We start from the raw sequence: 56,203 nt of genomic DNA, 5'->3' as shown, positions 1-56,203 counted from the left end.
TATTTAAACGCCCTGTTACGAGAACCGCCATACCGATCTGCATCTTGAAACGGGCTTTTGATACGCGCCGCATATCGTCTGCACTCTCATACGTATGCAGATAGTACTCTTCGGTATTCGCTATATCTCTGAAATGTGCCTTTAAAATATCGTCTACAAAACTGTCCAGATATCATTACGTATACCCTTCCGAAGATCGGGCAAGTACTCGAGATCTTTCCATGCTTTTGCTGTATCCCTGCAGAAAAGAGACCTGTTTATGTTTAAAATAGTTTATTTACGATAAAACTTTAAAGTTAAGACGCTACTCTATTATAAATTTTTCTTTTTATACTCCCATAAGGTTTTATAATGAATACAAATAATAAGGTTCTTCTGATCGTCGCCCTGATGTTTATCGGTCTGGCTACCGCCACCATTATCAATGTCGCCATCAATTTCAGGGAATATGCCTACAGCAATGCCATCGAGAAGTCCAAAATGACTGCCGAGATCGTGCGCGATGGTCTCACCGCGCATATGGTCAACGGCATCATGGACAAAAGGGAGTTCTTCTTGCGCAACATCGCCAACTCGAAAGATGTCGAGGATCTCTGGATCGTACGTTCCGACAGCGTCATTGACCAATACGGAAACGGATTTAAAAATGAGATCATTCGCGATGAGATCGACAAAAGTGTCCTGAAAGAGGGAAAATCGGTCCGAAAGATCACAGAAGATGCCGAACGTGCCATTCTGCGCGTCAGCATTCCCTACGTCGCCACCGCGTACGGAACGCCCAACTGTCTTCAATGTCATGCCGTACAGGAGGGGGATGTACTGGGTGCCATCAGCATGGAGTTCAACATCAGTGGCATCCGCCATGCGGGGACCATGACGATCGCGAAGATATTCGGGATCAACCTTCTTTTCCTGCTCATCGCGATCTTTATCACCAACCACTATATCAAACCCTATATGCATCTGTTCCACAACCTTCAGCAGGGGATCAAAAAAGCCCACCTTGGCGACTTTACCTACCGTTTCACCACACAGCTCAAGGGGGAGGGAAAAGAGGTGGCAGAGGAGATGAACGGTCTTTTTGAAAAGATGCAGGATGCCTTCGGAAGCATCAAAGACCAGCTGCGTACCTTCGTCGCACGTACCAATATCTCCTGTTCAGACCCGCTTCATGAGGCACGCAGTATCATCAACGAACTCTCCGACATCTACAAGTTCAAAAAGACAATCGAACTGGAGCACGACAAATATGCCATCTATGAGCGCATTACCTATCTTTTGAAAAATAAGTTCGAACTGACTCATTTTGCCCTCTATGAAGTAAACCATGCGCTCAAAGAGAGGAAGCTGATCTATATCACGCAGAAGAAGAGCTTTTGTGCAAACAAAGCGGACAATGCCGCACTTGAATGCCGTGCTTACAGAACAGCGACCGATATCATATCGACCGATTTCCCCCAGCTCTGCTCATCATGCACGCAGAACGGGAAGCTCGAATACGCCTGTCTCCCCTTTACCATCAACAATGATTTTTCTCTTATTCTTTCCATCTCTTCGACATCAAAAGAGAAACTGGGTGATATCAGCAACAAGATCATCAGTATCAAAAACTTCCTCGAAGCAGCCAAACCCGTCATTGAAAGTAAAATTCTTATGGACATCCTGCGCGAATCATCTCTTCGCGACGGCCTGACCGGGATCTTTAACCGGCGTTTCCTTGAAGAGTATATTGAACAGGAGCAGGCGGAGATCCAGAGAGAGGGAATCGCCTACGACATCATGATGATCGATATCGATCTCTTTAAGCAGACGAATGACAACTACGGGCACGATGCCGGCGATATCGTCATCAAAACCCTCTCCGAAATCCTCAAGTCGTCGATCCGTGACTCAGATATGGCGGTACGTTACGGCGGTGAAGAGTTCCTAATCATGCTGCGCCATGCCCAACACGAAGCGACGATGCGAATCGCGTCAAAGATTCAGGCAGACTTTAGAGAGAAAAAATTCTATTTTAACAATGAGACATTCACGAAAACGCTGAGCATCGGCATCGCAAGATTGCCGCATGACAATGATTCCATATGGAAAGTCATCAAATTTGCTGACGTAGCACTCTATGAAGCAAAAAACACCGGACGGGACAAAATCGTAGAGTTTACACCGGAGCTTTGCGAGGGATAGGAAGAGAGGTCACCCTGCTTTCTTACAGAAAATGAAGCGCTATCCCCGTTATAGAGCCGTGCCGGCAGGAACAGTACGCTCCAGGCCGGTGCACACTGCCGCGTTTTTGAAAACGTCGTGACTATCTTTCAATGATATATCCCACCCCGCGGCGGTTTTTGATGATATCGACCGGCAGTTTCTTCCTGAGGTTGTTGATCTGGACGCGGATGTTCGCCGGGTCAACATATTCGCCCCAGATCTCATCCTGGAATGTTGTGATGGAAACAGCCTGCTCTTTATGGCGCAGCAGTACCTCAAGGATCTGATGTTCTGTCTTACTTAAAACGATCTCATCACCCTGAAAGCTCAATTTATGTTTTTCCGTATCGTAGCGCAGCCCCTCCCCAAGGTCCAACTTATTCCTGTTTTTATAGTAAAAGCTTTTGCACACCTGTGTAATACGCAGCTGCAGTTCGACCAGGTCGAAAGGCTTGCGGATGTAATCGCAGCAGCCCGCTTTATACCCCTCTTCAAAATCACTCATTTGCGTCAGTGATGTCATAAAGATCGCCGGAATCTTGAACCCGTCCTTGCGGACAGTTTTGAGCAGGTCGAAACCGTTAATTCCCGGAACATTAACATCCAGCAGCAGCACGTCGTAGCGGGTATCATAGATCGCATCGAGCGCATCATCGCCGTTACTGAAGCAGTCTACATCAAAATCGAGCTCCTCAAGAAACTCTTTAATACTGATACGCAAAGAATATTCATCTTCCAATAAAAGCACTTTCATCGGATTTCCCCCTGTATACGTCTTGACAACTTGTAACGCAGCATCATCGCAATAAGCTCCTCTTTGGTATAGGAGGAGAGTACGTCCCTTGCCTCCTCCATAAACAGTTCCCTGTCCTCTTCGGGGACCGTATCCTTGAGCGAGAGCAGCGCCTTGTCGTAACCGCTGTGGTAGACCTTGCTCTCATACTGCTCTTTTTTAACGATCTCGTAGAGATTGGCGCGCGAAAAGGTGAGTAAAAACGATATCTCCTCTTCCGTACTGGCAAAATGTTCCAGACTCTTTTTCGACATCACAAAGACAAAGGCGCCGATCGTTTCCGCCTGACCGTTATGCATCGGTTCATAAAAAATATACTTGTTGTCCTCCAGCAGTACGCGCTGTTTACGGAGTTTTTTAAAGTCGGTACGCTGCAATGTCTTAAGGTTGACCATGTTGTAACCGCGGTTGCCGACGATGTACCAGGCAACAGTGGGGTTATTCTGCATTAACACGGCGGTGTTGTAATAACTGTCATCGAGCAGCACATAGAGGTCGATACCGAACTTGTGAAAGAAATCGGTGCTGGCGTCAAAGAACTGCAGCACCTCGACAAAGCCCAACAGATCATTCTTTTCATAAATAGGCACGGTCGCTTTGATCCCGAGACGGCGGCCCACTTCAATGGAGACCCGGGGGTCTCTGTGCGTTTTAAAATAGTCAAGGTCGGCGCGGTAAACATCCAGCGGCATGCCGGAGTACAGGTTGTCCTTGTCCCAGCTGCGGGCGAAGAGACAATAATCTGCGGTAATAATCTGTGCGCGTACCACCGTATGAATATGCTTTTCTACATTGTTCATGATCAGCTTGAGTGTCTCAAACCCTTCGTCCTCGTCATCCTCTGCCAAGGCACTTTTTATCGCACCATTTTGCGCAAGTACGATGGCAAAACGCAGGGCATTCTCTTTTTCATCATCGAGCTCTTTACGCAGGGAGAGGCTGATCTGGTCGCTCACGTTTTCAACGACCTGCCATGAGACCTCCCTTTTCAGCTGGGAGATGATAAAAAGTAAGATAGAGATAAGAATGACAAAAGTCAAAAGAAAGAGGAGGTGATTTTTGCTTAATTTCATATCTGGTTTTTCTGTTATTAGGAATCTGGTTGAACTATAGCGAAAGTTTACAAAAACATTATCTCTCTGACTATAAAAATAGGAATATTATCGTTCTTTTTATCACTATCACAGCACTATATTATATTTTGCACCGTTTTGCGTTATGTGCCCACCACCGTAATTACGATCTCCCGTCCAGACGTATGATCGCGGTGTTCTCCGAGATATACCCCCTGCCAAATACCCAGATTGAGCCTGCCTTCTGTCAGCGGAATGATCACAGACGAACCTAAAAGAGAGCCCTTCAGATGCGCCGGCATATCGTCATCACCTTCATAGGTGTGGATGAAATACTCCTTGTCATCACAGGTGTCATTGAAAAAAGCTTCCATATCGGTCCGTACGGAGGGGTCGGCATTTTCATTGATCGTCAGCGAGGCGCTGGTATGCTTGATAAAAATATGCACGATGCCGTTTTTGAGCGTACATGCTTTCAATGCATTTTCGATTGCTTCGGTAATAAGGTAGAATCCGCGTGAATAAGGTCGCAATCGCAGCGTTGTTTGGAACATCTTTTACTCCTGATATGGCAGCCGATACTTTAGCATAATAAAGAGTTAGCTGTTATGCTGTTTCACCGTATAAAGTATTGAAAATTATGCCTAAAGCGAAATCGGTTTATCGTAATCTTGCCGTTAGTGTGTAGGTATTTTCCCGTTTTTTTGCTTGCAGCAGAGATTTTTTTTCGCCGTGTATCCATTTACTTTTGTGTTATATACTATTCGACATCGTGTTTGGCTGACACAGTGCAAATAACGGTTATTGTACTGCATGAAAGTGAGCTATGCCTTTAGCGAGTAAATCTATACTTATCTTCTTATTTACATCTTCAGGACTGTCTGCTGCAGAGATTTTTTTGCCTCTGAGCAACTCTTTGAAATTTGGCTTCTTTACCGCTGCCTTTGCGTTATTCTCCATAATCTTTATCATCATCGTACGCAACAGACATCAATACCGATCGTATAAGGAAGCTATTTTAAAAGTGCAGGAAGAGGCTATTGAAGCAGAGCGTACAAAAGATACGTTTTTAGCCAATGTAAGCCACGAGACAAGGACACCGATGAATGCTATCATCGGGTTAAGCCATATTCTTCTTCAGAGTGACCTCAGCCCTGCACAAAGAACGAATGTCGCCAAAATCAAACGGTCCGCCGAGCATCTTTTGTCAATCACTAATGACATTCTCGATTTTTCAAAGATTGAAGCCGGCAAACTTGAGATCGATACGATAGACTTTAAGAGCAGTGATTTTTTTTCCAATCTTGCAGACATGTTGAGTGTCAATGCCGTTGAAAAGAAACTCGATCTTATTTTTGATATTTCGAAAGATATCCCCGATACACTGATCGGTGATCCACTTCGCATCAGTCAAGTCCTGATCAACCTGCTCAACAATGCTATTAAATTTACCGATAAAGGTGAAATCATTTTACATGTTACCGCCGAGAGAGGTGAAAACGACATCCTTCATACAAAGTTTGAAGTCAAAGACACGGGTATCGGACTTAGTGAAGAACAGATCTCCAGGCTTTTTCATGCCTTCGATCAAGCCGATAACAGGATAAGTCGCAAATATGGCGGGACCGGTCTCGGGCTGGTAATCTCCAAAGAGCTTGTCAAAAAAATGGGTGGAGAGCTCAAAGTCAAAAGTACCTTCAGAAAGGGAAGTACTTTCTATTTTACACTGCCGCTAAAAACGTCCGAAAGCGCATCAAAAGCGGAAAATAAACATATCAAGCGCATCCTGCTGAACAAGTCGATACTCATCTTAGAAAAGAATCCGCATGCAGCTAAAATACTTGCCGACATTCTTTCGGATAATTTGGCATTGCCAACAATAATCAACTCCATCGAAGAATTACATTCCAAACTCAGTTCGATGCACTATGATGCCGTATTCATCGATTCACGCTATCTGCCGACTATTAAAGACACGCAACTGCTTTATAACAGATGTGATGCGATCGTACTGTTAAAGTATGAGGTACTATCCGACGCTGCCGATACAAAATTCCGCATTGATTCTACGATCACAGAACCCTTCTCATACCATTCTGTCTTATGCTCCGTAAGTGAAGTCTTCGGCAAAAACATTACCGTTCATGATGTCCAGAAGCCGCAGACGATCTTTGATGATATTTTAGTACTCAAAGGCAGCAAAATTTTGCTTGCAGAAGACAACGAAGGCAATGTCATGGTCGTCGAAGGCCTTTTGGAGGGGAGCGGTATCGAGATCAAAACAGTACCTAACGGACAAAAAGCAGTTGAAGCCATCTTTAACAACCCCGATGAGTATGAACTTGTCTTAATGGATATCAATATGCCCGTCATGGATGGCTACGTTGCAACATCGATCATCCGTGAGTACCAAAAATATGACAATATCCCTATTGTTTCGATGACAGCGAACATCACAGAGAGCGATATTGAAAAATCAAAAAGCTATGGAATGCAGGCACATCTTAACAAACCCATCGATGTCGAAGCATTTTATAAAACACTCCTGCAGTTTATTTCACCAAAAGTTGACATAGCGAGTATCAGAAAGAGTATAAATGTGATGCCGGCGCAAAAAGTAGAAAGCGCGACCTTGGCAGCTCTGGATATAGACACAGAAGATGGTCTTGCACGTCTCAATGGCAATCTCAAAGCCTATCAGAACATTCTTTACAAATTTGCTGATCTTTTTGAAAATGTCACGCCTGAATTTACCGTATTGGTCAATACACACGCCTTTGATGAAGGACGCGCTCTTGCCCACAATATTAAAGGTCTCGCCGGCAATATTGGTGCAAAAGAGATCTATGAACTGGCCAAAGAGCTGGAAGAGGCTTTTACGGAACGCACAGGTGAGTTCTCAGCACTAATCGGCGCTATTGAAACTAGGTTGACACCATTGGTTCAGGCTATCCGATCGCTTAAAACAGCTGAAGCAGCCATACCGGAAATCGAAAAAATAGCTATAACACCGGAAACCATGGGCACACTGCTGAACGAACTGTATCTGAATGCCAAAAAGAAAAAGGCACTGAATGTCAAAAAGGGGTGCAAAGAGATCGAGAGCTATCAATGGCCTTCAGAGCATCAACAGTCCATTCACGCTATTCTTACTGCGGCACAAGGTTATCAGTTTAACAAAATATGCGAAGTGATTGAATCCATGGTTCCGGACATCAAAAACAACCGAGATGAGATATCATAATGAAAATCGACTTTTCCAAATCAAAAATTTTAATCGTTGATGATAACCCGGCAAATATCGATATTTTACTTGAACTTCTCAGTACATTTGACGTGCGGGCTGTTCTTGACGGCACAAGCGCGCTGGAAGCTGTTCAGCAAGAGCTTCCCGACCTTGTTCTTCTTGACATAACGATGCCCGGTATGGATGGTTTTGAGGTCTGCAGACGCTTGAAAGAGGATCCAAAGACGAAAGATATTCCTGTCATCTTTTTAAGTGCCAGTTCAGACTCTAACAGCATTATCAAAGGTTTTGATCTAGGCGGTGTCGATTATGTTACCAAACCATACCTCGCAAAAGAGATCGTCGCGCGGGTTCAGACGCATCTCAAACTTCGGATGACCATGCGTGTTTTAGACAGGCTTGCCAACGTCGATGAACTCTCCGGAATTTCAAATCGACGGCGTTTTTTCGCAGATACATCCAAACTATTTGAAGAGATGAAACGCAGTAATACTTCCCTTATACTGTTCATTATCGATATTGACAACTTTAAAACTGTCAATGATACCTATGGGCATAGTATTGGGGACAGTGTCGTTAAAGCGTTTGTCAGCACGGTCAAGAAAAACATCCCCTCCTATAACTGCTTTGCTAGACTGGGAGGCGATGAGTTTGTGCTGACAATGACATCGATCAGCCAAGATCAGGCCCGAGATCAAATGGAAAGGCTTCGCAGTAATATCGAGCAGATAAGAATAGTCCAAAATCAGGACATACGTTTTACCATAAGTATCGGCATGTCGAGACTCGAACCGTCGGACAGGGATCTCGACGAGCTGCTTGCACGGGCAGATATCAATCTCTATCAAGCCAAAAAAATGAGAAACGCTCTTGTAGGTTAGTGCAGTAGCGTTATGCAATCTAAAAACATACTATAAGGACACACAGAATGGTACTCGACAAACAAACTTCCAAAATCCTGATCGTTGATGACAATCCCGTCAACATAGATTTTCTTGTTGAACTTCTTAAGGAGTATGACGCCAGGACTGTTCTGGATGGCCCAAGTGCTTTGGAAGCCGTCCATGAGGAAAGACCTGATGTTATTCTGCTCGATATCGGTATGCCGGGAATGGACGGGTTTGAAGTGTGCCAAAAGCTCAAAGCATCTGCAGCGACCAGGGATATTCCTGTTATTTTCCTCACTGCGCATCATGACAGTGAAAGTGTACTGCGTGCCTTTGAAGTCGGCGGGGTTGATTACATATCCAAACCCTACAACACGCAAGAGGTACTGATCCGGCTGCAAACGCAGCTCAAGCTGAAAAAAGCGATTGAACTGCTCAGACACCGTATGCTGTATGATGAGTTGACCGGCGTGCCTAACCGAAAGAAATTTTTCCAGGATTCTGAACAGTGGATGACAATGTCAAAGGTCGGCATTCCTTTCTATCTTTTCATTCTTACCATTGACCACTTCAACGATATCAATGACGAATACGGCTATGAAATCGGTGATGAAATCATCAAAGCGGTTTCCGTCATTGTTAAAAAAATGGTCAAGATCAACTACTCCCTCTCCCGCTTTGGCGGTGCTGAGTTTTTCCTTGTCTTTACCCGTATCTCTGAAAAAGAGGCCATAGAGTGGGTTGAAGCTGTCAAAACAGCCAGCAAAAAAGCACGTTTAAAACACTTCCCCGATCTTCAGTTCACTATCAACTCCTCTTTTTCAGTATCTGAGCCTGAAGATACCGCAATCAATCAGGTGATCAAACGGGCACGTGCCAAACACAAAATATCTTCCTGAGTACCGGCCAATTTCCTCTGATCAAGAGGGATCCGAGCACATTTGAGTGTTTTTAAAGAGAAGAAATCTGAAATAAAATTGATGATTTGAAAAAGTGTAGTAAGAAGGAAAAAAGGAAGGGGTGAGTCTGCCTAGTGGCAGCCACATCCTGTTCCGCAGCTCTCGCCGCTTGAAGCTTCCTGTTTTGGTGCAGCAGCTGTTGAACATGCCGATACACCAGGAGGTGTTGTCGGTTGAACTGCGGCATTATCCACGCCGCCCTCTTCGTTGATCTTCTCGATCGTTGCCCATACATCTTCCGCCGCTTTCATGAAGCGCTTGGCCGTCTCGGACTCCGGTGCGAAATAGGTAACCGGTTTACCGGCATCACCGCCGCTTCGGACCGCAGGCTCGATAGGAATCTCGGCAATGATCTTCGTATTGAACTCTTCAGCCATCGGCTGTGTCGTCCCTTTGCCGAAGATATCATACTCGACACCGGTATCCGGTGCGATGAACCCGCTCATGTTTTCAATGATACCTGCGATCGGAATGTTCAGTTTTTTGAACATATCGAGTGAACGGCGGGAGTCATCAAGGGAGACCATCTGCGGTGTAGTAACCGTAATACCCGCTGTCACCGGAACGGATTGCGCCAGTGTAAGCTGGGCATCACCTGTTCCCGGAGGCATGTCAATAACCAGACAGTCCAGCTCAGACCAGAGAATATCGCGCAGGAACTGCTCGATCGCTTTCATGATCATAGCACCGCGCCAGATCAGTGACTGCCCCTCTTCCATCAAAGAACCCATCGACATCATCTCGATGCCGTAGGCTTTAATAGGAAGGACTTTGTTGCCGTTGACTTCCGGTTTGACACCTTCGACACCCAACATACGCGGCACGTTCGGACCGTAGATATCGGCGTCAAGAAGACCGACTTTCTTGCCCTGCATCGCAAGTGCGATCGCCAGGTTGACCGATGACGTCGATTTACCGACCCCGCCCTTGCCTGAACTGACCATGATAAAGTTTTTGACCTGCGGTGCGATATTCTTGCCCTTAGACGAGCTTTCACGTGGCATCTTAGGCGCCTGAATGTTTACCGTAACGTCGGCGGCACCTTCACGCTTGAGTGCTTCGGTAGCCTCAACCGTGATCTGGTGTGCCACTTCCGGTGCACTTGACGTAATATCAACAGTGACAGCAACATCGGCACCGTTCACCTGGATATCTTTGACAAAACCGAATGTCACGATATCTTTACTGAAACCGGGATAGATAACAGTCGATAAGGCTGATTTTACTTTTTCTTCAGTCATTATATATTTCCTTCTTATAGAATATTTACTGTTGGAACTTTAGCATAATAAAATAAGACAAATATTGTCCTCTTTTATTTCTATCAGCTGTTAAGTTCAATTTTACCTAGCAGAACGCTTATGCGCTAAAGGTCATCTCTTTAGCTTCATCCGCAATTTTCTGGATCGCTTCGGGATCATCCATAATGTCTTGAGATATCTTGTACGAACAGAACTTCGGTCCGCACATTGAACAGAACTCCGCCTCTTTGAAGACATCCTGAGGAAGCGTTTCGTCATGATATTCACGCGCGCGTTCGGAATCGAGTGCAAGTTCAAACTGTTTTTCCCAGTCGAACGTGTAACGTGCATCACTCATCGCATCATCAACATCACGTGCTCCTTTTCGCCCGCGTGCAATGTCGGCAGCATGTGCCGCAATTTTGTACGCAATAATACCTTCACGCACATCTTCTGCGTTTGGAAGCCCAAGGTGCTCTTTAGGTGTGACATAACAGAGCATAGACGCCCCGTGCCATCCGCCTACCGCTGCACCTATCGCAGATGAGATATGGTCATAGCCCGCCGCGATGTCAGTGACCAGTGGCCCGAGGATATAGAACGGCGCCTCGTGACAAAGCTCACGCTGGATCTTCATATTACGCTCGATCTGGTTCAATGGCACATGGCCCGGACCTTCGATCATAACCTGAACATTTTTCTCCCAGGCGCGGAGTGTCAGCTCGCCCAGCACTTTAAGTTCGCCGAGCTGCGCATCGTCGGAGGCATCGGCCAGACAACCCGGACGCAGTGAATCACCTAGAGAAAGAGAGACATCGTATTTTGCACAGATATCAAGAATATCGTCAAAAGCGGTATAAAACGGATTCTCTTTGTGGTAGTGCATCATCCATGCCGCCATCAGTGAACCGCCGCGGCTTACAATACCCATCTTGCGTTTTGCCACTTTCGGCATGGTCTCAAGCAAGAAACCGGCGTGGATCGTAAAGTAGGAGACACCCTGCTGTGCCTGACGTTCAAGGACGTCAAGCATCGCTTCGATCGTCAGGTCTTCGATGCGGTCATTACAATCAGCAATAATCTGATAGATCGGCACCGTACCGATAGGAATATGTGAATTGTCGATGACATTGCGGCGGATCTCATCAAGGTCACCGCCCGTTGAAAGGTCCATCGCCGTATCCGCTTTATAATGTTGAGAGACCTGGATCTTCTCGATCTCTCCCTCTACGTCTGAAGCGATCGCAGATGAACCGATATTGGCATTGATCTTACAGCTGGCTGCAATTCCGATCGCCATCGGCTCTAGGTTTTTATGGTTGATATTGGCAGGGATGATCAAACGCCCGCGTGCCACTTCGCTGCGTACCAGTTCCGGACTCAGTTTCTCTAGCTTTGCAACATATTCCATCTCTTCCGTGATGATGCCCTGTTTGGCATAAAACATCTGTGTTGGGGTCTTGTCATTCTTGCGTTTTTCAAGCCACTCTGTTCTCATAAATAATCTCCATTGTCGAATATGACTTTCTTCGTCAAATAATAATCGTAATATAGTCTGCAAGACTAAAAAGCGTTATGCCTCTTAGAGTAAGTAAAAAAGTTTCAACTACAATTAATTTTTTGTATCGTCATGACATTATAATAGAGAAATTACTAAATAAACATGAAGTTACATTTTGTTACTTGTTTCTAAAGTCAAAGAGAAAAAAAAGTTTTTAGTATGTATAATTTCGTAACAGTTTCAAAGGAACAGGAGTCTTTTTGTCTGATTTAACGCTAATTTTACTAGCAGCCGGTAATTCCAGCCGTTTTGGACTGCCTGTTAAAAAACAATGGTTGCGTATCGGTCATGATCCGCTATGGCAATTTGTGGCAGACCAATTTAATTCTACTGCGTTATTTAGTAACATCATAATCACCGCCCACAAAGAAGAGGTCCCTTTTATGCAGGGCTTTTGTGACTACACAATCGTCGAAGGCGGCGAGAGCAGACAGCAATCCCTTAAAAACGCGCTTGCTTATGTTGACACCCCTTATGTCCTTGTCAGTGACATTGCCCGGGCCTGCATCGACACCGATCTGATCCACAAACTCGTTGACGCCAAAGATTCGGCTGACGTAATCGTTCCGACGCTCTCTCTCAGCGATACCGTTGTCTATGAAGAAAACACCATTGACCGCGATAAGGTCAAACGTATTCAGACCCCGCAACTCTCCAGGACAGAAGCTGTTAAAAAAGCGGTCGAGAGTACCATCGAATATACCGATGAGAGTTCTGCTATCGTCGCAAACGGCGGCAGCCGTCATTTCATCGACGGTTCGGAAGATGCCCACAAGATCACCTATATCCATGACCTGAACAAACTCCCCTGTATCAAAGCGCCCTCAACCGCAACGCTGGTCGGCAACGGCTTCGATGTCCATGCTTTTGAAGAGGGACGTAAAATGCTACTTGGCGGAATCAAGATCGATGTCGATTACGGCTTTAAAGCCCACAGTGACGGCGACGTTGCCATTCACGCCCTCATTGATGCGCTGCTTGGCGCTGCCGGTCTTGGTGACATCGGTATGCTCTTTCCCGACAGTGACAACGCCTACAAGGACATCGATTCCAAAGAACTTTTAAAGACCACTGTTCTGCGGCTCCATCAATTCGGTCTCTTTATAGTTAATGCCGATATCACCATTGCCGCCGAGGCGCCGCGTCTGAGCAGTTACAAGGCAGCGATGCGCAGCACGCTTGCCAAACTTCTGCACATTCCGTCATCACGAATGAATATCAAAGCGACAACAACAGAAAAACTGGGCTTTATAGGCCGAAAAGAAGGCGTTGGCGTCATGGCCACTGCAACATTAAACTACTATGATTGGACACAAAAATAATGCGTATACTAATTATTGAAAATGAGATCTATCTGGCACAGAGTATTGCTGCAAAGCTCGGCGAACTTGGTCATTCATGTGATATGAGCAGTTCAACACAGGATGCACTGAAACGCATTCCTTATGATGTCATTCTTCTTTCGACCAACATCAACGATCAAGACATCTACCCTGTTATTCAAGCCTACAAGGATGCTGTTGTCATCTTGATGGTCTCCTATATCTCCAACGATACGGTCTCGAAACCTCTCAGTGCCGGTGCAAAAGATTACATCCTCAAACCGTTCATGATAGAAGAGCTGATCCGTAAAATCGAGCATTTTCAGGACTATGAGCGTCTGAAACGTCAGAATTCAACTTATCAGCGCTACCTCAAACATGTCTTTAACGGTATTAACATTAAAGAAGACCTTGAGGATATCGAAGTACCGATCTTCATCTCCAGCAACTTTCAAAAGTATACCGACACGTTTGCGTTCACCTATGCCGAAATGCATAATAAAACCCTCCATTTTGTCTCCCTTGCCAATCCGAATGCTTTTAGCGAGATCGAAAAACTCTCGGCAAGCACGCTGATTTATGCTAATGACTTTCAGGCCGTTAAAAAGAGTGACAGGAAAGCCTTTTTGGAGCTTATCGAAGGACGTGAAGCCATCGTATCGAGTACTGATACTATCGATAGTGATATCAACTATAGAGTTATTGAGATAAAAAGTGACAACAATGTTTTCGAACAGGGTGATATCCTCCCTATCGAAGACTATGTAAAATATATTGTGTTAAATTATCAGCACAAATTCCCGGATACCGAACTCTCTAAAAAGTTAGGTATCTCGAGAAAAAGTCTCTGGGAGAAGAGAAAAAAATATGGCATCATCAAGAAAAAATAGCGCCCTTTACATCGATCAGGAAGCGCTCTCTGCTCTAGCCTTGGTCAAATCAGGACTGCTCTATCCAGTTGTATCGCTGATGAACCGAAAGCAGGCGATCGAGGTCTTAGAGACAGGAATGTTCAACAAAAAGGTCTTTCCCTTTCCACTGATACTCGCACCTAACGGAAAAGTCAATGAGCAGGTTTTACTCGAAGCCAAAGAAGGGGACACACTGATCCTCGTATCAGACAACGAAGAGGTCGGTACACTCGTTGTCGAGGAGATCTTTGAGATCAATCCGAAAGAACGTGTGCGCCAGATATATGGTACCGACAATCTCGACCATCCCGGTGTCAAAGCGACCTATGGACGCCTTGGAAAGATGGCAGTATGCGGTGAATTTGAGATTAACCTTGATGCTATTTTAGAGCGAAAAAAGCAGATCACAGAGGCGAAACAGCGTATCGGAGCACAGCATGTTACGGCAATGATGATGGGGGCCAATCCTCTGCACAGGGCGCATGAACGTCTCATCCGTCAGGCATTGGACAAAACCGATCTGGTTGTTATCTTCCTGCTTAAGCCTTTCAACAATAACGACCTGCACTTTGACCTTCGTTATAAGACGCTGCAGTATTTTGTGCAAAACTTCTTGCCGACCAACAGAGTGATCATTCTTCCTCTCGAAAACAGCTATGTCTTTGCCGGCTACAATGAAATCATTATCGATGCGATCGTCGCTAAGAATTTCGGCTGTAACCGCTTGACTATCGGGCAGAACCACGCCGGTGTAGGCATGTACTATGATCAGAACACGAACAAGTCCATTATCGACCGTCTTACGGGCCTAAACATTGAAGTCGACATTGCATCACAATATGTCTATTGCAATGTGTGCAAGACACTGGTCAGTACCAAAACCTGTCCGCACGGTCAGCACCATCACATCTCATACCACTCAGATTCTATTTTAGAATTGATAAAACTTGGCCTTCTACCCCCGGCTGTACTGATGCGAAAAGAGATCGCAGCGATCATTCTCTCTCAACTCTTTCCAGAGAGGTTCAAAAACCTTGAGAAGCTCTACTATGACATCATGCCGGTCACGGGGCTCCTGGAAGAGCACACGGAAAAAGATTTTTACATCGAGTTGATGAAACTCTATCAGACGACATCGTTAACCTGATGAAGCGTTACAAGTGAAGATAGCAGAGAGCGGATCGCTTCGCTCTATTCTGCTTTATCCTCTTGCCTTCACTCTTGACTAAAAAGGATTTTATATGAACTGGTTTTTTTTAACGGTCGGCTACAGCGGCTTAGCACCAAAAGCACCCGGTACAGTCGGCAGTCTTGTCGCCCTTCCTTTGGGTGTTCTTATCCTTGCCTACTTTGGTCCGCAGACACTTTTCCTGGCAGCTTTACTTCTTACCCTTGCCGGTATAAAAGCGGTCAATACCTATCAAAAAACATCGGGCACCCATGATGACAGCCGTATTGTCATTGATGAGCTTGTCGGGATGTGGTTGGCCCTCTCCATCGCACCGGGTCTCTTTATCCCACTGGATCAACTCTTAATTCTTGACAACGGCATACTGCTGCAAATCGTTCTAAGTTTTGTTTTTTTTCGCTATTTTGACATTAAAAAGCCGTCTATCATCGGGCGAATCGATCGGGAAGCACCGGGCGGTTATGGTGTAATGTTTGATGATGTTGTTGCCGGCATAAGTGCAGGGATTTTAACAGCTGTCGTCTGGCAGGGTATTACGGCATCTGGACTGTTATCATAAATGACAGCAAAAGGGACCATGGTTTGAACCATGTCTGTCGAAAGGTTTCTGTTCTAGCTTTTTGACGCTTAAAGTGTCATTTTCCAGAAGTCGTTGAGTTCGGCACGCAGACGCTCAAGCACCTGTTCGCGTGTTTCCGTATTGTCAAAAGCCAGCATCTTCGCCAGCTCTGACGCGCTTAAGCGTTCTGTGTAGTGCTTTTCAACATACTTTACTGCTTTTGCGTTAAACCTTCTCGCTATCTCTAATGACAACTCTTTGTCAAAAGCGATAGTGTCAGGGTGCTCGTTGTTAATTAATACTAAATATCCAATTGGTCTCATGGGTGTAATTTTATCGAAAAAAAAAGGTTTTGGCTAGGGCTAAAGGGGAATTTGTGCTAAATTTTGTTAGGAGTCCGGAGAAAACGATCAAAAAGACAGCCATATCCAAGGAAGGCTGCCATATAAGTTTTACCTATATTGAAGGATTCTAGATCATCATAGGGTCAAATGTCGGCTCGATCTCTTCATAATCATCTACGATCTGATCAAACATCTTTTGCGTCTTTTTCACTTTGGCGATATAGCTCTCAAATATCTCTTTTGAGGACGGAAAAGCTTCGCTCAGCTCCTCATAGATCAGCACACGTCCGTTCATGTGCTTGTTGAACTCATCAAAGGTTTTACGCAGGTACTCGCGTTTTGTTGTGTGGCGGAAAAGCGCTTTGATCATCTTATCGCGTTCTTTGATCGGTAGAGACTCGTCTATACCTTCAGCCACGCGCTTGATATCGATACGTGAAAGATAGACACCGCTTAACACCGGTGCCAGCAGCTTACTTTGAAGTTCATCCACAAAAGCCGGATACGGCTCTTCGTCAACGGCATCACCGCGGTCCTGATCATCGGTATCACAACTGCCGCTCTCGTCGCTCATACATTTCTCATGCACGAACTTATCAAACTCTGCTCGCAGTTCATCCAGTTCTTTATTATTGTTGATCATCTTTTTCCCTTTATAGATTCTTGATATAGTTGTACGCATTTTGCGTCAGATGCTCCAGCATCAACGCATAACCGATATAGTTGCTTCCAAGTTCGCCTGCCATCTGACGCAGCGGTGAGTACTCTCTGTCACTCTTCAGATCGACAGAGAGTGCCGGAAGTTTGGCGATCATAGAGAGTGATTCCGCCGTTGATGCATCAATAACAACGTCATATTCGCTTAAATCGACACCTTTGGTCAGACGGTTTATATCGATCTCTTTGGAGAGCGATTCACTCATCGTCATCAGTGATTCGATATACTCGTGATAAAATGCGACAGTGTACTTTTCATTTTTGACAGCGATCGCTTTGGCCAGTGCACCGGCACCTATCACAGCGATCTTTTTCACACCCTTGTCATTAAACAGTTCAAAAAGAGATTGTACCGCAATAAAATCGCCGCTGAGTTTTTTATCTTTGACCAGCACGACATCACACGCACCGCACAGCTCTGATAGCGAACTCTTGGCATCAACGATCTCAACGGCATCTTTTTGATACTCTACACCGATAAAAGCGCCTCTCAGCTGAGCATCTCGCATATTCGAGAGCGTAAAATAGAAATCATCTTCACGGATATTCATCGGGATCATCATCGCATCATCACCTGCCGCTTTGAAAAGACGGTTCAGACTTACCGAAAATCGGTTTTGCTGCGCCTCTTCCGCTATATATCCAAAAAGTTTGGTCTGTGCGCCTATCTGATTGGCTTCGTTCATATTTCGTCGTCCTTACATATCATCGGTAATGCCCCATAGTTCTCGTGCCTCTTCCTCTTCACACTGACACTGATAACACATCTTGGCTCCTTCAAGCGAAGTAAAAAGGCGGCCGCATTCATCACAGTTACGTACATCAAACGTCACCAGGTTCTGAACCCGGGGTTCAAAAAACTCTTTGATATTGTACGAATCAGAAAGTGTCAGGGCATCAGGTTCACACACATCATGGCAGATATGGCACTTAATGCACAGAAACGGATCGAAATCGATCTTCGAATTGCGCACGTTGGAGCTCAGGGAACCTGTCGGGCAGACCCGGTAGCACATCTGGCATGCGGTACATTTTTCTTCGTCAAAAAGTTTCTGTGACGTAAAGCTCACTTCATTGGCGTCAACGACATGATAGCTCGACGGCTTATCTGCCCGCTTAAGTGCCGTAAATAGCAGCTTACGTTTGTCGGGTATGCCCTTCTGTTTTAACTGCGAAATTTTATCGGTTGAGATCGTGTGTTCTACCAGGGCATCTGTAGCGATCTCCACCTCTCTGTCAAACTTCTGTTTTGACTTGACAGCATTTTTAAGTGTCAAGGCACGAAAAAAGTCGCGACGGTCACCTTCTTGAATCTCGATCTTCTCTTCGGGCATATAGGCGACGTTTTCCGATATGACACTGCCCCTGTTTTCCATCGCTTCAAGTATGTAATTTGCCTCTTCGGCATTCTGTTCGATCTGCGACTTACAGGTATGTGCGATATCACACTCTTCGCAATGCCCCATATCAATAGTTATGCCCTCTTTCAATGAAGCAAGTCCGATCAGATGTTCAACATTCAATACCGACAGACAAGGGACATTTTTTCGGCACGAGATAAGCGCGTCCTCATTTGAAGCGAACTGGAAAAAGAACTCGGTTGCACTGAAGTCATCAAGTGTCAGTGCCTCGGACGGGCAGACACCGGCACATCCGCCGCAGGCGACACACTGAGAAAAGTTGATTGAGGGAAGTGCCCCATCGACAACAATAGCATTGGTAGGACAGATAACCTCACACTTGTTACATTCACTGAATTTGGCGAGCGAACGTACACAGGCAGCGGTGTTTAGAGCGATTGCAGCCATTATTCCGCCGAGAGGCTCTCATTTACGGTTTCATTATCGGAAAGAATAAATTCCAAAGCCATTTCACACGCATCGTAATAGAGCGGTGTACGTGATTCATACTTAGCATTTATCAGATAGAGAGGCGCCCATTGAAGCAAATGTTTGTTTAAAAACTCTTTCTGTGCTTCGAGCAGATGGCGAACGGATTCAGCATCGTTCTCTTCCATTGCTTTGATCTGCGCTTCGCAGAGATGATGCATAAACTCAAATTCGACACCGATATGGTCCGATGAGACAACACGGGCGATCTCATAATCGACAATAAAATCGTAGGCACTGTACATGTCCGTCACCGGATTGGCCCCGCCTGTTTCTACCTTCTGGTCTTCACGGGTATAAAAGGTCTCATAGGGTATCAGGTGCAGAAGTGAGATATTGGTGAAATCCGGGTTAAGGTACTGTTCTAAAACTTCACTATTTTTAAGAGTACTTAGAGGTTCCCATGTTTTGAGGTTTGGAAAAAACTCCAAGATCTGGTCATCGTTTTTAATAGTATTGAGCATCTCTACATCGAGCTCTTGCATAAGTATTCTTGAAAGTAGTGCGTAGATATTACTACGGGCTTGTGTCTGTTCCATATTTTGTGTTTATCCTAGGAAAAATAATGAGGATTGTAACCAAGTAGGCTGAAAGCCCACTTGAGAAAAAGAGTTACTATTAAACGTCTTTGATATTAACCGCATAGGCTTTTTCTGAAAGAGCAACCCATGGACGTTTAATATGTTGTGGACGACGCCATTTGTTTGTGGAGTTAAGCGGACGAGTCAGCTCGTCTCTCCACGCTTGGTATGTTTTAAAGTTATTTTCATAGTTGACATGAATGTCACCGATGCTGTCACCCGCTTGTGCAGGTTCCAAGATAACTTTTTGGTGCCAACAGTGCATACCCGAGATCGGATCCGGGTGTGTTGCGGCCACGGCATTTTGCCATGAACCTGAAAGACCGTCCCACCAGATATTGTCGCTGTCTTTATTGTATGCCGCGAAACGGTTGGTATGGAACGGTTTGATGCCTTCAACATATTTCAGTGAACCGACTTTGCCGTCCGTAACCATCTCGGCAACCGGAACACCGAAACTGTTCATTCCTGCAGTACCGTCATAATCTTCGATCTTGATCTGGGCACCATCGCGACCTGCATTTTCAGGTGAAGCTGCCATGAACTTAGGATCATTCATGTTACGGGCAACCGGTTGAGAGTCTACCTTACCGTCAGTTACACCGTTCGGGATTGTCACAGCATTTTTAAGCTTCCAACGACCACCGTGGTGTGAACAAGCGAGTGTCCCCGGAAGTACACCCTCAGTCGGTACTGCCATTGCGACAAAGTAACCGCTCTCAAGACCCGAAACCGAGTCAACAATACGTACACGAATTGCGTCACCGCGTTTGAAACCTTGACGCTTGGCATCTTCGGTTGAGATCCAGATTGGATCGTGGTTTTGCGAGATCTCCATAAGGTGCTTTGAGTTCGCAGAACGCGTGTGAATGTTGTACGGAAGACGGAAGACCGTATTCAGTGCATACGAATTCTCTTCTGTCATATACATGTGGTTGACGTGAGAGACGATGTGAACCATCTCTTTTTTCTCCTCTTCATTACGAGGGTAGAAAGGAATCGCATATTCCGGCCATTTCCACTCATCCGAAGCGAACCATTCAGAGAAGAAATCAAGTTTTTTGTCAAGAGTCGCAAAACCTTCCATCTTCTTGCCGTCAATCTCAATACCGATCGGCTTTTTACCGTCAGGGTATTTCCATGCATCGCCGTGCGCTTCAGCTTTCATAACACCCGTACGTTTGTCAATTTCAACATGGTGTTTGTTGTACTTGTGACCGTGCGCGATGTAGTTCTCACCATCATCTTTAATCTCACGTTCTTGTGCAGAATAGATGTTGTTCTCTTCCATCCATGCACCGTGATCTCTCATATACTCATACACTGGGAATTCAGCGTCTTTGTAGCGAGGATCTGATGTAGCCGTAGACTTAAGGTTTGGCAAGTTGTCGCCAAATGCTGCGTCATACCACTCAGCGATGGTAACAGGTTTACCAGGGTTCTGTTTAGATTCCCACATTTTCTTAATGCCAAGAGAACCGTCCGGATCGATGTAGTTAACACCCATATCAAACCAGAATTCATTCTCTTCCCAAACCTCACCGAGACCGGCTTTGATGTGCGCTTCAAGTGTAGCACGATTAGGATTTTTAGGCTTCCAACCCGCTTTTTCAAGCGCAACACGCATAACCGGCTGACGGAACGATGTCCAACGTGCAGGCATCGTCGCTTCGGAGTGTTGATCGTGACGCTCACCGGCAAGACCTACCGGAAGAACGTAGTCAACATGCCAGTTTGTCTCAGACCATGTCGGTGAAAGGTTAAAGGTAAGTTCCATTTTAGACTCGTCTTTAAGCACTTCCAACCAGCGGAAACCGTCCGGATTGATCCAGACAGGATTGTACATACGTGGAATCCAAACAGAAAGTTTAGTCGGAACGTTCAGACCTTTTTTGATCCATTTTTGCTGCCATTCCGTATCGGTTAGAAGGTGCGGCAACAGGTATGACATTTCATACGTTGAAAGCGGCCATTCCGGCGGCCATGTAAGTTCGTTCCAGACATCGACTTTTGGTACGTTGGCTCCACGAGCGCCCTGACCGACAGTTGCTGAACCGCCTTTACCGGCAACAGAAATAACGTGCCAGTGGTGGAAGAAAGTACCACCCTTAGGACCGATCGCACCGCGCAGACCCAGCGCAAGATAACCTGTACGTCCAGAGACCCAGCCACCGCGGTTACCCGCAGCCGTCGCACGCCAGAAATATGAAGCGATCGACGTATCAGCCCAGATAAACATCTCATACAGTTTCTCAAGTTTGTACGCAGGCACATGAGACTCTTTAACCGCATAATCAAGTGTATAAGGTGCATACATCTCTTTAAGCATATCCATATAAGAGTCGAAACTGTTATCTTTCGGAAGTGCAGAGATATACCCTTTTTTAACCATGAAGTTCAGATAATCTTTGTTATCCATCATCACTTCCCAGTTGAACCATTTACGTACGAACTCTTTATTGACCTTGTCTTCTTGCAACATTCGTTGTACAAGGTAAAGATAGATCGTCGGTTCAGTACCAGGCCATGCTGCGATCCAAAGGTCTGCCATACCGGCAGAGTTTGACATACGCGGGTCCATTACGACAAGCTTTGCACCTTTTTTACGTGCATCGGCAATGTGACCTGCTGCTTGTTGGAAGTAGTGTCCTGCATCCGCTGCGTGCGATGAGTTTAGGAAAACAAGCTTCGCATTAGCCCAGTCCGGAGACGTACGGTCATCATTTGCCCACTGAATCGTCGGTGTACGACCACCCGAAGAACAGATGTTCGTATGTGAATTGAACGCGTCCGTGTTCAGTGTTTCCCAGAATTTACCGGTAAAACCGTTCTCATTCGGACGTCCAACGTGGAACATGACCGTTTTCTTGGAGAGTTCGTCACCTACGCGCAATGTATCACCCATCTTCTTACCGATAGTTGTCATCGCTTCGTCCCAAGTGGTACGAATCCATTTACCTTCACCGCGCTTAGAACCCGGTGCGCGTTTAATAGGGAACGCTAGACGATCCGGATCGTACATCTGTGACTGTGTCGCATAACCTTTTGCACAGTTACGTCCGCGAGAACCCGGGTGAAGCGGGTTACCCATATACTTTTTAACGGTAAACGTCTTTTTGTCGATCCATGCTGTCAGACCACAAGACGCCTCACAGTTCGAACATGCTGTCGGAACGATCGCAAAATCATTGACGTAGATACCATCCGGGTTCTCTTCACTTTGAACACCCTTGCGAGCGATACCACCGCGTTTCCAGTCTTGACCGTCAAGTTCTTTAAAGTCATCCCACTGATCAAGCGGCGGATAGAAAGATAGTGAATCAGGCGTATTGGTGAACTTGCTGTCACTGACTGATTCCGCAATAGCGTCTGTTGTAAAGACGCCCTTTGCAATTGCAGCGCCGGCGACTGAAAATGCCGCGCCTTTTAAAAATGTTCTTCTGCTTTCTAAATACATTAAAATCCTCTCTTAACTCATACTTAATAGTTGTGGAATGACAAGCCATACATGCTTGACAACCCATAGACCGGCAACAGCAAAAAGAGCTGCCAGCTTGAGAATGTTTTGGTTACGGTTGACAATGCTCAGCGTTACAAGTACGAACGGTACGATAAACGCTGTAACTTGACCGACCCAGAACATTGTCTGGTACTCGCCGCCATTTTTAACATATTCCAGAACGGCCGCAACTTCTTCCGCTTTCATAGGGCCGAAGACAAGTTCTGCCATATAGAGAATGAAAGCTGCCAATGCACTGAATGCCAGGATAATACCCATGTCACGTTTTGCTTCATATGAAAGCTTGTTCATGAAAGTATCCATCAGAAGGATCGTTGCTGAACCAGACAGTGTCGCAGCAAGGATCATCTGCGCTGATTCCGTCGGCATCTGCCAAAGTTCACGCGCTGTTGATTGTGCCATCAGACCTGCAGTATACAGCGTTACCGGAATCGCAAGAACCGTCGTCCAAAGCAGTACTTTGTCAAACAGTGCATCATCTTTTTTGATGAAACTTGCAAAAAGCAATAGGAACAGTAGACCGACGAACAGTGTTGCCATCCACGCACCTACAGTAATTGCTGATGTGAAGTGTGGGTGGAAAAAGATGTGCCAGAATCTGAACATCTGGTGCAGGTCGATTACAGTAAACAACAAGAAGATATGAATAAAGACCACTGAGATCAAGGCGACCGGAAAACGGAACGACGCTGACTCTGTCGGATACTTTTTCAACAGGTAGAAGAGCATAAAGATCACACCTGTACCGATAGATTTAGCCCACATGTTCATTGTGATGATCCAACCCCAAACGATACCCGGAAGTGCGACGTCAAGAGTAACGACGGCGTGTGTAGCTGCAATAGATTCATGTACCATTAGTGGTGCCCTCCTATTGGGAGATGTGTCAATTTGTTGAACAGTGAGTGCCCCTCTGCTCTAAATGATGCAAGTGGATTCAGTGTCACGTTACCTCCGCCTACGTAGTAGTGGTGAGGATTTGTCCCTTTTTCAGGTTTACGGACTTGTACATCGCCGTTGTGTTGCATGATATATTTGGAGATATTCGACGTCGGATCTTCAATATCACCGAAAATGTTTGCTTCAACCGGACATGCGACAACACATGCCGGCATCATTGAACTGGCAATACGGTGTGCACAGTAAGTACATTTGTCTGCCGTCTGTGTTTCAGGGTCGATGTAGATCGCACCGTATGGACATGCCATAACACAGCCCGCACAACCGATACAACGCTCTTTATCAATATTTACGATACCGTTTTCGATATAGTGAAGAGCGCTTACCGGACAGATACGTTCACACGGCGCATTCTCACAGTGGTTACAGCGAAGCGGTGTAAAAGTACGCTTTGTTTCAGGAAACGTACCTACATCAACATATTTAACGCGAAGACGCCATGTAGAGAGAGGAACTTCGTTCTCTACCTTACAAGCGATCTCACATCCCTTACAACCCATGCATAGGTGTAAGTCAACGAGGAAACCTAATTTCATCCATTCTCCTTGTGCCAGATATAAAGTAATAGCGGTCATTATGCCAACTAATGCAAATCAAAAAACCTGCTTATAATTCGCACAATACGGCATTTACACTATGGTGATGCTACCCGATTATGCATTAACTGAAACTAAAATCATCATAAAGTTTTGATAAAAATTTGATAGGGTGAGAAAAAAAGGAATAATTAATTTTTACTATATTTTGGAAGGATTAAAATGCGTCTATTCCGGGTTATTAACTTGCTCTGGATATACCCCAGAGCAAGCCCGTATAAAGGAAGGAATCTTCTATTCTTCCTCATCTTCAGCTTCATCATCTTCTTCGATGTAATCGTCCGGGTTTTCCAGACAATCAAGACCATCGGCATGTTTTTCAACACCGGCGCCATATTCGTAGGTCAGTTCTCCACCGTCTTTGCCTTGGATAAAGACAGCTCCAGTCGCCGCAAGCAGAAGGATGAGAGCAAGTGCCTCAAGCTGGAACTTCTTCATCTGACAACCCGCGAACTGGATAAGCGTGATCACACCAAAGGCGATGGCAAGGTAAAGACCTAAGGTCTTATGTTCGATGAGTTCATGTTGCCCTTCATCACTCAGAAGCGGGTAAGCGTCAGGACCGGCCTGGGATCCAGTGTACCATGCTGCAATCACACCGAGTGCTGCGAAAACCAAGAGACGGGAATAGATCTTCGACATCCCCTCGCTGCGTGTGGCCATATAGATCAGACCGAAAACTGAAGCCACTACGGGCAATACAACCGCGAAATGCGCTGTTGCTGGATGTAACATCATTACATACTCCTATGTTAAATTGGTCATATCATACACAAAAGTTATATTAATGTAAATAGATGCAGTTTCTGATTTTCATACTTAGAGCAATGAGGGATGGTTTTTAGGAAAGCGTCACCGTCTTGACCTTCAGTGTGTCTCGACGGTTTTTATATTATTTATTTAAACGGACACGGACAGACTGTTCGTGGGCAGTCAAGCCTTCGGTATTGGCGATCAAGGCACACGCCTCACCGATCTCATTGATAGCCGTATTTGAAAAGGCGATGATGGATGACTTTTTCATAAAGTTCTCTACACCAAGCGGTGAATAGAACTTCGCTGTACCGCCGGTCGGCAATGTGTGGTTAGGTCCGGCGACATAGTCACCGATCGCCTCAGGCGTATTGTGGCCCAAAAAGATCGCACCGGCATGTTTGATGCTTGGCAGCAGCTCAAACGGGTTGTTCGTTGCCACCTCCAGGTGTTCCGGTGCAATATCGTTCATCAGAGCAATGGCTTCATCCATTGTCTCGGTCACGATGATCGCACCGCGCTCTTCAATCGATTTGCGTGCGATCTCCTGACGCGGAAGTTTTTGCAACCAGTTTTCGATCTCAACTTTTACCGCATCTGCAATCGCTTGTGACGGGGTCATCAGGATCGAACTTGCCATCTCGTCATGTTCAGCTTGCGAAAGCATATCGATCGCAAGATGGTTGGGGTTGGCACTCTCATCGGCCAGAATACCGATCTCGCTCGGTCCGGCGATCATATCGATATGGACTTCACCAAAGACCATCTTCTTCGCAGTCGCAACAAAGATGTTACCTGGTCCCGTAATTACATCAACTTTTGGAATTGTCTCGGTTCCATAGGCCATCGCTGCGATCGCTGAAGCACCCCCGACTTTATAAACTTCACTGACGCCGCATAGATGGCACGCTGCCAGCAACAGAGCATTGGGTTCATTGTCCGGTGTCGGTGTACAGACAATGATCTCTTCGACACCGGCAACCTGCGCAGGGATCACGTTCATCAACAGTGACGATGGATAGGCTGCTTTACCTCCCGGAATATAGAGACCGGCGCGATCGACTGCAGTCACTTTTTGCCCAAGGATCGTCCCGTTGGCTTCCGTGTCAAACCACGATTTAGGAAGCTGCTTCTCATGATAGGCTTTGATACGGTCATACGCCAGGTGCAAAGCTGATTTTAGTTCAGTATCCAACTCCTCATACGCTTTTTGCATACTTGCTGTATCGATTTTCAGTTCATCGTCACTTTTCGGCGTCCAGTTGTCAAACTTGCCAATATGTGTTTTCAACGCACTGTTCTTGTCCGCCTTGATCTCTTTGATGATCCCGCCGACGATGCCTGAAACATGTTCTATATCCATCTTCCCGCGTTCAAGGAGCTCGTTAAAAAGAGTATTGAAATCAGTATCACTTGTCTGTGTAAAAATCATGCTGCTTCTCGAATTAGGCAAATATGCCCTTATTTGTGTGCAATTATAGCGAAAATTATTTTTGTGAAGATGGAGACATCTCTTGTAGCGTGTTTTAAATGTAGTGCCTGGACGGGAACACCCTTTTCACTCCTAATCAACAACCAGCTATGCAGAACGGAATTTTGAATCCGGACAGCCTCAATAGAGCTGATCGGGCAATCACTTCTTCTCGCCTTGATGAAAGCGATACCTATCGAGACACGCTTAGAACATCATCCCTTATGCATAGCCTTGTAAGCCTTTAATGCACGCCGATCCAAAAGATATTTATAACGCCATATAATCGCTTTTTTAAGCAGGTATCCCAAAAATCCCGAAAATTTAAAGGTGTTAAAAAGGATTACTGCAGCATGATGACCGCCCAAAGCGACTATCATCCCCTGTATCCCGATGAAGGCATGCTGAGGGCGTTCTCCTTTCAGCTGCGCTTTGATGTTCTTGGCAACCACCTCGGCCGATTGCTCGGCTGCATTGGCGGTTGCGGGGATGATCTTGCCTGCAGCATCTTCCAGGGCGGCGATATCACCAACGGCATAGACATTCTTATGACCGCTGACCTGCAGGGTGGGACCGACGATGATCTGATCTTTCTTATTGAGTGAGCAACTCACAGTCCTGGCCAACGGGGAGCCCTTTGTACCGCCTGCGAAGATCATAAAATCGAATTTGATACTGCTGCCGTTATTGAGCAGCACCTCATCTGCTCTGACCTCAGAGATGCGGGTATTGTAAAGTACCTTCACACCCAGATCTTCCAGACGTTTTCGCGACTTTTCCTGAATATAGGGGTTCGTCCCCTCCAGCACTTTGTCGCGCGATGCGATCAGATAGATCTGTATCCCTTCGCACATCATTCTGTTGTCTTGGACAAACTTCTTGGCATAGTGGCCCATTTCAGCCGCAATCTCAACACCGCTGAGTCCTGCCCCGCCTATGACGACATTGAATGCCTTGCAAAGCAGGTCTTCTTCACTCTGCATACTATCATACAGTTGACATTCAAACTGCTGCTTAAACTCAAATGCGCGATGAAGGGTTTTCACCCCATGCGAATACACTTCGAGTCCGGGGATCGATGACGGAAAGTTGGTGCAACTGCCTGCGGCGATAACAAGATAATCATAGTATAACGACTCCTCCGCACTTTTTACACACTTGGCCGAAAGGTCGATCGCTGTGATCTTTGCTTTTTTAAAGACAGTGTTCTTATAGCGCTTGCACAACGCGACCAGATCGACGGTCACGTCAGTGATCGTCACGGCATTGGCGATAAGAGCATAGGCTTCGGTCTGCAGATAATGGTAAGGGTTCTGATCGATCAGGACGATCTCGAGCTCTTCAATACTGCTCAACCGTTGCATCACACGAACACCGCCATATCCGCCGCCGACAATGATGACTCTCTTTTTCATGCTGCCTCATCATATACTGTTATTAAAAATCATAATAGCGTAAAAAACTGTTAAGAGCAAAATATTTTTCCAGCCGGCAGCCGGAAAGAGAGGAAGTTTTGGAGAGGATGCCTACGGCAAGCATCAGAGCTGCAAGCCTACTTGTTTGAACGCGCTTTTAATTTTTCTCGTTTAATAAACTCTTGCTTGACAATATCAATGGCTTTCAAAAAGTTTGATGCGTCAACAGCGCCCATGATCGGTTGAAACATCGGCTCGCCCTTTTCATCTAAAAACCAGATCGCCGGTGTTCCCGGACGCCATAGTTCACGCGGCAGATAATCACCATCGTCACTATAAGAGACAACCGGAACAAAATTCTGATTGAGTTCATTCACAACCGTAGAATCACGCAATGTCGTTTTTTCCAGAATAACACAATACTTGCAGCTGTGTCGCGAAGAGATAAAAATCATTGGTTTGTTCTGCTTTGTCGCTTCCGCGACACCTGTCTTGTAATCTTTGGCCCAATTGATCGATGATGCGGCAAAAAGTGTTGAGGCCAGCATCAAAAATGTAAATACTATTTTCTTCATCTATTTTTTCCTTGTGATTGTTGCATTTGATTGTAGCATTAAAAAGTAACCCTATTCAGAATGTTTGGCTGTTTTTTTCAGGATCTCTTTGGCAATAGTTGCATAATCCTTGCCACTGACATCAATAACGATATCGGCAACCGCCCTGTAGTGCGGCTCGCGCTCATTATAGAGGGCTTCGGCTTTATTAACATCTTGAAAGAGCGGCCGCTTCTTGAGTTTCTTTTGGGCATTTGGATGATCGATAATGCGTTGATAGATGGTCTCAAACGGTGCATCCAAAAGCACGATCTTGCCGATTTTCTGAAGTTTAGGCACTTTATAAAAACCGCCGCCCGTAGAGATGAGCGTGTCGTTGACGCTCTCGCGTAGCCATTTAGCAACACGCGCTTCAATCTTTCGGAAATAGGGTTCGCCCTCTTCCTCAAAGATCTTTTTGATCTTGCGGTTTTCCATACTCTCGATAATGTCATCCGTATCGATCGCGACCATGCCGCTTTGGCGAACGATCTCACGTGCGACTGAGCCTTTGCCAACGCCCATAAAACCGATTAAAACGATATTGTTCATCTTCTCTCTTACTGTATAGTTTGCGAAATCATAACATATCGTTTGTAAAAGGGGTAAACGTGTCATCGCAGCATGCACTCAGGCATAGAAAAAAAATAATAGAGAGTAGCGAACAGCCATCGTTGTATGGCATCACTTTTTCATGCCGTTAGGCAATGTTCTTCTCTCAAAGACGCTTTGATACTGCTTGCCATGCTCCCGCATCATTGTCATTGCCAGGCCTATTGTAGTAAAATCACGACTGACACAATCTTGACAAAGGTCACTAATGGTGAATATATTTGATCACGCTATGCCGGAAAGAGGCAAAGAAAACATTGAAGAACTCCTCAATAAAAAGAATGTCGTCATCAACCGTATCGTCTCCAATGACGTTCAAAATGGAGAGTGGTACGATCAGTCTGAGGATGAGTGGTTTGTTTTGCTCGCAGGTGAAGCGGTTGTTGAATTTGAGGATAAAGAAAAAGCTTTGAGCAAGGGTGATACCTTCTTTATTCCGGCACACTTGAAACACCGCGTTAAAAGCACCTCACAAAAGGCACTCTGGCTAACCGTTCATATCCTCTGATCCCTGCTTTTTCAGAGGTGAAGTGCTTTTATAAGGCACCTTCGCTGAAGGTACTTTTTTGGAAGCGCTCTGCAGATGAAGGTCTTGATCATCGAAAAAGATATGCGCGTTAAAAGCACTCAACACCTCATCTTTACTGAGTCCGCCGAGAAAAAAGGCCTCATCCACGCTCACACCCCAGGTACGAAGTGTCTGTACGACCCGTTCATGCGCCGGCGAATTGCGCGCCGTAACAATGGCAATACGTACAGGAGACTTCTCTTTCGGAAAATGGTGCTGAAGATAAGAAAGAGTCATCAGTAGTTTGGCAAAAGGACCCTCTTTCATCGGTGTATTGACATTCTTTTTCTCATGCTCCAGAAAGGCTTCAAGCCCCTGTGTTTTATAAATATGTTCGCTCTCTTCCGAAAATAGGACCGCATCAGCATCAAAAGCGATGCGGATCTGCTCTTGATCGAGGCTCTGATCTGCCGGAGGGGCATAAAGAGAGGCCGCTGCGACGCCTGAGTCGACTGCGGCCTGCACATCTTCGTCTGTCTTAGAGAGGAAAAGGTCCACATCAAAAGCTTTGAGATAGGGCGAAAGTGGCGTCCCCCCGCTAAAAGCGGCCCGCGATATCTCCAGCCCGTAATGGCTGATCGAGTTAAATACACGCAGACCGGTATCAGGAGAGTTGCGTGACATAACGATCACCTCCACCAGTTTTTTGCCGCTGATTTTGTTAAGACGCAGAAGTGCTTCTACCAAAGCGAATGCGGTCCCTTTTGCCAGTATCTTTTTTTCGTTTTTCAGCTGGTGGGCACGATAGGCATCCAGCCCCTTCTCTATAAAAACGGCATTTGAATTTTCCAGATCAAAAAGTGCACGTGAAGAGATACCTATCACCAAAACGTCTGTAAGGTCCAATGCCATCAAAGCTCCTTGATTACTAAAATTTATCTTATCTAAAAGAGTCTAATAAAAGTATCTCTCTGTTATAATTACTCTATTAAATTAGTGAGGTTATATCTATGGCACAAGGTATTTTAGATTTGGTTAAACCAGGCGTATTGAGCGGGAATGATGTACAAATAGTTTTTGCAGCAGCCAAGGAACAGGGCTTTGCTCTTCCAGCTGTCAATGTAGTGGGAACGGACTCTATCAACGGTGTCCTGGAAGCCGCAAAAAATGTAAACAGCCCTGTCATTATCCAGTTTTCAAACGGAGGCGGTCTCTACTATGCCGGCAAGGGTCTGAGCAACGAAGATGAAAAAGCCGCCATTGCAGGAACCGTCTCCGGTGCAATGCATGTGCATATGATGGCAGAGCTCTACGGTGTTCCTGTAATCTTGCATACAGACCATGCTGCTCGCAAACTTCTCCCTTGGATCGATGGCCTTCTCGATGCCGGTGAAGATTTCTACGCCACCCACGGGAAACCGCTCTTCAGCTCTCACATGCTTGACCTCTCCGAGGAGCCGATTGAAGAGAATATCGCGACCTGTGTGGAATACTTTAAACGCATGAACAAAATCGGTATGACGATCGAAATCGAGCTGGGTGTCACCGGCGGCGAAGAGGACGGTGTTGACAACTCCCATATCGATAACGCCCTGCTCTACACACAACCCGAAGAAGTTTGCTACGCATACGAAGAGCTGAGCAAGATCAGCAAACACTTTACGATCGCGGCATCGTTCGGTAACGTGCACGGCGTCTACAAGCCGGGGAACGTTGTCTTGACACCGACGATCCTGGACAACTCTCAAAAATATATCGCCAAAAAACATCATACGGAAGAGAAGCCTGTCGACTTTGTTTTTCACGGAGGATCAGGTTCAACGCTCGAAGAGATCCGTGAAGCGATCAGCTACGGTGTCATCAAAATGAACATCGACACCGACACCCAATGGGCGACCTGGGATGGTGTACGTCAATACGAGGAAAAATACCACAACTACCTGCAAGGACAGATCGGCAATCCTGAGGGTGATGATAAGCCAAATAAAAAATACTACGATCCGCGTAAATGGTTGCGTGCCGGACAGGAAGCACTCGTCAAACGTGTCGAACTTGCCTTCAGCGACCTCAATGCACTCAATAGAAACTAAAAACTTTAAAATCGCTCCTATGGAGTGATTTATCTCTCTTTCACACTATTTTCACATTTTACTTATCTATACTTTTACTGTATCTGATCCAAAAGGGGCATAAACAATTCGTTTGGATCAGGTGAAACCTTTTTGATGATTTGATCCAAAACGGGGCATAAACAATTCGTTTGGATCAGATAAAACCTTTATGGCGATATCGTTCTATCATCGAAAGGTTTCCTTTAAGACCACCGCTGTGAACATAAAGTATATCACCCTCTATCCAGTTTAACTCCTTATATAAAGCAATCAACGTTTTTGGCGCATAAAGCAGATCTATCTCAACACCTTGACGTAATAACTTTTGATAAAGCTCTAAATATTCCGGATACATTTTAGCAAAGCGGTACCGTTTTTCCGTTTCAAGAATTTGCAGGTTTTTCGGCAATGGCCCCAAATAGTGCATCTGTTCGATCAAATAGGTTTTCGTACCGATCAATGGTGTGGTCAAAACAGTGATATCAGGCATAGCTGCTGCAAGGAAATAGGCTGTAGTCCCTGTTCCGGAAGGCGTCACGACTGTGAGTTTCTCTATATTGTGCTCTATTTGCCACACTTTTATCTCTTCGGCTAACAGTTCCACCCCCTCTTTTGCACCTAGGTCGGCACCTCCCTGCGCTAAAACAAGATCATCTTCGTTGACCTGTATCCTCGAATCTGGAGTGGGACTGTAGAGCGACTGCACCACCTCCCGATACGCATCGTGCGTAACCTCGATAAGCTTCATGCCGTCGGAAAGTGCCGCTTCAAGGTTGCCGGTGGGGTTCTGTTTGAGTGTCGCTGAAAGTTCTTTAGTGATGTAGATGAACTCCCACCCTTTGCGTTTGCATAAAGCGGCAATGGATGCCATCGCGTTCGACTGGTTCCCGCCGTAAGAGAGGATACGTTTATACTGTATTTTTGGGGTATTTAGTAAAGAGTAAAGTTTTCGAAATTTATTACCGCTAAGATCTTCATCAAGAAGATCGTCGCGTTTTATATAGAGTTTTCTGCCCTGAAATTCAAATAATTCAACAGCTGAAGGGAGTATGTTACTTTCCGTACGTGATCTTTGCCGCATCCGTAAGCGCTTTCATCTTCTGTTCCATCGCTTCTTTGAATTTTTCCATCTTCAATTTTTGTTCAATAAAGCTTTTAACTTCATCAAAACTGAGTTTTTTGCCTTTTATCTTGTCTTCGAGGTAGATGATGTGATAACCGAACTGAGTTTTTACCGGTTCAGCAGTAATTGTACCCACCGTCATAGAGAAAACTTTATCGTTGAACTCCGGAACCATCTGGCCACGTGGGAATGAACCGAGATCACCGCCTTTTGGACCGCTAGGACCTGTTGAGAACTTTTTCGCTGCTTCGGCAAAAGCAGTTTTTAGTGCATCGCCTTGTTTCGCTTTAAGATCATCGATAATATTCTTTGCTTCTTCTTCTGTTTTTACAAGAATATGACGTGCGTGGACCTTCTCTTTTTCAACAAACTCATTGGCATGGGAATCAAAATACTTTTTGATCTCTGTATCAGAGACCTTGATCTTGTCAAACTGCTGTTTTTCCCATACTTTAGATGCCAGCTGTTTTTCGACGCGTTTCATTACCTCGGCAAGCTCATCTTTGTATTCTTTTGATGTGAGTACTCCGCTTTTTTTGGCATCTGCATAGACTAGTTCCTGCGCGATCATACCTTCTACGATACGTTTGCGAAGTTCATCCTGTTTTGCTTTTGGCAATGTGTTGAAACGCCCTTGGGTTCCTTCCATCAGGACTTGATTAACTTCATCTGAAGTAATCTGCGTACCGTCAACAGTCGCTACAATTGATGCAGCTGCCATCGAACTTAATAATGCGGTTGTTATTAATACTTTAAATGGTAATTTCAAACGTATTCCTTGGATTAATATCTAATGCTGAAGTATAGTCTTGCTTATTAAATGAAAGATTAATCAATGGCATTTCCAAAAGCGGAAATGGCCAAGGTAGCGATGCTGTCTTATTGGACAATTGCCACTTGAAGATGTTTTTCTAAAATATACTCCAACTTTGCCCGGGTCAACGGTTTGGCCAAATAGTCGTCAAGCCCTTCTTGGAGGATATTTTCCCTGTCACCTTCCATCGCCAAAGCTGTCAAAGCGATGATCGGCATCGGATGATTTTTCATAAGTAGGCGTTCTTTAATCTCTTTCGTGGCGATGATACCGTTTTTAACCGGCATGTCAATATCCATAAAAACAATATCGAACTCCTGATTCTCACACTTGCGGACACCCTCTTCTCCGTCAGAAGCCGTCGAGACCTTCAGGTCATACTCTTGTAAAAGAATAGAGATAAGCCGCTGATTGATCAGGTTGTCTTCAACAACAAGAGCGCGAAGCCCCTGTTGATTGAGCTTTTCTTTTGCACTTTCAGGTTCCTGAAGCTTGAAGGCCATACTGATATGTTCCGCGATACGCGTCGGAAGCAACGGCTTGTTGATCACATAATCAACAATATGGGTTGTACGGGTCTGAAGTTTCTCGCCGGCGTCAAGGACCAGAACGACATGACATTTTTTACGATAAGTACCCAGCTTCATCAGCCATGCAGATTGTTCTTGTGAGGCAACCAGATAGATCATATCCGTATCATTGTAGATCGTCTCGTCAAGCATATGCACTTTGTCGACATGCAGTCCAAAACCGCGCAGATAATTGGTCAGCAAATTCGCATCATCAATCTTCTTGTCGTCAAGCAGTGCCACTTTTACACGTTTGTTCTCAACACTCTGGAACGACTGCTCTTTTGCTGCCGGGAAGGAAAGCGCAAAACTAAATTGCGAACCGCGGCCCTCTTCCGAAACGATTTTAAGATTACCGCCCAATAATTCAACAAGACCGTGCGAGAGGCTCAGCCCGATGCCAAGACGCTGATCTGCCTGTTCTCCCGCTTCAAACGGTTGGGTCACTTTGGCAATCTGATCATTAGGAATCCCTTTCCCTGTATCACGAACCGTGAAACCGATCGTACACCGGCTTGCTTCAGCCCACTTCAGCAGCTTGACTTCCACGACCACCTTCCCGCCTCGCGGGGTGAATTTCAAAGCATTGTTTATAAGGTTGTTCATGATCTGTTTAAGTTTGCGTAGATCACCTTGAATGTAGGTCGGCAGTTTCGGTCCGACAAAGAACGAAACACTGACCCCTTTATCCCTTCCTTCTGAAGTATAGAGTTGTGCCATCTCTTCCATTTCGGCGAAGAGGTTAAATTCACTTGTGTTAACGGTGAATCGGCCGCCTTGCATCTGAGAAAGGTCCAGCAGACTCTCTATATTAGTCATCAGGTTGCGCGCCGAAGAGTGGATCATATGGATATATTCATTTTGGCTTTCTGTGGGGTGCGTATGTTCAAGCAGTTCCACAAAACCCAGAATCCCGTTCATCGGTGTTCTAAATTCATGACCGATATTAGCCAGAAACTTCGTTTTAAGCTGCTCGATCTCCTGCGTCTTGCAGAGTGCATTTTCAAGTTCAGAGACATCATCCATCTGCACTAGGTAGAGATCGACCCCATTTTGTTTCAAGGCACGCACTTTCACCCGGATATGTCGGTTGGTACCGTTTTTGTCTACAACAGTGACACGGTACCCTTCTTCGCTCTTCTGGTCTTTGATATAATCGAGCCATTTATACTCATCATCAGTAAAGACCTCTTCCGCTTCGCTCTCAAAGAGTTCTCTGATACTGGCATGTCTTTTTCTGAAATCTTCAATATTTTCGTAATCGAAAAGCGAGAAAAAAAGCTTATTGGCCCCCAGCCAGCCGCTCTCTTTTGTGTAAAAGAGAATAACGGAACAGTCAAGATCGAGGATCTGATAAAAAAGATCTTTACTGACGAATCCTTCTTCATCCATCGTTCCCGTTAACGATGTTTTTGGCTGCCGTGAAGAGAAGAAAGTATTAAACCATGTGAAAAGACCCATGCAGTCCCCTTATATAGATAATAAATTATTATAGTCAGATATTGTAGCAGATAGAATTGAATCACTGCTAAAAATGGGATGATTTCATGCTAAAATGCGGCTAATTTTTACAAAGTGAATATCAATATGACCGCCAGGGGCCATAATCCTGTGCAAAAACCACAAAAAAGGAGAACCGCTCACATAGCGATCACTCTCCGAAAATTGTCAGTCATAGTGTTAAATAATAGTAGGAGATGCTTCATGCCGAGTTGTACCAGCGCTAAAGTACCATGTAGGAAGGCACTGTATGCCGCGTCCTAAAAAAGCCACCAGAAAAGAGATCGCCTCGATCAAAGAGGCTTTTTTAGAACGTTACGATGCAGCCGTCACCGAACTGAACTATGCCAATGCCTTTGAGCTTGTCATTGCTGTAGCCCTTTCGGCGCAGTGTACCGATAAACGTGTCAACATGATTACTCCGGAACTTTTTAAAAAATATCCGGATCCGATCTCACTGGCCAGTGCCGATCTCGAAGATGTCAAATCCATCATCAACACTTGCTCATTTTTTAACAACAAGGCCAAGAATCTTATCAAGATGGCACAGCGTCTGGTGGAGGTCTACGATGGCAAGGTCCCGCTGGATGAAAAAGAGCTTGTCACGCTGGCAGGGGTCGGACAAAAAACGGCACACGTCGTGATGATCGAATACACCGGTGCCAATCTGATGGCGGTAGATACCCATGTCTTCCGTGTCGCACATCGACTGGGGCTCAGTGATGACGAAACCGCCCTGAAAACTGAAGAGACCCTGGTCAAAAAGTTCAAGACCGACCTGCATGCACTGCATCAGGGGATGGTCCTTTTCGGCCGCTACATCTGCACTGCCCAAAATCCAAAATGTAATTCTGAATGTTTTTTACAAGAGTTCTGCAAAAGTAAAAAGAGTTTTAAAGCGCGGTAACGTTAGACAATTATAAAGAGCGGCATACCTGAGAAGGCAGCCCAAATTTGCCTGTCAATAAACGAACAAAATTTTAAAAATTCAGATCAGAACTTGTATTCGACCCCTAAGTAAAGTGCCCCCAGAAAGTTGTCGTAACTGCCCCCGACACCCAGTTCACTCTTCACTTTATAACGGCTCCAATCTGTTTCATAGGCGAACCTGAACCCCAACCCTTCCAAGACACGCGGCGAATAAAGCATACCCAGACCGTAATGGATACTGAAGAATACCTCTTCATCGTAGAGTATGCCGTGTTTCGGCTCCAGCCATAAAAGGCCTGCTCCGATGACCACAAAAGGTCTGATCTGATTATGCCAAAAATCATACCCGTAGTTGAGATAGACAGCTGCCGACACAGGGGACAACTCTTCAGTTGTATTGCCGTCATTTTTAATATTATAGACACCGTAACTGGTAATGGCGCCTTCGAGCGTAACTTCATGGTTGAACTTATACCCCGTATAGAGTTTATACGCGCCGCTGACACTGCGCATATCATAATCACCACCACTCTCTTTTAGATCGGAGACAAGCCCGCCGTCATTATAGTACGTACCGCCCGAACCGATACCGATAAAAAAACCTTCACCGTTTCGTCTGGCATCAAGCGTCAATGGCAACAATATAAGCATGAAAAGTGTCAACAGTATATTCTTCATATTTTCCTCTGAATTGTAAAAGCGTAGTGTAACACGTCTAGTTGATATTTGCCTCGTAGCGGCTTATTTGACGGTGGCAAAGAAGAGACGCGGATCAACCATCGCCCCGTTCAACGAGACACCCCAGTGAAGATGCGGTCCGGTTACACGACCTGTAGCGCCGACTTCACCGACCTTTTCACCCTGCTTGAGCATCTGACCTTTTTTGACATCAAATTTATGCATATGGCAGTACATGCTCACAAGCCCGAGCCCGTGATCGATGAAGATGACGTTTCCGTTGAAAAAGAACTCGCCTATCTCGACGACCCGACCCGCCAATGGTGCGACAATCGGGGTACCGACCGGTGCGGCCATATCAACCCCGCTATGCGGACGGCGCGGCTTATTATTAAAAAAACGCCGCTTGCCGAAATCATCGCTGATATTGACATCGACTGGTCTGATCATCGAAAGGGATCGGAACTTCTGCGGCGAAAACCGTGCCAATGCCTCGCGTGAACGGCGCGATTCGTCGTTGATACGCTGCATATCCATCTTTTTAGGCGACACTTTGCGTTTATCTTTAAGCGTGATGAACTGTTTCTTATAGGCTTTCTCTTGTAACCGAATAGAGTAGGTACGTTTTTTTTCACCCTCTTTCAAGGTGATAGTATAGGGACTATCCATCTTTTGATTTAGCCCTATTCCGGCAATGACAAGGTACCTCTCTTTTTTACCAGAAGGCAGGACCATCAACTGCCGTTTTCCCAAATATGCTCTGGGCGGGACGCTGCTCTCAACCTCTTTAACGACAACACCTCCCGGAAACGGTGCATTTTTTGGAAACGTACTGCTAAACAGATTGACAAATAAAAAAAACAGGACGACACTAATCTTCATTGATTCTCCTCACGATATTCTGCAACGAAGTAAAGACCCTCTCAACCGAAGCGAGTTCGACTTTTTCGCGGTTAGAGTGCGGATAGAGTATGTTTGGACCGATCGAAGCCATCCCGATATCCGGAAACTTCTCCTTAATGATACCGCATTCCAAACCGGCATGGATCGCCCCGTATTTGGCCTCCGAAAAGACTTTTTTCGTCTCATCGAGTACCACATTCGAAAATGTATTCGTTTCCGGTTTCCAAGGCGAGTAGAACCCCTCTGAAACGACATCGAATCCTTCATTTTCAAAATAGGCGCCGGTCTCGTTTTCCAGGTTTTTCAGCTCATCATGGTCCATCGATCGTCCGCTGAGCTGCACCCGAAGCGCATTCTCTGAACTCTCGATCAAAGCCAGGTTAATGCTGGTCTGCACAATATTGAGCTCTTTGTTGAGTCCTCGGACACCGCTGTCGAAACGGCTAAGCATCTCGATAATGGTACAACTCTCTCCCATCACCGCAACTTCTTTCTCGCCTAAGTAGAGCGCATCTTCGATCACCTCATAGCTCTCGAGCCCAAAGACGACATCGGCTTTTTTGGGAATAGAGTTACGGCGTTCACCGCCGTTGACCTCAACAATATAGCTTTCACTCGCACAGAGCTTTTTGAAAAGCAAGGAGATAGCATTCGGGATGTTTTTATCGATATCAACACCCGAATGTCCCCCGGCCAGCCCCGCGATATGATACTCGTAGAGATGCAGCTTTTTTTTATATCGGCGAAGCTGCTTTGTTGCGATAATATCCACCCCTCCGGCACAGCCGATAGTGACGGTCCCCTCCTCTTCGGAGTCGAGATTGAGCAGGTACGGCGTTGCCAGCTCCAGGGCCAGTCCGCGGGCACCGAGCAGCCCCACCTCCTCTTCGGCAGTAAAAAGGCAATCCACTTGTTCGCCTGCTTCCATCATCGAAAGCATCATCGCCATCCCCATGCCGTTATCAGCGCCCAGCGTCGAATCGTCTGCCGAGAGCCACCCCTCTTTCTCGCGTAACACAAGAGGATACTCGACCCCGATGCAGACCATGTCGTAATGGGCTTGCAGGGTCACTTTCGAGCCCTCTTTTTTTGCCAGGATATTATTGGCATCGTCAACAGTGACTACATAGCCGTAGTCCGTACACAGGTCGCTAAGATAGACTTTCATGGCCTCGGTCTCATATGAACAGTGCGGAATCTGACATATCTTTTTAAAATGTTTTAACACGGCAGGATCAGACATTCACGCTCCTATTTGATCGCAATAAAGGTGGCGAAGTTGGCCCATCTGAAGATGCATTCGCAATGTGTGAAACCGCAGCGTCTTGCCATCTCGATATTTTCCTCTTCAGTATAGGGGATCAGCACATTTTCCAGGGCCTCACGCTTTTGCGCAATCTCGTATTGGCTGTAACCCTGACTCTGCTTAAAGTCGTAATAACAGTCGATCAGCTCTTTGTTGAGTTTGGAGTTCGGGCTCACGACCTTCTCACTGAAGATGAAGGCACCGCCTTTTTTCATAACGGTGCTGATCTTTTTGATCAACTCTTCACGTACAAACGGTCGGATGAACTGCAGGGTATAATTGCTGATCACCACATCGCAGGCTTGGTAGTCATAGGTCAGGATGTCCGCCTCTTCAACCTCTACATTTGAGTTGAAAGCGACGATCTTCTTTCTGGCCTGTTCAAGCATAGAGGGGGCATTGTCCAAACCGACCAGTCTGGCATCAACCTCTAGAGAGCGTTCTACATCCAAGAGCGTAGAAGCTGTAGAGCACCCCAGGTCGTAGACCAGACCACCTTCGGGAAGATAGTTCTTTGCAAATCGCCGCGTCAGTTTCATCGCCTCTACGTAAAAAGGAACCGAACGCTGCAGCATGTCATCAAAAACAGCGGCGATCTCCGCGTCAAACTCAAACTGTTTCTCTATCGGCTTGTTAAATACTTCATCTTTTTTCATAAAGACATTTTACCAGAATAGACCAAATTCAAGTTGCATTGCTTTCAAGAAAAGTACCGGCTCGGGCTCTCTTTTACCGCTATCCGGAAGGACTATTCATTTTTTTATTACTGCGGTCTGTTTTGTTAAACATACCAATGCGCTTCTGTTCCATTCCATGCTGACCTATGTACTTGTATGGAAAACGGTAGCCTTTACTTCTATATCATTAAAATTTAAAAGCAGCATTTTTTTTGTCATAGTAACTGTATTGCAAGCAAAAAAGGTAAAAGTCAGTAGCGGGATAAAGATATTGGCGGATGGGGAAAAGCATTTTCCCCTTAATGTGTCGAACAGGTCCCTTGGCCGTCAAGTGTATGCAGCTGATTTTGTGAAAATCGAACGATGGACTGTTCAATCGTCGGCGAGTGTTGATCGACAAAGAGTCTCAAACCTGCTTGCGCGAACCCTTTGGCCGGCGAAGCACCGATCCCGGAAACGACCAGGGCATCGGGATTGAGCGCCATAATATTGGCAACGGCATTGGAACAACCGCCACGACCATGCCCCGGGTTCTCGATCCCTTCGACATTGACAATCTGGTTGTTTTCCATAGTAATAATAGTGTAATATTTTGCTTTACCGAAGTGGGCACCGCGACGGGAGAGGTAGCCCATGTTTTCGTCAGTTGGGAAAATGATACGCATTGTATATCCTTTATTTGTATATTTACTTATGTAATTAATTCAATCTAATTATATAACCTGATGATTAAATTAATATAAAATTGTAGTATTATCGTCAGAATTACCCTGAAACTATCTTCAATCTCCCTTTTGAGCGTTCTCCTCTGGACGAAACAGCCCAAAGCAGCTCGTACCTCTACCGCCTTTATCATGGCCATCTTAATCCTCCTTTTGTCCGAAGATCTCCTGCCATTCATCAACATCGGCGGTATTCTCAAGCAGCATACAGATTTGTCGCAATACAATGCTAAAATATGGCTATGAATTCAACTCTCGCCTATTATGCAGACCATGCACAGGATTTTTTTGACAATACTCATGGCAAAGAGATGACCGAAATCTACGAAAGGTTTCTTCCCTTGCTGCCAGTCGGTGCTGCTATTTTAGATGCCGGCTGCGGCAGTGGGCGGGACACACGCTACTTTCTATCGCAAGGGTTCATGGTCGATGCTTTTGATGCTTCCGACGAGATGGCGACGCTTGCCTCCGAGTTTATCGGCCAGCCCGTCGCAGTCCACGCCTTCTGTGATGTTGACAAATACGAAAACTATCACGCCGTCTGGGCTGCTGCATCACTGCTGCACCTTCCTTTTTCCGAACTGCCCGACACCTTTCAACACCTCGCCGGAACATTAAAGAAAGGAGGTTATTTCTATGCTTCTTTCAAATACGGCAGAGAAGAGTATCTCAAAGAGGGGCGCCACTTCACACAAATGGATCACCGTAAAGTCGATAAACTCTTTGCGCAGCTTCCATCTCTAAGTATACAAAGCGTGTGGCTCAGTGATGATGTGCGTCAAGAACGCAAAGGCGAAAAGTGGTTAAACCTGCTGGCTAAGAAGGAGAGTCGTGACAACGATTGAGACCCTTATGATGGCTGCCTTTATCCTGGCCTTGGTGTTCAGCGGATGGAAGCTGTATGCGTTTATGCCCCATGAGCCGCTTGAAGATGACGATACAACCGGGCATTCCGTCCAGAAGCTCAAAAGCATAATGTATGAAGTAATCCGTACAGGAGAACTGGAAGAGGAGTGCATCGTCGCCAGGATGAAAGATCATCCGAAATTTGACCGGGAGCATTTCTGGCGCTTTAACCACAACAGGTTAAGACAGCTCCTGGAAAGGCACTATTTGGAAAACCCCCATCACAAGAGTATCGAGCACATTCACCGTTCGCTGCAAAGAGATGCCGCTACAGATCGTTAAAGTAGTCCATCTCCGGTGAACGCAGTATCCGTATGTTGTTTGTCGTCCCCGGTACACCGACCGGATCGCCGGCGGTAAGGATATAACACCCCTCCCTTTCAAGCACCCCGTTTTCAAGCCCGCTTTTGACCACATCGCTGAGCATCCTCTCCAGCTTATCTCTTTTAACGAGGAAAGCCGGGGCAACGCCCCAGACGATGGTCAGAGAACGCGCAACGCGTTCGTCATGCATGATGGCCAGGATCGTTTTTTCCGGACGGTAACGTGCAAGTTTCTTGGCCGATTGTCCCGACGTAGTAAACGCCAGCAGGGCGTTGGCTTTGAGTTTGCTTGCCAGGAGCACCGCCGACTCATCGATCATGTCCATCTCGTCCTGCATCGCGAACCGGTTGAATTTGTCATAGGGATAGATCTTCTCTGTTTCACGAATGGTGTTGACCATCGTCTCCACCACAAGGACAGGGTTGTGCCCGACCGCACTCTCTTCGGAGAGCATCACCACATCGGTACCGTCGAGAACGGCATTGGCGACATCCGAGATCTCCGCACGCGTCGCCGTCTCGTGTTCGGTCATCGAGAGAAGCATCTGTGTCGCGGTGATGACCGGCTTGCTTGCTTCGTTGGCCTTTTGGATGACCCGTTTCTGAATCGCCGGAACCTCATAATAGGGCACTTCGATACCCAGGTCACCGCGCGCCACCATGATCCCGTCGCTCACCTTCAGTATTGCGTCGATATTCTCAACGGCATCAAACTTCTCTATCTTGGCAAAGAGCTGCTGGGTACCGCCATTCTCCAGGACGATCCTGCGGGCATTTGCCATATCGCCGGCATTCTGGACAAAGGAGATCGCCATAAAGTCGACCCCGTTCTCTATCCCCCAGAGCATGTCTTTGCGATCTTTTAGCGTCAGTATGTCGATGCCGATACGGGTGTTCGGAAAGTTGACCCCTTTGTTCGAGGAGAGTTTTCCGGTGTTCTGCACGAGAGCAACCACCTTTTCGCCGACGCTCTCAACTTGCGCGCGGATCGTGCCGTCGTACAGGTAGATGAACTCGCCCGTTTTCAACTTTGCCAGAATCCCGCTCTGGTTGATGCAGAGCCGATAACGGCCCTCGCCTAGCTTCCTGCCGACGACCTCCTCTTTCACAAACTCCAGTCTGTCACCCTTTTCAAGTAAAAAGTCCTCTTCGAGTTTTCCTACGCGCACTTTCGGTCCGCTAATATCCTGCAGCACACCCACGATAAGCCCAGTATTTTCCATAGCCTGACGGATACGTTTCAACACGTCAGCATGATAAGCATGCGTTCCATGCGAGAAATTCATTCTAAAGACATTGACGCCGGCTCTGATCAGCGCTTCCAACTGTTCCAAAGAGTCCGAAGCCGGTCCGACGGTTGCCAAGATCTTTGTTCTTTTTTTCATACTGAGGCCTTTTTAATAAATCGTACCAATCTGCTTAATCACCTCTATTTTAACAACTAAAACAACCATTTGATGACACAAAGTGGTGAAAAATAGTCCATTATATAAAATATGATAAAATGCTTGGTCTTATAAACAAAGCAATTTTGTACTGAAAAAGGAAGCCCATGCGTCTGACCATAGACGACTATGCAAAACGTTTTGAACTCCCTATTGAGACAATTCATTCTCAATTGCGTGCCAAAGAACTGGACTATACTATAGAGAACGGTATGGTCTATATCTTGCATACGCAACCTATTCCGCAGAAACAGAAGACCTCTGTCGGTACGATCATTGCCCTCTATCAGAAAGAGAATCATCAGTTAAAAAAACGCATAGAAGAGCTCGAAAGCAAGATAGACAGACTTATAGACGACAAAGAGCAGATGTTGCGTGAAGAGCGAGACCGGATTGAACATCTTTATCAAAGCAAAGATGAACAGCTTAAGACAGTCCTGGAGCTCATCAACACCAAACTCCAGCTCTCGCAACCGACACCGGTCAGTATTATAAACGAAAAAGCTGACACAAGCGTGGACGCTGATCTTGAAGAAAACGAACCCCAGGAAAACCAAAAGAAGAAAGAGACCGAAAATAATTTTCAGCTTCAGAAACTCCCCCTGCGCAAGTACCTTAAAAGTATCGGATTCGGAGCAGATGAAAAACGCATCATCAAACGCCGTTTTGCAGCAGCCTATGGAAGCGATATCAGGATCCTGCAGTATCAGGGTGAGTTCTACCTCGATCTTTCCAAGTTTGACTACAGTGATCTTTTAAAGGTGTAACAGACCCTTTTATTCCGCATCTTATCGGCAGTAATATAGAATACAGATGTTTGTTCCGCTAAATATCGTTAAGAAAGCGTCCTTGTCTTTCTTTTTGCACCACAACCGAAAACAGTCAATATCCGATAATATCATCTTATGATTATTTTTATATTTGCTCCTTTTTTTAATGTGACAGTGCCCTATATACGCCGTCAGACTGGGCTTTTATGGAAGTTTTCCAGCAATTTCACCTAAAAAATAAAAAAAGAAGAAAACTTTAAGCTTATAGAGTATAAAGTAAACCTAGTTGAATCATTGAACCCCCTGTTACAGGGAAGAAAATGATGTCAAACATCTTTAATCAAAGGGCATTTCGTATGAATAAAGCACAATTCGTTGAACTCGTTCAAAAAAATGGTGACTATAAAACTAAAGTTGAAGCAGAGAATGCAATCAAAGCATTTACTGAAGCGGTAACTGAAGCACTCGTAGCTAAAAAAGACATCTCTCTTGTTGGTTTCGGTAGTTTCGCTGCATCACTTCAAAAAGGTAAAAGTGGTAAAGTACCTGGTACTGATAAAACTTATACTACTCAAGATAAAATGGTTCCAAAGTTTAAAGCGGGTAAAAGTCTTAAAGACCGCGTTGCTGCTGGAAAATAGTTATCCCTTGTCACGCAGGCTGCGTGACACCTTCTCTTAACTCTTCATAATCTCTTTTTTCGTTTTACAAAAACTAATATTTCTGTATTGATGATGTGATAGAATGCATCAAATATTACGCTCATTCAGGAAAGCACTATGGCTAAAATCATCAAAACTGATCTACAGTGGCGCGAGCAGCTCTCACCGGAGGCCTATTATGTCTGCCGTGAGCATGGCACCGAAGCACCCTTTAGCGGTATGTACTACGACTGTCATGATGAAGGGCTCTATCGATGTGTCTGCTGTCAGGCAGCTCTATTTGAGTCTGAAACAAAATTTGATTCAGGAACCGGTTGGCCAAGTTTTTATGAAGCGATCGATGACGCGATCATAGAGAAAAGAGATGAAAGTTTAGGGATGGTCCGTATTGAAGTTTCATGCGCCAACTGCGGTGCCCACTTGGGCCACCTTTTTAACGACGGCCCTGAGCCGACGGGTCTGCGTTACTGTATCAACTCGGTCTGTCTGGAACTGGATGAAGATACAGATTAAGAGTAAAGAGTAAAGAGTAAAGAGTAAAGAGTAAAGAGTAAAGAGTAAAGAAAGATGGCGCAGCTCATAAAAATCAAACCTGAACTTGAAAAGTTTTAGATTTCAGAGAAACATCGCTACGCGAACGGTACCCTTGTTTTCACAGAAATGTCAGCAAGCTAAGCGTTTTAGTCATTTTGGTGTAGATTGTGTTGAAGTGAACCCGAAGGCGCAGTAGAACCAACAGCGCACTACAGCGAACGACTAAATCGTGAGTCGTGCTGCTGTGCGCTGAGAGTCTGAGTTGGACGCAAGATGCACCGATACCCGAAGGGACAGACCCCGCTGGTATTTTTAGAAGTGGTACTCTACTCCGGCACCGTAGTTTGTGACAAATTCGCCAAGCACCGTATAGTCAACATAGACATCCAGATGCGGCATCACCGTATAACCGCCACCGATACCTGACGAAAAAGTGACGTCGCGCGAGTTGATATCATCTCCAAGATTTGGAATAATGATACCGAAACGCGGTTTTACATAAAACTTATCCGCCACAGGAATACGATAAACAGCATAGGCCGCAAGCGTGTTCACATTAAATTTTACATCTTTCCCAGGAAGATCATATTTTGGATCGACGATAGACTTCGTCACCTCCCCTTCGATTGCAAAGTGTTCCAGAACCGAATCCAGCGTCATCCCGCCGCGGACAACGACACCAAGCCCCATTTTCAGATCTTTATAATCCGGTACTGCTTCAAATGCCAGACCGCCGCCGGCGTAAAATCCGACTTCCGCTGCCACTGCAGCGCTGCTCAATAGACCTGCTGTCAAAAGTGCTGTTGTTAATTTTTTCATGATTTCCCTTATCCATTTAATTATTAGTGTATAAATAATAGCATAGCTTAGCTATAATAATCAGAAATCGCCTCGGGAGAATTATGATGAAATTTTTATTGTCGCTGTTATTTTTACTCAGTACACTCGCTTTTGCAGATCTGCACGATACCCTTGCCAAGACAGACAAAACAGCAACAAAACATCCCATCGCTGTTTTAGAGACTACCCAGGGCACTATTGAGATCGAACTGCGTCCCGATATCGCACCCTTGGCTGTAGAAAACTTCATGACACATATCAAAAACGGTTATTACAACGGCCTCATCTTTCATCGTATCATCAAAGACTTCATGATCCAAGGCGGTGATCCCACCGGAACAGGGCGTGGCGGTCAATCGATCTGGAAAAAACCTTTTAAAGATGAGTTTAAACCCAATGTCACCTTTAACAAAGCGGGTATCCTTGCGATGGCAAACGCGGGTCCGGGAACCAACGGAAGCCAGTTTTTTGTGACAACAGCGCCAACACCGTGGCTCAACGGCCGACACACCATTTTTGGTTATGTTATCAAGGGTATGGATAGTATTGATAAGTTAAACAATGTCCCCACAACCGGCCGAAGCGGTGGTGACCGCCCACTCAAGAAACAGGTCATCATCAAAGCCTATATGAAATAGAGTTGCCTCTCAAGCCAGGGAGTACGCATTTGACGTTTCCCTGGTTCTTTTTTCTCTTGACTGCAAAACTAATACTTTTACTTTACAACTTCCTAACAAAACTTTCTCTATACTTCCACAATATAAAATTTAGGAATTTCTATGTCAGTCAATTATTATAATGCAGGAATGAATGCCTTTGAGTCAGGTAACTACAAAGAGGCCTTTGACTTTTTGATCCAGGATGACCAGGATCCACGCTGCGCATTTGCATTGGGTGTTCTCTACTACAACGGGCAAGGGGTCGAACGCAACTTTAAACTGTCAACCAAGTACTACACTATCGCTGCCGATGCCGGTATTGTCCCGGCCCAGGTGAGTGCCGGTTTTGCCTATGCCAATGCGATGGGTGTTCCTGAGGATTTTGACAAGGCTGTTCACTATCTGAAAAAGGCTGCTGCAGTCGGCGAAGCGGCTGCGCAAGTAACCTTGGCAGAGATCTATGCAAAAGGCTATGAAGGCGGGTCCATCAAAGAAGCGGCTGAACTGATTCGCAATGTCCTGGCACAGGCACCCAACTCGGAAGAAGCGCAGGACGTCTATTCACGTTATCAACTGCACCTCTACTAGACGATAAGGGCCTTCTGCACTTTGAGCGCTTGTGCATGTTCTTGCACATCATGCACTCTTACGATCGCTGCCCCGTTTTTTGCAGCAGCCAGATGAAGTGCCAAAGTACCCCCAAGACGTTCGCTAACGGCGGATGGATCGATCTTGTCGATCATACCTTTGCGGCTGGCGCCAACCAAAAGCGGTCTATTTAATCGCAGGAAATGTTCCAAATTCGTGATCAGCTTAAGATTGTCCTGCAGGCTTTTTCCGAATCCAATCCCGACATCAAGCACGATATCGTCGATACCGAAACGTTCAGCCTTGGCGATGCGCGCTTCGAAAAACCGGTAGATCTCATCCAGAAGATCGTCATACTGCGGGTTCTTCTGCATTGTCTTCGGCGTACCCTGCATATGCATAATAACCGCCTGCGCGCCGAATTCCGCTATCACTTCACAAAGTGCGTCGTTCTCTAGCCCGGTTATGTCATTGATAATATGAAATCCGCGTTCCAGTGCATAACGCGCTACAATGGGCTCGTAGGTGTCGATACTGAACCTTGCTTTCTCAAGCAAAGCAGAACCATCCAAAAGGTCAATAACGGGTTTGACGCGTGCCAGCTCCTCTTCGGCACTGACCGCTTCGGAACCAGGACGGGAAGAGACCCCGCCGATGTCGATAATCTCGGCTCCGTCATCGATCATCCTTTCAATCCGCTGCAAGGCTTCCGCTGCATTAAAACGGCTTTGCGCATAAAAGCTGTCATCATTGGCATTGAGAACGCCCATCACGGCACAGTGATCGGGTTTTTTAGCTTTCAGAATCATTTGAAGCTGGCGGGCCAGATCTTTGAGTCCAAAAGGCTGGGCCAGCTCTTTACGACTTAAGAGCTGCAGCTGTTTTTTTGTCGCGATCAGCAGGGTATCGACATGCTTTTCCGACGCGGTGACGGTTCCTTTAGGCACGGCCAGATCTGCACCGATAGAGAGCGCATCCTGTTTTAAAATATTGGCTGCACCGACGTGTAGTGCTTTGATACTGATAAGATAAATCTGTGCCTTTGAGGCCATGATACTCACCCCGCCGCCGTCAACGCCAAGCTTTTTTAAACAGTCTATAATGTTGATGTCGGTAGAAAGTTGCTCAATAACCACGTTTAGCCTTTGGAAGAAATGTCATCAGCAGTGCGACCAGAATAGTCTGCAATCGGCCGTTAAGTTCGATCAGTCGATAGCTCCGCTCAAATATCTCGATCTGCTTTTCACTCAGAGTCAGACGCTCTATAACCGTTGCTTTTCGGTAGAGTGATTCGATCAGGAGTTTTGCGTCATATTTGGAAAGCCGGTCATGCGCTTTTACAAAACTGAAGAGCGTCGAAAGGTTAAGGTTGGCGAGCTTGATATCAACCTCTTCGCGTATGACAGCGGAGTGTTCTTTAGTGATCTTCAATCGCGATCTCACCGTAGGAAGAAGCGTTGATTTGCTTTCGGTGATGATGATCAGTTCTATGTTTCGAGGGGGTTCCTCCAGGAGCTTGAGCAGCGCATTTTGGGAGATGACATTAAACGTCTTTGCAGCCAGTACAAGGTACTTGATCGCCTCTTCGGCGATGTACGCCTCAGCCGTTACCGATTTGGCATCTTCAATCTTGAAATCATCGCGTAAAAAAGTGACGACACGGTGGGGTGCGAGTTCCTGTTGAAGCAAAGCGCTTCTCTCTTCGATATTGTCGCAGATGATAATATGGCTGCCAAGGGCATCAATCATCGATAGTGACCTCTCCGAATAGCACCGCGTTAAGCGCTTTGTCAAACTGCCGATAGAGCTGAAGAAGTTTGATGTCAAGCAGCGGGTCATAGGATCGCATAGTAAAAGCGTTTTGATAATCCTCATCCATCAACCACAAAAAGCTTCGATCATGGCTTTTCGGCAGATCAGAAGCCTTATCGTTGCCTCGTCCGATATACCAGAAAAAGTATTCATCTTTATAGGAGAGACTTAACATATCGTCAAGCATATCAAGCATTTCACCGTTGACCGTACTGTAGTTGGGGAGAAGACTTTCAATGCGTACCAATGAGATCATCGGTCTGTCGGTGGAGGCCTTGTTGATCGCATGGATGATGTAATTGCCAAACCATTGACGGTTTTCATCCGTCACTAACACAATACTTTTACCCGCAATGATCTGTTTGAGGGCCTGTGCGGTAGTAGCCGTCCATTCAAAACGGGACTCTTCCAGCCACGAGAGCATTGCGCCCTCGTCTCGTATGCTGTCAAGTGTCCATTTGATGAAGGCCTGCACGAGAGACTTACTTATCTAACTCGTAAGCATTGTGCAGCGAACGTACCGCCAACTCTGCATATTTATCATCAATGACCATAGAGACCTTGATCTCGGATGTCGAGATCATCTGGATGTTGATGTTCTCTGCTGCCATTGTCGCGAAGGCTTTTGCAGCTACGCCAGTATGTGATTTCATGCCGACACCGACAATTGAGACCTTACAGATACCCTCATCATACGTAGCGTCGGTAACCTCTTTATTGGCAAGGAACTCTTCAACCACTTTTTTTGCATCATTGATCTCGTTCTGCGGCACGGTAAAGTCCATACTGGTTGAACCGTCATGTCCCGATGTCTGAATGATCATATCGATATTGACATTATTTTTTGCCAAAGCACCAAAGATATCAGAAGCGATACCGGGGCGGTTTACGACACCGTCAAGAGCGACACGGGCTTGATTACGGTCGAGTGCGATACCGCTTACTAGTGGTTTTTCCATAATATTTTCTTCCTTTGTAATAAGTGTCCCCTCTGCATCCGAGAAGCTTGAACGGGTAACAAGATTGACATTAAGTTTTTTTGCCAGTTCGACTGAACGGTTCTGCAAGACCTTTGCACCGAGTGAAGCGAGTTCCAACATCTCGTCGTATGAGATCTTATCCAGCTTCTTGGCTGATGGCTCAATACGCGGGTCGGTTGTATATATCCCATCGACATCCGTATAAATCTCACAAAGGTCAGCGCCGATCGCACCGGCAATCGCCACGGCCGAGAGGTCGGAACCGCCACGGCCCAGTGTTGTTACCTGCCCCGCTTCATTAACACCTTGGAAACCGGCCACGACAATGATCCTGCCTTCAGCCAGAGCCTCTGTCATCGGCATCGGGTCAATACGTTCGATACGCGCTTTGGTATGAACAGCGTCCGTGACAATACCGGCACGGCGCCCTGTCATAGAGGTCGCATCAAACCCCATCTCATTGAGCGCGATGGAGAGGAGTGCCGCTGTCACGCGTTCTCCTGAACTGAGCAGCATATCCACTTCCTCGCGCTGAGGGTTGGCACTGAAATGTTCAGCATAACCCACCAGTTTATTGGTCTCCCCGCTCATTGCCGAGACAACGACAACGACCTGATGCCCTTCTTTAACCGTTTTCGCTACACGATTAGCCACATTCTGAATACGGTCAAGATCGCCGACACTGGTTCCACCAAACTTTTGTACTATGACCATTACAATAACCCTTCTTTTTTGAAATGCTCGATCACCTGTTCATAGACAGGTTTTTTAAATTTTGCCACCATCTCCAAAACCGACTCCACTTCGATATATTTGTGATCTTTAAATTCCGGATGTTCCGTTTCGAGATTGATCAGTGTCTCGTCTTTAATACGTACTAAAAAGTAACGCTGTGTCTGTCCGCAGAACGGATACATCTTTTTAGCTACATGCTTGGGAAAGTCATAGGAGACCCACTCCGGATACTCCCCGATCACTTCGATCTCAGCCGTACCGATCTCTTCTTCAAGTTCACGGAAAAGGGCTTCTTCCGGTGTTTCCCCGATATCGATTCCGCCTTGAGGGAACTGCCACATCCCCGAAATATCACTTCGTTCGGCTACAAAGACTCTCTTCTCATCAGGGTAGTTCGATGAGACAATGACGGCTGCTACATTTGGACGATAATTCTTTGTATTGCTCATACTGTTTCTTTTCGGATCTGACGCAGGCAGCGCCTTATTTATAACGCGTATTATAGTAGGAAAGATTTAAAAATGGATAAATACCGATAGCAAGAAAGGGCAATGATCAGAAGTTGCCATGCCATTGAAACAGTTATGGATTATAACCGGAAATCTAAGATTCTAAGTCGATTGTGTTGCTTACAATGTAGATTGAAAATGACTTTTTAGTTACAATTGCATCATGCTTATATACATTCACATTCCCTTCTGCGATTCCAAATGCCACTACTGCAGCTTTAACTCCTATGTCGATCTTTTCCATTTGAGAGAGCGCTATATGCAGGCACTTATGGTGCAGCTGAAATTCGAACTAAAACGTTTTAAAGCTGAAAAAGGGAGTATTGAAACCGTTTTTATCGGCGGGGGCACCCCTTCAACCGTCAAACCGGAACTCTATGGACCGCTGTTTGAACTTTTGGCTCCTTATATCAAAGAGGGGGCGGAAATAACCTCAGAAGCCAACCCCAACAGTGCCACTGCAGTTTGGCTTGAGGGGATGCATGCGCTGGGAGTCAATCGCATCAGTTTCGGCGTACAGAGTTTCAATGACGAAAAACTCAAGAAACTGGGTCGGGCACATAAAGCCGAAGAGGCTTCCAAAGCACTTTTTCGCGCACAAAAAGCGGGTTTTGAACATCTTTCGCTTGACCTTATCTACGGGGTTGAAAATGACACCCAAGCCCTGTTGGAACATGATCTGAACGAGGCGTTCAGACTCCCCATCGATCATCTCAGTGCCTATGCCCTCACTATTGAAGAGGGAACCCCTTTTGCCTCCACACCTGATGTTGCCAACGAAAAACTGGCCCTGACAGAGTGGTTTTTACAGCGCATCAAGGAGCGGTTTGCCACCTATGAGATATCCAACTTCGGAAACTATCATTCAAAACACAACCTGGGGTATTGGGAGTATAAGGACTATATAGGTCTTGGATCGGGTGCTGTCGGTTTTTTGAAAAACGAACGTTTCTATCCAAGCGGCAATGTCCAGGCCTACATTGACAATCCTCTTGATATCCAAAGCGAACTGCTGGGTAAAGAAGCTGTCAAAACCGAAAAAATATTTTTGGGCCTGCGTTCCATTGTCGGCGTTGACGAGGCCATACTTTCTGAAAAAGAGCAGGAAAAAGCCCGGCTGCTCGTCAAAGAGAAGAAGCTGAGCTACAGAGACGGGCATTTTTATAACGATGACTACCTCTTGAGCGATGAATTGGCCCTTTTTATTCAGCAGTAGACCTGTGCCCGGATCTCAAACGGTCCGGTTTCACCCTCTTTTAAATATAGGAGCGATATAATCGCACAAAACTATAGCTGAGGCGGTAAACAGATGTTTGGTATGGGCTTTGCCGAAATTTTGATCATTGGGGTGATCGCCATCCTCTTTCTTGGTCCCGATAAACTTCCTGAGACGATGATTCAGATCGCCAAGTTTTTCAGATCTGTCAAGACGACCGTTGCTTCTGCCAAAAGCTCTATTGAAGAAGAGCTGCACCTCGCAGATATAAAAGAAGAGGCTAACAGCTACAAAAGACAGCTCACCGAAGCCAGTGCCGAACTCGAACGCATGACCGATGTGGAGGGAATCAAAGGCGAGATGCGCGAACTCAAAAAAGAGACCCGGGTCGATCTGGACGAGACGGAGAAAAAAGCACCTGCGGCACCGGCTCAGCCGGAGGTGGTCACCTTTGCAAAGAAACCTAAAAAAGAGACACCGCCGCAAAGCAGCGACAGTGAAACAAAACCGAGTGAGAATGCCTGATGTTTGACGATCTGAAACCCCACCTTTTTGAACTGCGCAAACGTCTTGCGATCTCCGCCATCAGCGTCGTCATCGCCTTTTTCGTGATGTTCTATTTTCATGAGTTCCTTTTGGAATGGATGATCCAGCCGCTCAACGACGCCTTGGCCGAAGTCGGGAAGAAATCGCTCCATGCGGCCGAAGGGATGGTCACGACCAACCAGGTCGGCGGAGCCTTCTTTGTCGCACTCAAAGTCGCTTTCTTCTCCGGCCTCCTGGCTGCGCTGCCGATCATCCTCTCGCAGATATGGCTTTTTGTCGCACCGGGACTCTACGCCAACGAGAAGAAGATGCTGCTGCCGTTTATCTTCGGCGGAACGATCATGTTCGGCGTCGGCGTCGCCTTCGCCTATTATGTAGTGACCCCTTTTGGTTTCGACTTCCTGATCACCTTCGGTAGTTTCAAATTCACCCCGTTGATCAATATTGAAGATTACGTCGGTTTCTTTACCAAGATCATGTTCGGTTTCGGAATCGCCTTCGAGCTTCCTGTCTTCGCTTATTTTCTGGGGCTGCTAGGGTTGGTAGACGACCGACAGATGATCGGCTTTTTCAAATATGCCGTCGTTATCATCTTTATCGTTGCGGCGCTTCTGACCCCGCCGGATGTCCTTACACAGCTGCTGATGGCGGTACCCCTTATTCTGCTTTACGGCGTGTCGATCCTGCTGGTCAAGCTGGTCAATCCTGCCGAACCTGAAGAAGAGAATGAAGAGAGCGATGAAGACGGTGTCGCCATATTAAAAGATGCTCTGGGCATTGAAGACGACAATGCAGCTCGATCCGCTAAAGACAAGTAGCTACAACTTTACGCTCCCCGAGGAGCTGATCGCCACCCACCCGGTCGAACCGCGCGACCATGCACGGCTTTTGGTCTACGACCGTGCTAGCGGCACCATCACCCATTCACGTTTTGACAAGCTTGAAAGTTTTTTACCCGAGAACTGCGGCATCATCTTTAACGACACCAAGGTGATCAAAGCCCGTCTGTACGGTACAAAGAGCAGCGGCGGAAAGGTCGAACTGCTGATCAACCGTCCCAAAGAGGCCTACCGCGTCAATGCCTACATCCGCGGCAAGGTCAAGCCAGACACCATCATCAAGTTTGAAGAGGGTTTCAGTGCCAGAGTGCTTGAACTTTTTGACGACGGCAGCCGCGACATCACGTTCTACCTCGATGACAGAACCCTGCGCTTTGAAGAGGTACTGCCTATTATTGATAAACAGGGTCACATTCCTCTGCCGCCCTACATGCACCGCGACGATGCCAAGCAGGATGAAGAGGATTACCAGAGCGTCTTTGCCAAACATGAAGGCGCCGTCGCTGCCCCTACCGCCTCTCTTCACTTTACCGACGAGCAGTTCAAACGGATCTGCAAAAACCATCCGCACGCCTCCGTGACCCTGCATGTCGGTGCCGGTACGTTCAAACCGGTCGACAGCGAGATCATCACCGACCACCCGATGCACTCGGAATACTACCATATCTCTGACGAAGCGGAAAGCCTCTTCAAAAGCAATACGCCGCTGCTTTGCGTCGGTACGACCGCGACACGTACCATCGAGTACCACGCCCGCCATCCCGAAAAGCTTGACGGCGAAGCCAACCTCTTTTTACACCCCGGCAACCCGCCGATGCGTACCGACTACCTGCTGACAAACTTCCACCTTCCGCAATCCACGCTGATCATGCTGGTCGCATCGTTTGTCGGCGTGGAGAAGACGCTGGAACTCTACCAAGAGGCCATCAAAAAGCGCTACCGTTTCTACTCCTACGGGGATGCGATGCTGATTCTCTAAACCACACTTTTTGCCTCCTTTAAGTTTTAACTTTCTATAATCGTTCATCACATCAAAGAATTGAAATGAACAACCTGCGTATATTGATCGTTGACGATGACAAGATAACCACGGATATACTGTCAAGTATGCTCAATGACGAAAGCCGCGAAATTGTCATCTGCCATGGCGCCAAAGAGGCGTTGGCGGCCTTTCAAACGAGCTCTTTCGATATCATCCTCTCCGACATCAATATGCCGGAGATGAACGGCCTGGAGATGATCAGGGAGATCCGTAAGAGCAATAAGAGTGTAAAGATCGCCATTTTTACCAATTTTGACAACAAGCAGTATATGCTTGATGCGATCACCTTCGGTGTCAACCAGTTCTTTTCAAAGCCCTTTCAAAAAGAGCACTTACTCAATGTCATCGACAACCTTACCCGCGAGATCGTCGACAAACGCAAGACAGAGGCCGCGCTCAATCGGCAGCAGAACATTCTTCATGCTATCAAGGAGATGTCGGAAAAATTCCTGCAGCATGATGACTGGAACGAAACGCTCTATGAACAGATGAAACTGCTCAAGGATGCCGCTGAAGCCTCCTCCATCTTCATCTACAGAAACCAGAACATCAAAAATC

The 56,203-nt window shown here is 46.1% G+C and carries 58 protein-coding genes (1 of these 58 running past the window's edge); 23 read left to right on the top strand and 35 right to left on the bottom strand.

Features of this window, described 5'->3' with window-relative positions:
* Positions 1-351: 351 nt before the first annotated feature.
* Positions 352-2,184, top strand: a complete 1,833-nt coding sequence (locus WCY20_RS04390; RefSeq protein ID WP_345977303.1) for a GGDEF domain-containing protein — start codon at positions 352-354, stop codon at positions 2,182-2,184.
* 121 nt (positions 2,185-2,305) lie between these two features.
* Here WCY20_RS04390 and WCY20_RS04385 read toward each other — a convergent pair whose 3' ends face one another.
* The 4 genes from WCY20_RS04385 to WCY20_RS04370 all read right to left on the bottom strand — a co-directional run bounded on the left by WCY20_RS04385 (position 2,306) and on the right by WCY20_RS04370 (position 5,031).
* Positions 2,306-2,959 carry a response regulator transcription factor gene (locus WCY20_RS04385; RefSeq protein WP_345977301.1) on the bottom strand — a complete coding sequence of 218 codons (654 nt, stop codon included), beginning with the start codon at positions 2,957-2,959 and terminating at the stop codon, positions 2,306-2,308.
* The gene (locus WCY20_RS04380; RefSeq protein ID WP_345977299.1) at positions 2,956-4,071 is read right to left on the bottom strand and encodes a cache domain-containing protein; all 1,116 of its coding nucleotides are present in this window, start codon (positions 4,069-4,071) and stop codon (positions 2,956-2,958) included. The genes WCY20_RS04385 and WCY20_RS04380 overlap by 4 nt, the downstream gene beginning before the upstream one ends.
* A gap of 143 nt (positions 4,072-4,214) precedes the next feature.
* The gene (locus tag WCY20_RS04375; RefSeq protein WP_345977298.1) at positions 4,215-4,625 is read right to left on the bottom strand and encodes a secondary thiamine-phosphate synthase enzyme YjbQ; all 411 of its coding nucleotides are present in this window, start codon (positions 4,623-4,625) and stop codon (positions 4,215-4,217) included.
* A 247-nt stretch (positions 4,626-4,872) separates the two neighbouring features.
* Positions 4,873-5,031, bottom strand: coding sequence for a hypothetical protein (locus WCY20_RS04370; protein WP_345977296.1), 159 nt, complete (start codon positions 5,029-5,031; stop codon positions 4,873-4,875).
* 64 nt (positions 5,032-5,095) lie between these two features.
* On the opposite strand from WCY20_RS04370, the gene WCY20_RS04365 reads away from it, so the two are divergent.
* From WCY20_RS04365 to WCY20_RS04355, 3 genes are read left to right on the top strand one after another with little or no spacing between them, the layout of a single operon-like run.
* Entirely contained in the window at positions 5,096-7,315 is a 2,220-nt protein-coding gene (locus tag WCY20_RS04365; RefSeq protein WP_345977294.1) for an ATP-binding protein, read from the top strand.
* Complete coding sequence (locus tag WCY20_RS04360) at positions 7,315-8,199, top strand: diguanylate cyclase (RefSeq protein ID WP_345977292.1); 885 nt, start codon at positions 7,315-7,317, stop codon at positions 8,197-8,199. The genes WCY20_RS04365 and WCY20_RS04360 overlap by 1 nt, the downstream gene beginning before the upstream one ends.
* Positions 8,200-8,246: 47 nt before the next feature.
* The gene (locus tag WCY20_RS04355) at positions 8,247-9,104 is read left to right on the top strand and encodes a response regulator (RefSeq protein ID WP_345977290.1); all 858 of its coding nucleotides are present in this window, start codon (positions 8,247-8,249) and stop codon (positions 9,102-9,104) included.
* Positions 9,105-9,235: 131 nt separating this feature from the next.
* Here the strand turns inward: WCY20_RS04355 and WCY20_RS04350 are convergent, their stop codons facing one another.
* Together WCY20_RS04350 and thiC are read right to left on the bottom strand one after the other, a co-directional pair.
* Positions 9,236-10,405: an Mrp/NBP35 family ATP-binding protein gene (locus WCY20_RS04350; protein ID WP_345977288.1), complete on the bottom strand. Its 1,170-nt coding sequence runs from the start codon at positions 10,403-10,405 to the stop codon at positions 9,236-9,238.
* 118 nt (positions 10,406-10,523) lie between these two features.
* Positions 10,524-11,903: a phosphomethylpyrimidine synthase ThiC gene (gene thiC, locus WCY20_RS04345; RefSeq protein WP_345977287.1), complete on the bottom strand. Its 1,380-nt coding sequence runs from the start codon at positions 11,901-11,903 to the stop codon at positions 10,524-10,526.
* 263 nt (positions 11,904-12,166) lie between these two features.
* On the opposite strand from thiC, the gene WCY20_RS04340 reads away from it, so the two are divergent.
* The 4 genes from WCY20_RS04340 (at position 12,167) to WCY20_RS04325 (ending at position 15,947) form a co-directional block, all read left to right on the top strand.
* The gene (locus tag WCY20_RS04340) at positions 12,167-13,288 is read left to right on the top strand and encodes a bifunctional 2-C-methyl-D-erythritol 4-phosphate cytidylyltransferase/2-C-methyl-D-erythritol 2,4-cyclodiphosphate synthase (protein ID WP_345977285.1); all 1,122 of its coding nucleotides are present in this window, start codon (positions 12,167-12,169) and stop codon (positions 13,286-13,288) included.
* Positions 13,288-14,178: a response regulator gene (locus tag WCY20_RS04335; protein WP_345977283.1), complete on the top strand. Its 891-nt coding sequence runs from the start codon at positions 13,288-13,290 to the stop codon at positions 14,176-14,178. Before WCY20_RS04340 ends, WCY20_RS04335 begins: the two co-directional genes overlap by 1 nt.
* On the top strand, positions 14,156-15,346 hold the full coding sequence (locus WCY20_RS04330) for a sulfate adenylyltransferase (RefSeq protein WP_345977281.1): 1,191 nt from the start codon (positions 14,156-14,158) through the stop codon (positions 15,344-15,346). The genes WCY20_RS04335 and WCY20_RS04330 overlap by 23 nt, the downstream gene beginning before the upstream one ends.
* Positions 15,347-15,440: 94 nt before the next feature.
* Positions 15,441-15,947: a phosphatidylglycerophosphatase A gene (locus WCY20_RS04325; RefSeq protein ID WP_345977280.1), complete on the top strand. Its 507-nt coding sequence runs from the start codon at positions 15,441-15,443 to the stop codon at positions 15,945-15,947.
* 68 nt (positions 15,948-16,015) lie between these two features.
* On the opposite strand, the gene WCY20_RS04320 is transcribed toward WCY20_RS04325, so the two are convergent.
* The 13 genes from WCY20_RS04320 to WCY20_RS04260 all read right to left on the bottom strand — a co-directional run bounded on the left by WCY20_RS04320 (position 16,016) and on the right by WCY20_RS04260 (position 29,338).
* Positions 16,016-16,270 carry a hypothetical protein gene (locus WCY20_RS04320; protein ID WP_345977278.1) on the bottom strand — a complete coding sequence of 85 codons (255 nt, stop codon included), beginning with the start codon at positions 16,268-16,270 and terminating at the stop codon, positions 16,016-16,018.
* Positions 16,271-16,418: 148 nt separating this feature from the next.
* Entirely contained in the window at positions 16,419-16,934 is a 516-nt protein-coding gene (locus WCY20_RS04315) for a hypothetical protein (RefSeq protein ID WP_345977276.1), read from the bottom strand.
* 10 nt (positions 16,935-16,944) lie between these two features.
* On the bottom strand, positions 16,945-17,694 hold the full coding sequence (locus WCY20_RS04310; protein ID WP_345977274.1) for a hypothetical protein: 750 nt from the start codon (positions 17,692-17,694) through the stop codon (positions 16,945-16,947).
* A 12-nt stretch (positions 17,695-17,706) separates the two neighbouring features.
* A complete protein-coding gene (locus WCY20_RS04305) occupies positions 17,707-18,816 on the bottom strand; it encodes a 4Fe-4S binding protein (RefSeq protein WP_345977273.1) in 1,110 nt (369 codons plus the stop codon).
* Positions 18,816-19,436, bottom strand: a complete 621-nt coding sequence (locus WCY20_RS04300; RefSeq protein ID WP_345977271.1) for a molecular chaperone TorD family protein — start codon at positions 19,434-19,436, stop codon at positions 18,816-18,818. The genes WCY20_RS04305 and WCY20_RS04300 overlap by 1 nt, the downstream gene beginning before the upstream one ends.
* A gap of 79 nt (positions 19,437-19,515) precedes the next feature.
* Positions 19,516-22,935, bottom strand: a complete 3,420-nt coding sequence (locus WCY20_RS04295; RefSeq protein ID WP_345977269.1) for a molybdopterin-dependent oxidoreductase — start codon at positions 22,933-22,935, stop codon at positions 19,516-19,518.
* A gap of 12 nt (positions 22,936-22,947) precedes the next feature.
* Positions 22,948-23,856: an NrfD/PsrC family molybdoenzyme membrane anchor subunit gene (gene nrfD, locus WCY20_RS04290; RefSeq protein WP_345977267.1), complete on the bottom strand. Its 909-nt coding sequence runs from the start codon at positions 23,854-23,856 to the stop codon at positions 22,948-22,950.
* Positions 23,856-24,494: a 4Fe-4S dicluster domain-containing protein gene (locus WCY20_RS04285; protein WP_345977266.1), complete on the bottom strand. Its 639-nt coding sequence runs from the start codon at positions 24,492-24,494 to the stop codon at positions 23,856-23,858. Before WCY20_RS04285 ends, nrfD begins: the two co-directional genes overlap by 1 nt.
* A 294-nt stretch (positions 24,495-24,788) precedes the next feature.
* Positions 24,789-25,292: a DUF2231 domain-containing protein gene (locus tag WCY20_RS04280; RefSeq protein ID WP_345977264.1), complete on the bottom strand. Its 504-nt coding sequence runs from the start codon at positions 25,290-25,292 to the stop codon at positions 24,789-24,791.
* 154 nt (positions 25,293-25,446) lie between these two features.
* A complete protein-coding gene (gene hisD / locus WCY20_RS04275; RefSeq protein WP_345977262.1) occupies positions 25,447-26,739 on the bottom strand; it encodes a histidinol dehydrogenase in 1,293 nt (430 codons plus the stop codon).
* A gap of 254 nt (positions 26,740-26,993) precedes the next feature.
* Positions 26,994-28,193 (bottom strand): FAD-dependent oxidoreductase, encoded by a 1,200-nt coding sequence (locus WCY20_RS04270; protein WP_345977260.1) that lies wholly within the window; start codon positions 28,191-28,193, stop codon positions 26,994-26,996.
* A gap of 137 nt (positions 28,194-28,330) precedes the next feature.
* Positions 28,331-28,768, bottom strand: a complete 438-nt coding sequence (locus WCY20_RS04265; protein WP_345977258.1) for a thioredoxin family protein — start codon at positions 28,766-28,768, stop codon at positions 28,331-28,333.
* A 51-nt stretch (positions 28,769-28,819) separates the two neighbouring features.
* The gene (locus WCY20_RS04260) at positions 28,820-29,338 is read right to left on the bottom strand and encodes a shikimate kinase (RefSeq protein ID WP_345977257.1); all 519 of its coding nucleotides are present in this window, start codon (positions 29,336-29,338) and stop codon (positions 28,820-28,822) included.
* 268 nt (positions 29,339-29,606) lie between these two features.
* Here WCY20_RS04260 and WCY20_RS04255 point away from each other — a divergent pair, with 268 nt between their 5' ends.
* On the top strand, positions 29,607-29,906 hold the full coding sequence (locus WCY20_RS04255) for a cupin domain-containing protein (protein ID WP_345977256.1): 300 nt from the start codon (positions 29,607-29,609) through the stop codon (positions 29,904-29,906).
* Here WCY20_RS04255 and WCY20_RS04250 read toward each other — a convergent pair.
* Positions 29,886-30,818 carry a 5'-nucleotidase gene (locus tag WCY20_RS04250; RefSeq protein ID WP_345977255.1) on the bottom strand — a complete coding sequence of 311 codons (933 nt, stop codon included), beginning with the start codon at positions 30,816-30,818 and terminating at the stop codon, positions 29,886-29,888. The two genes, WCY20_RS04255 and WCY20_RS04250, sit on opposite strands and share 21 nt — an antisense overlap.
* 98 nt (positions 30,819-30,916) lie before the next feature.
* Here WCY20_RS04250 and fbaA point away from each other — a divergent pair, with 98 nt between their 5' ends.
* The gene (fbaA, locus tag WCY20_RS04245; RefSeq protein WP_345977253.1) at positions 30,917-31,996 is read left to right on the top strand and encodes a class II fructose-bisphosphate aldolase; all 1,080 of its coding nucleotides are present in this window, start codon (positions 30,917-30,919) and stop codon (positions 31,994-31,996) included.
* A gap of 175 nt (positions 31,997-32,171) precedes the next feature.
* Here the strand turns inward: fbaA and WCY20_RS04240 are convergent, their stop codons facing one another.
* From WCY20_RS04240 to WCY20_RS04230, 3 genes are all read right to left on the bottom strand, one after another.
* A complete protein-coding gene (locus WCY20_RS04240) occupies positions 32,172-33,098 on the bottom strand; it encodes a 1-aminocyclopropane-1-carboxylate deaminase (protein ID WP_345977252.1) in 927 nt (308 codons plus the stop codon).
* Complete coding sequence (locus WCY20_RS04235; RefSeq protein ID WP_345977251.1) at positions 33,070-33,909, bottom strand: peptidylprolyl isomerase; 840 nt, start codon at positions 33,907-33,909, stop codon at positions 33,070-33,072. The genes WCY20_RS04240 and WCY20_RS04235 overlap by 29 nt, the downstream gene beginning before the upstream one ends.
* Before the next feature lie 110 nt (positions 33,910-34,019).
* Positions 34,020-35,984, bottom strand: a complete 1,965-nt coding sequence (locus tag WCY20_RS04230) for a response regulator (protein WP_345977250.1) — start codon at positions 35,982-35,984, stop codon at positions 34,020-34,022.
* 289 nt (positions 35,985-36,273) lie between these two features.
* On the opposite strand from WCY20_RS04230, the gene nth reads away from it, so the two are divergent.
* Entirely contained in the window at positions 36,274-36,930 is a 657-nt protein-coding gene (nth, locus tag WCY20_RS04225; RefSeq protein ID WP_345977249.1) for an endonuclease III, read from the top strand.
* An 86-nt stretch (positions 36,931-37,016) separates the two neighbouring features.
* Here the strand turns inward: nth and WCY20_RS04220 are convergent, their stop codons facing one another.
* The 5 genes from WCY20_RS04220 to WCY20_RS04200 form a co-directional block, all read right to left on the bottom strand.
* A complete protein-coding gene (locus WCY20_RS04220; RefSeq protein ID WP_345977247.1) occupies positions 37,017-37,631 on the bottom strand; it encodes an outer membrane beta-barrel protein in 615 nt (204 codons plus the stop codon).
* 63 nt (positions 37,632-37,694) lie between these two features.
* A complete protein-coding gene (locus WCY20_RS04215) occupies positions 37,695-38,513 on the bottom strand; it encodes a M23 family metallopeptidase (RefSeq protein ID WP_345977245.1) in 819 nt (272 codons plus the stop codon).
* Positions 38,503-39,777, bottom strand: a complete 1,275-nt coding sequence (locus WCY20_RS04210) for a M20/M25/M40 family metallo-hydrolase (protein ID WP_345977243.1) — start codon at positions 39,775-39,777, stop codon at positions 38,503-38,505. The genes WCY20_RS04215 and WCY20_RS04210 overlap by 11 nt, the downstream gene beginning before the upstream one ends.
* Before the next feature lie 8 nt (positions 39,778-39,785).
* Positions 39,786-40,496 carry a carboxy-S-adenosyl-L-methionine synthase CmoA gene (gene cmoA / locus WCY20_RS04205; protein ID WP_345977241.1) on the bottom strand — a complete coding sequence of 237 codons (711 nt, stop codon included), beginning with the start codon at positions 40,494-40,496 and terminating at the stop codon, positions 39,786-39,788.
* Positions 40,497-40,816: 320 nt separating this feature from the next.
* On the bottom strand, positions 40,817-41,182 hold the full coding sequence (locus WCY20_RS04200) for a NifB/NifX family molybdenum-iron cluster-binding protein (protein WP_345977238.1): 366 nt from the start codon (positions 41,180-41,182) through the stop codon (positions 40,817-40,819).
* Positions 41,183-41,481: 299 nt separating this feature from the next.
* Here WCY20_RS04200 and WCY20_RS04195 point away from each other — a divergent pair, with 299 nt between their 5' ends.
* Positions 41,482-42,084, top strand: a complete 603-nt coding sequence (locus WCY20_RS04195; protein WP_345977237.1) for a class I SAM-dependent methyltransferase — start codon at positions 41,482-41,484, stop codon at positions 42,082-42,084.
* Entirely contained in the window at positions 42,071-42,427 is a 357-nt protein-coding gene (locus WCY20_RS04190) for a hypothetical protein (RefSeq protein ID WP_345977235.1), read from the top strand. Before WCY20_RS04195 ends, WCY20_RS04190 begins: the two co-directional genes overlap by 14 nt.
* Here WCY20_RS04190 and pyk read toward each other — a convergent pair.
* Entirely contained in the window at positions 42,414-43,853 is a 1,440-nt protein-coding gene (gene pyk / locus WCY20_RS04185) for a pyruvate kinase (protein ID WP_345977234.1), read from the bottom strand. The genes WCY20_RS04190 and pyk overlap by 14 nt on opposite strands.
* 167 nt (positions 43,854-44,020) lie before the next feature.
* On the opposite strand from pyk, the gene WCY20_RS04180 reads away from it, so the two are divergent.
* The 3 genes from WCY20_RS04180 (at position 44,021) to msrB (ending at position 45,858) form a co-directional block, all read left to right on the top strand.
* The gene (locus tag WCY20_RS04180; protein WP_345977232.1) at positions 44,021-44,680 is read left to right on the top strand and encodes a hypothetical protein; all 660 of its coding nucleotides are present in this window, start codon (positions 44,021-44,023) and stop codon (positions 44,678-44,680) included.
* A 359-nt stretch (positions 44,681-45,039) separates the two neighbouring features.
* Positions 45,040-45,324: an HU family DNA-binding protein gene (locus WCY20_RS04175; protein ID WP_345977231.1), complete on the top strand. Its 285-nt coding sequence runs from the start codon at positions 45,040-45,042 to the stop codon at positions 45,322-45,324.
* Between the two features lie 138 nt (positions 45,325-45,462).
* The gene (gene msrB / locus WCY20_RS04170; protein ID WP_345977229.1) at positions 45,463-45,858 is read left to right on the top strand and encodes a peptide-methionine (R)-S-oxide reductase MsrB; all 396 of its coding nucleotides are present in this window, start codon (positions 45,463-45,465) and stop codon (positions 45,856-45,858) included.
* A gap of 333 nt (positions 45,859-46,191) precedes the next feature.
* On the opposite strand, the gene WCY20_RS04165 is transcribed toward msrB, so the two are convergent.
* Entirely contained in the window at positions 46,192-46,698 is a 507-nt protein-coding gene (locus tag WCY20_RS04165) for a porin family protein (protein WP_345977227.1), read from the bottom strand.
* Positions 46,699-46,781: 83 nt separating this feature from the next.
* Here WCY20_RS04165 and WCY20_RS04160 point away from each other — a divergent pair, with 83 nt between their 5' ends.
* Positions 46,782-47,357: a peptidylprolyl isomerase gene (locus tag WCY20_RS04160; RefSeq protein WP_345977225.1), complete on the top strand. Its 576-nt coding sequence runs from the start codon at positions 46,782-46,784 to the stop codon at positions 47,355-47,357.
* Between the two features lie 141 nt (positions 47,358-47,498).
* Positions 47,499-47,966, top strand: a complete 468-nt coding sequence (locus WCY20_RS04155) for a tetratricopeptide repeat protein (RefSeq protein ID WP_345977223.1) — start codon at positions 47,499-47,501, stop codon at positions 47,964-47,966.
* On the opposite strand, the gene folP is transcribed toward WCY20_RS04155, so the two are convergent.
* From folP to WCY20_RS04130, 5 genes are read right to left on the bottom strand one after another with little or no spacing between them, the layout of a single operon-like run.
* Positions 47,963-49,102 carry a dihydropteroate synthase gene (gene folP / locus WCY20_RS04150; RefSeq protein WP_345977221.1) on the bottom strand — a complete coding sequence of 380 codons (1,140 nt, stop codon included), beginning with the start codon at positions 49,100-49,102 and terminating at the stop codon, positions 47,963-47,965. The genes WCY20_RS04155 and folP overlap by 4 nt on opposite strands.
* A complete protein-coding gene (locus WCY20_RS04145; RefSeq protein WP_345977219.1) occupies positions 49,092-49,715 on the bottom strand; it encodes a DNA polymerase III subunit delta' in 624 nt (207 codons plus the stop codon). The genes folP and WCY20_RS04145 overlap by 11 nt, the downstream gene beginning before the upstream one ends.
* On the bottom strand, positions 49,708-50,253 hold the full coding sequence (locus WCY20_RS04140; protein WP_345977217.1) for a HobA family DNA replication regulator: 546 nt from the start codon (positions 50,251-50,253) through the stop codon (positions 49,708-49,710). Before WCY20_RS04140 ends, WCY20_RS04145 begins: the two co-directional genes overlap by 8 nt.
* A 7-nt stretch (positions 50,254-50,260) precedes the next feature.
* Positions 50,261-51,472 (bottom strand): aspartate kinase, encoded by a 1,212-nt coding sequence (locus WCY20_RS04135; protein ID WP_345977215.1) that lies wholly within the window; start codon positions 51,470-51,472, stop codon positions 50,261-50,263.
* A complete protein-coding gene (locus WCY20_RS04130; protein ID WP_345977213.1) occupies positions 51,472-51,942 on the bottom strand; it encodes an RNA pyrophosphohydrolase in 471 nt (156 codons plus the stop codon). Before WCY20_RS04130 ends, WCY20_RS04135 begins: the two co-directional genes overlap by 1 nt.
* 223 nt (positions 51,943-52,165) lie before the next feature.
* Here WCY20_RS04130 and hemW point away from each other — a divergent pair, with 223 nt between their 5' ends.
* The 5 genes from hemW to WCY20_RS04105 all read left to right on the top strand — a co-directional run.
* Positions 52,166-53,218 (top strand): radical SAM family heme chaperone HemW, encoded by a 1,053-nt coding sequence (gene hemW, locus WCY20_RS04125; RefSeq protein WP_345977211.1) that lies wholly within the window; start codon positions 52,166-52,168, stop codon positions 53,216-53,218.
* A gap of 93 nt (positions 53,219-53,311) precedes the next feature.
* Positions 53,312-53,743: a Sec-independent protein translocase protein TatB gene (gene tatB, locus WCY20_RS04120; RefSeq protein WP_345977209.1), complete on the top strand. Its 432-nt coding sequence runs from the start codon at positions 53,312-53,314 to the stop codon at positions 53,741-53,743.
* On the top strand, positions 53,743-54,582 hold the full coding sequence (gene tatC / locus WCY20_RS04115) for a twin-arginine translocase subunit TatC (protein WP_345977208.1): 840 nt from the start codon (positions 53,743-53,745) through the stop codon (positions 54,580-54,582). Before tatB ends, tatC begins: the two co-directional genes overlap by 1 nt.
* Positions 54,554-55,582, top strand: coding sequence for a tRNA preQ1(34) S-adenosylmethionine ribosyltransferase-isomerase QueA (queA, locus tag WCY20_RS04110; RefSeq protein ID WP_345978216.1), 1,029 nt, complete (start codon positions 54,554-54,556; stop codon positions 55,580-55,582). Before tatC ends, queA begins: the two co-directional genes overlap by 29 nt.
* Before the next feature lie 65 nt (positions 55,583-55,647).
* A protein-coding gene (locus WCY20_RS04105) for a diguanylate cyclase (protein ID WP_345977206.1) crosses the window boundary here: on the top strand, positions 55,648-56,203 show its beginning. The gene runs 1,280 nt beyond the window's last position; only the first 556 of its 1,836 coding nucleotides appear in the window; it begins with the start codon at positions 55,648-55,650; its stop codon lies off the right edge, out of view.

The organism is Sulfurimonas sp. HSL3-7 (assembly GCF_039645985.1).
Lineage (GTDB): Bacteria > Campylobacterota > Campylobacteria > Campylobacterales > Sulfurimonadaceae > Sulfonitrofixus > Sulfonitrofixus jiaomeiensis.
The sequence above is the reverse complement of the archived record's forward strand: the minus strand, read 5'-3'. Positions and strand labels throughout refer to the sequence as shown.

What these genes read in the sequence shown, in the direction of transcription:
- WCY20_RS04165 (WP_345977227.1), bottom strand. Translation starts at nt 46,698, where the DNA reads ATGAAAAAATTAACAACAGCACTTTTGACAGCAGGTCTATTGAGCAGC.
- WCY20_RS04320 (WP_345977278.1), bottom strand. Translation starts at nt 16,270, where the DNA reads ATGAGACCAATTGGATATTTAGTATTAATTAACAACGAGCACCCTGAC.
- WCY20_RS04265 (WP_345977258.1), bottom strand. Translation starts at nt 28,768, where the DNA reads ATGAAGAAAATAGTATTTACATTTTTGATGCTGGCCTCAACACTTTTT.
- nrfD (WP_345977267.1), bottom strand. Translation starts at nt 23,856, where the DNA reads ATGGTACATGAATCTATTGCAGCTACACACGCCGTCGTTACTCTTGAC.
- WCY20_RS04250 (WP_345977255.1), bottom strand. Translation starts at nt 30,818, where the DNA reads ATGGCATTGGACCTTACAGACGTTTTGGTGATAGGTATCTCTTCACGT.
- WCY20_RS04375 (WP_345977298.1), bottom strand. Translation starts at nt 4,625, where the DNA reads ATGTTCCAAACAACGCTGCGATTGCGACCTTATTCACGCGGATTCTAC.
- WCY20_RS04210 (WP_345977243.1), bottom strand. Translation starts at nt 39,777, where the DNA reads ATGTCTGATCCTGCCGTGTTAAAACATTTTAAAAAGATATGTCAGATT.
- WCY20_RS04360 (WP_345977292.1), top strand. Translation starts at nt 7,315, where the DNA reads ATGAAAATCGACTTTTCCAAATCAAAAATTTTAATCGTTGATGATAAC.
- WCY20_RS04370 (WP_345977296.1), bottom strand. Translation starts at nt 5,031, where the DNA reads ATGGAGAATAACGCAAAGGCAGCGGTAAAGAAGCCAAATTTCAAAGAG.
- WCY20_RS04270 (WP_345977260.1), bottom strand. Translation starts at nt 28,193, where the DNA reads ATGAAAAAGAGAGTCATCATTGTCGGCGGCGGATATGGCGGTGTTCGT.
- thiC (WP_345977287.1), bottom strand. Translation starts at nt 11,903, where the DNA reads ATGAGAACAGAGTGGCTTGAAAAACGCAAGAATGACAAGACCCCAACA.
- WCY20_RS04390 (WP_345977303.1), top strand. Translation starts at nt 352, where the DNA reads ATGAATACAAATAATAAGGTTCTTCTGATCGTCGCCCTGATGTTTATC.
- WCY20_RS04295 (WP_345977269.1), bottom strand. Translation starts at nt 22,935, where the DNA reads ATGTATTTAGAAAGCAGAAGAACATTTTTAAAAGGCGCGGCATTTTCA.
- hisD (WP_345977262.1), bottom strand. Translation starts at nt 26,739, where the DNA reads ATGATTTTTACACAGACAAGTGATACTGATTTCAATACTCTTTTTAAC.
- WCY20_RS04180 (WP_345977232.1), top strand. Translation starts at nt 44,021, where the DNA reads ATGCGTCTGACCATAGACGACTATGCAAAACGTTTTGAACTCCCTATT.
- WCY20_RS04230 (WP_345977250.1), bottom strand. Translation starts at nt 35,984, where the DNA reads ATGGGTCTTTTCACATGGTTTAATACTTTCTTCTCTTCACGGCAGCCA.
- hemW (WP_345977211.1), top strand. Translation starts at nt 52,166, where the DNA reads ATGCTTATATACATTCACATTCCCTTCTGCGATTCCAAATGCCACTAC.
- WCY20_RS04355 (WP_345977290.1), top strand. Translation starts at nt 8,247, where the DNA reads ATGGTACTCGACAAACAAACTTCCAAAATCCTGATCGTTGATGACAAT.
- WCY20_RS04220 (WP_345977247.1), bottom strand. Translation starts at nt 37,631, where the DNA reads ATGAAGAATATACTGTTGACACTTTTCATGCTTATATTGTTGCCATTG.
- WCY20_RS04145 (WP_345977219.1), bottom strand. Translation starts at nt 49,715, where the DNA reads ATGATTGATGCCCTTGGCAGCCATATTATCATCTGCGACAATATCGAA.
- pyk (WP_345977234.1), bottom strand. Translation starts at nt 43,853, where the DNA reads ATGAAAAAAAGAACAAAGATCTTGGCAACCGTCGGACCGGCTTCGGAC.
- tatC (WP_345977208.1), top strand. Translation starts at nt 53,743, where the DNA reads ATGTTTGACGATCTGAAACCCCACCTTTTTGAACTGCGCAAACGTCTT.
- cmoA (WP_345977241.1), bottom strand. Translation starts at nt 40,496, where the DNA reads ATGAAAAAAGATGAAGTATTTAACAAGCCGATAGAGAAACAGTTTGAG.
- WCY20_RS04335 (WP_345977283.1), top strand. Translation starts at nt 13,288, where the DNA reads ATGCGTATACTAATTATTGAAAATGAGATCTATCTGGCACAGAGTATT.
- WCY20_RS04310 (WP_345977274.1), bottom strand. Translation starts at nt 17,694, where the DNA reads ATGAACGAAGCCAATCAGATAGGCGCACAGACCAAACTTTTTGGATAT.
- WCY20_RS04380 (WP_345977299.1), bottom strand. Translation starts at nt 4,071, where the DNA reads ATGAAATTAAGCAAAAATCACCTCCTCTTTCTTTTGACTTTTGTCATT.
- WCY20_RS04240 (WP_345977252.1), bottom strand. Translation starts at nt 33,098, where the DNA reads ATGCGGCAAAGATCACGTACGGAAAGTAACATACTCCCTTCAGCTGTT.
- tatB (WP_345977209.1), top strand. Translation starts at nt 53,312, where the DNA reads ATGTTTGGTATGGGCTTTGCCGAAATTTTGATCATTGGGGTGATCGCC.
- WCY20_RS04385 (WP_345977301.1), bottom strand. Translation starts at nt 2,959, where the DNA reads ATGAAAGTGCTTTTATTGGAAGATGAATATTCTTTGCGTATCAGTATT.
- WCY20_RS04305 (WP_345977273.1), bottom strand. Translation starts at nt 18,816, where the DNA reads ATGGCTGCAATCGCTCTAAACACCGCTGCCTGTGTACGTTCGCTCGCC.
- WCY20_RS04300 (WP_345977271.1), bottom strand. Translation starts at nt 19,436, where the DNA reads ATGGAACAGACACAAGCCCGTAGTAATATCTACGCACTACTTTCAAGA.
- WCY20_RS04135 (WP_345977215.1), bottom strand. Translation starts at nt 51,472, where the DNA reads ATGGTCATAGTACAAAAGTTTGGTGGAACCAGTGTCGGCGATCTTGAC.
- queA (WP_345978216.1), top strand. Translation starts at nt 54,554, where the DNA reads ATGCAGCTCGATCCGCTAAAGACAAGTAGCTACAACTTTACGCTCCCC.
- WCY20_RS04175 (WP_345977231.1), top strand. Translation starts at nt 45,040, where the DNA reads ATGAATAAAGCACAATTCGTTGAACTCGTTCAAAAAAATGGTGACTAT.
- msrB (WP_345977229.1), top strand. Translation starts at nt 45,463, where the DNA reads ATGGCTAAAATCATCAAAACTGATCTACAGTGGCGCGAGCAGCTCTCA.
- fbaA (WP_345977253.1), top strand. Translation starts at nt 30,917, where the DNA reads ATGGCACAAGGTATTTTAGATTTGGTTAAACCAGGCGTATTGAGCGGG.
- WCY20_RS04315 (WP_345977276.1), bottom strand. Translation starts at nt 16,934, where the DNA reads ATGATCAACAATAATAAAGAACTGGATGAACTGCGAGCAGAGTTTGAT.
- WCY20_RS04285 (WP_345977266.1), bottom strand. Translation starts at nt 24,494, where the DNA reads ATGAAATTAGGTTTCCTCGTTGACTTACACCTATGCATGGGTTGTAAG.
- WCY20_RS04280 (WP_345977264.1), bottom strand. Translation starts at nt 25,292, where the DNA reads ATGATGTTACATCCAGCAACAGCGCATTTCGCGGTTGTATTGCCCGTA.
- WCY20_RS04200 (WP_345977238.1), bottom strand. Translation starts at nt 41,182, where the DNA reads ATGCGTATCATTTTCCCAACTGACGAAAACATGGGCTACCTCTCCCGT.
- WCY20_RS04325 (WP_345977280.1), top strand. Translation starts at nt 15,441, where the DNA reads ATGAACTGGTTTTTTTTAACGGTCGGCTACAGCGGCTTAGCACCAAAA.
- WCY20_RS04195 (WP_345977237.1), top strand. Translation starts at nt 41,482, where the DNA reads ATGAATTCAACTCTCGCCTATTATGCAGACCATGCACAGGATTTTTTT.
- WCY20_RS04160 (WP_345977225.1), top strand. Translation starts at nt 46,782, where the DNA reads ATGATGAAATTTTTATTGTCGCTGTTATTTTTACTCAGTACACTCGCT.
- WCY20_RS04330 (WP_345977281.1), top strand. Translation starts at nt 14,156, where the DNA reads ATGGCATCATCAAGAAAAAATAGCGCCCTTTACATCGATCAGGAAGCG.
- WCY20_RS04255 (WP_345977256.1), top strand. Translation starts at nt 29,607, where the DNA reads ATGGTGAATATATTTGATCACGCTATGCCGGAAAGAGGCAAAGAAAAC.
- WCY20_RS04260 (WP_345977257.1), bottom strand. Translation starts at nt 29,338, where the DNA reads ATGAACAATATCGTTTTAATCGGTTTTATGGGCGTTGGCAAAGGCTCA.
- WCY20_RS04350 (WP_345977288.1), bottom strand. Translation starts at nt 10,405, where the DNA reads ATGACTGAAGAAAAAGTAAAATCAGCCTTATCGACTGTTATCTATCCC.
- WCY20_RS04155 (WP_345977223.1), top strand. Translation starts at nt 47,499, where the DNA reads ATGTCAGTCAATTATTATAATGCAGGAATGAATGCCTTTGAGTCAGGT.
- WCY20_RS04130 (WP_345977213.1), bottom strand. Translation starts at nt 51,942, where the DNA reads ATGAGCAATACAAAGAATTATCGTCCAAATGTAGCAGCCGTCATTGTC.
- nth (WP_345977249.1), top strand. Translation starts at nt 36,274, where the DNA reads ATGCCGCGTCCTAAAAAAGCCACCAGAAAAGAGATCGCCTCGATCAAA.
- WCY20_RS04215 (WP_345977245.1), bottom strand. Translation starts at nt 38,513, where the DNA reads ATGAAGATTAGTGTCGTCCTGTTTTTTTTATTTGTCAATCTGTTTAGC.